Annotated in this window: 44 protein-coding genes, 1 tRNA gene and 1 pseudogene (2 of these 46 cut by a window edge); 19 read left to right on the forward strand and 27 right to left on the reverse strand. The window is 56.2% G+C overall.

The genetic code is table 11. The annotated features are described in order from the left end of the window. Both ACPOL_RS18065 and ACPOL_RS18070 read left to right on the forward strand, forming a co-directional pair. A protein-coding gene (locus ACPOL_RS18065) for an RraA family protein (protein ID WP_114208294.1) crosses the window boundary here: on the forward strand, positions 1-540 show its 3' portion. Its footprint begins 393 nt before the window's first position; only the last 540 of its 933 coding nucleotides appear in the window; its start codon lies beyond the left edge, outside the window; it ends in the stop codon at positions 538-540. 240 nt (positions 541-780) lie between these two features. After that, positions 781-1971: a glycosyltransferase gene (locus tag ACPOL_RS18070; protein ID WP_114208295.1), complete on the forward strand. Its 1191-nt coding sequence runs from the start codon at positions 781-783 to the stop codon at positions 1969-1971. 70 nt (positions 1972-2041) lie between these two features. On the opposite strand, the gene ACPOL_RS18075 is transcribed toward ACPOL_RS18070, so the two are convergent. The 3 genes from ACPOL_RS18075 to asnB all read right to left on the reverse strand — a co-directional run bounded on the left by ACPOL_RS18075 (position 2042) and on the right by asnB (position 7107). Continuing rightward, the gene (locus tag ACPOL_RS18075; protein WP_114208296.1) at positions 2042-3256 is read right to left on the reverse strand and encodes an NAD-dependent epimerase/dehydratase family protein; all 1215 of its coding nucleotides are present in this window, start codon (positions 3254-3256) and stop codon (positions 2042-2044) included. 141 nt (positions 3257-3397) lie between these two features. After that, on the reverse strand, positions 3398-5257 hold the full coding sequence (locus ACPOL_RS18080; protein ID WP_236656860.1) for an ArnT family glycosyltransferase: 1860 nt from the start codon (positions 5255-5257) through the stop codon (positions 3398-3400). Further along, entirely contained in the window at positions 5194-7107 is a 1914-nt protein-coding gene (gene asnB, locus ACPOL_RS18085) for an asparagine synthase (glutamine-hydrolyzing) (protein WP_114208297.1), read from the reverse strand. The genes ACPOL_RS18080 and asnB overlap by 64 nt, the downstream gene beginning before the upstream one ends. Positions 7108-7325: 218 nt before the next feature. Here asnB and ACPOL_RS18090 point away from each other — a divergent pair, with 218 nt between their 5' ends. The 3 genes from ACPOL_RS18090 to ACPOL_RS18100 all read left to right on the forward strand — a co-directional run bounded on the left by ACPOL_RS18090 (position 7326) and on the right by ACPOL_RS18100 (position 11719). Beyond that, entirely contained in the window at positions 7326-7757 is a 432-nt protein-coding gene (locus ACPOL_RS18090; RefSeq protein WP_114208298.1) for a hypothetical protein, read from the forward strand. A 1-nt stretch (position 7758) separates the two neighbouring features. Further along, positions 7759-8133 carry an EamA family transporter gene (locus ACPOL_RS18095; RefSeq protein WP_114208299.1) on the forward strand — a complete coding sequence of 125 codons (375 nt, stop codon included), beginning with the start codon at positions 7759-7761 and terminating at the stop codon, positions 8131-8133. A gap of 382 nt (positions 8134-8515) precedes the next feature. Then, positions 8516-11719 (forward strand): TonB-dependent receptor, encoded by a 3204-nt coding sequence (locus ACPOL_RS18100; RefSeq protein ID WP_114208300.1) that lies wholly within the window; start codon positions 8516-8518, stop codon positions 11717-11719. A gap of 100 nt (positions 11720-11819) precedes the next feature. Here the strand turns inward: ACPOL_RS18100 and ACPOL_RS18105 are convergent, their stop codons facing one another. Then, positions 11820-12035 (reverse strand): hypothetical protein, encoded by a 216-nt coding sequence (locus tag ACPOL_RS18105; protein ID WP_114208301.1) that lies wholly within the window; start codon positions 12033-12035, stop codon positions 11820-11822. Positions 12036-12347: 312 nt separating this feature from the next. Further along, positions 12348-12533, reverse strand: coding sequence for a histidine kinase dimerization/phospho-acceptor domain-containing protein (locus ACPOL_RS34910; protein ID WP_236656861.1), 186 nt, complete (start codon positions 12531-12533; stop codon positions 12348-12350). Between ACPOL_RS34910 and ACPOL_RS34915 the strand changes: the two genes are divergently transcribed. The 6 genes from ACPOL_RS34915 to ACPOL_RS18140 all read left to right on the forward strand — a co-directional run bounded on the left by ACPOL_RS34915 (position 12520) and on the right by ACPOL_RS18140 (position 16701). Continuing rightward, positions 12520-12897, forward strand: a complete 378-nt coding sequence (locus ACPOL_RS34915) for a hypothetical protein (RefSeq protein ID WP_236656862.1) — start codon at positions 12520-12522, stop codon at positions 12895-12897. The two genes, ACPOL_RS34910 and ACPOL_RS34915, sit on opposite strands and share 14 nt — an antisense overlap. Before the next feature lie 16 nt (positions 12898-12913). Continuing rightward, positions 12914-13138 carry an SDR family NAD(P)-dependent oxidoreductase gene (locus tag ACPOL_RS18120; protein ID WP_161557428.1) on the forward strand — a complete coding sequence of 75 codons (225 nt, stop codon included), beginning with the start codon at positions 12914-12916 and terminating at the stop codon, positions 13136-13138. Between the two features lie 282 nt (positions 13139-13420). Beyond that, positions 13421-14482: a phytoene/squalene synthase family protein gene (locus ACPOL_RS18125; protein ID WP_114208305.1), complete on the forward strand. Its 1062-nt coding sequence runs from the start codon at positions 13421-13423 to the stop codon at positions 14480-14482. A 212-nt stretch (positions 14483-14694) separates the two neighbouring features. Further along, on the forward strand, positions 14695-15438 hold the full coding sequence (locus tag ACPOL_RS18130; protein ID WP_114208306.1) for a 3-oxoacyl-ACP reductase family protein: 744 nt from the start codon (positions 14695-14697) through the stop codon (positions 15436-15438). A 45-nt stretch (positions 15439-15483) separates the two neighbouring features. After that, positions 15484-16254, forward strand: coding sequence for an SDR family NAD(P)-dependent oxidoreductase (locus ACPOL_RS18135; RefSeq protein WP_114208307.1), 771 nt, complete (start codon positions 15484-15486; stop codon positions 16252-16254). Positions 16255-16296: 42 nt separating this feature from the next. Beyond that, positions 16297-16701 carry a nuclear transport factor 2 family protein gene (locus tag ACPOL_RS18140; protein WP_114208308.1) on the forward strand — a complete coding sequence of 135 codons (405 nt, stop codon included), beginning with the start codon at positions 16297-16299 and terminating at the stop codon, positions 16699-16701. 345 nt (positions 16702-17046) lie between these two features. Here the strand turns inward: ACPOL_RS18140 and ACPOL_RS18145 are convergent, their stop codons facing one another. Together ACPOL_RS18145 and ACPOL_RS18150 are read right to left on the reverse strand one after the other, a co-directional pair. Beyond that, positions 17047-17862, reverse strand: coding sequence for a hypothetical protein (locus tag ACPOL_RS18145; protein WP_114208309.1), 816 nt, complete (start codon positions 17860-17862; stop codon positions 17047-17049). 919 nt (positions 17863-18781) lie between these two features. Continuing rightward, complete coding sequence (locus ACPOL_RS18150) at positions 18782-19531, reverse strand: SDR family NAD(P)-dependent oxidoreductase (protein ID WP_114208310.1); 750 nt, start codon at positions 19529-19531, stop codon at positions 18782-18784. A gap of 150 nt (positions 19532-19681) precedes the next feature. Here ACPOL_RS18150 and ACPOL_RS18155 point away from each other — a divergent pair, with 150 nt between their 5' ends. Beyond that, positions 19682-20284, forward strand: coding sequence for a TetR/AcrR family transcriptional regulator (locus tag ACPOL_RS18155; protein ID WP_161557429.1), 603 nt, complete (start codon positions 19682-19684; stop codon positions 20282-20284). A 261-nt stretch (positions 20285-20545) separates the two neighbouring features. After that, positions 20546-20632, forward strand: a tRNA-Ser gene (locus ACPOL_RS18160). A 344-nt stretch (positions 20633-20976) separates the two neighbouring features. Here ACPOL_RS18160 and ACPOL_RS18165 read toward each other — a convergent pair. From ACPOL_RS18165 to ACPOL_RS18230, 14 genes are all read right to left on the reverse strand, one after another. Next, complete coding sequence (locus ACPOL_RS18165; RefSeq protein ID WP_114208312.1) at positions 20977-21360, reverse strand: nuclear transport factor 2 family protein; 384 nt, start codon at positions 21358-21360, stop codon at positions 20977-20979. 143 nt (positions 21361-21503) lie between these two features. Next, positions 21504-24482, reverse strand: coding sequence for an endo-1,4-beta-xylanase (locus tag ACPOL_RS18170; protein WP_114208313.1), 2979 nt, complete (start codon positions 24480-24482; stop codon positions 21504-21506). A 293-nt stretch (positions 24483-24775) separates the two neighbouring features. Then, on the reverse strand, positions 24776-26206 hold the full coding sequence (locus ACPOL_RS18175; RefSeq protein ID WP_114208314.1) for a cytochrome c3 family protein: 1431 nt from the start codon (positions 26204-26206) through the stop codon (positions 24776-24778). Between the two features lie 11 nt (positions 26207-26217). Then, positions 26218-26538 (reverse strand): c-type cytochrome, encoded by a 321-nt coding sequence (locus ACPOL_RS18180; RefSeq protein WP_114208315.1) that lies wholly within the window; start codon positions 26536-26538, stop codon positions 26218-26220. Between the two features lie 58 nt (positions 26539-26596). Next, positions 26597-29221, reverse strand: coding sequence for a hypothetical protein (locus ACPOL_RS18185; RefSeq protein ID WP_114208316.1), 2625 nt, complete (start codon positions 29219-29221; stop codon positions 26597-26599). A gap of 106 nt (positions 29222-29327) precedes the next feature. Next, positions 29328-30404 carry a DmsE family decaheme c-type cytochrome gene (locus ACPOL_RS18190; protein ID WP_236656863.1) on the reverse strand — a complete coding sequence of 359 codons (1077 nt, stop codon included), beginning with the start codon at positions 30402-30404 and terminating at the stop codon, positions 29328-29330. Positions 30405-30693: 289 nt separating this feature from the next. After that, positions 30694-31704 carry a hypothetical protein gene (locus ACPOL_RS18195; protein WP_114208317.1) on the reverse strand — a complete coding sequence of 337 codons (1011 nt, stop codon included), beginning with the start codon at positions 31702-31704 and terminating at the stop codon, positions 30694-30696. Between the two features lie 35 nt (positions 31705-31739). Beyond that, entirely contained in the window at positions 31740-32786 is a 1047-nt protein-coding gene (locus ACPOL_RS18200) for a PNPOx family protein (protein WP_114208318.1), read from the reverse strand. Further along, the gene (locus ACPOL_RS18205; RefSeq protein ID WP_114208319.1) at positions 32786-33823 is read right to left on the reverse strand and encodes a PNPOx family protein; all 1038 of its coding nucleotides are present in this window, start codon (positions 33821-33823) and stop codon (positions 32786-32788) included. Before ACPOL_RS18205 ends, ACPOL_RS18200 begins: the two co-directional genes overlap by 1 nt. Then, the gene (locus ACPOL_RS18210) at positions 33810-35036 is read right to left on the reverse strand and encodes a putative sugar O-methyltransferase (protein ID WP_114208320.1); all 1227 of its coding nucleotides are present in this window, start codon (positions 35034-35036) and stop codon (positions 33810-33812) included. Before ACPOL_RS18210 ends, ACPOL_RS18205 begins: the two co-directional genes overlap by 14 nt. A gap of 303 nt (positions 35037-35339) precedes the next feature. Further along, positions 35340-36290 carry a class I SAM-dependent methyltransferase gene (locus ACPOL_RS18215; RefSeq protein ID WP_114208321.1) on the reverse strand — a complete coding sequence of 317 codons (951 nt, stop codon included), beginning with the start codon at positions 36288-36290 and terminating at the stop codon, positions 35340-35342. 69 nt (positions 36291-36359) lie between these two features. After that, positions 36360-37850, reverse strand: coding sequence for a B12-binding domain-containing radical SAM protein (locus tag ACPOL_RS18220; protein WP_114208322.1), 1491 nt, complete (start codon positions 37848-37850; stop codon positions 36360-36362). Between the two features lie 172 nt (positions 37851-38022). Then, positions 38023-38682, reverse strand: coding sequence for a GTP cyclohydrolase II (gene ribA, locus ACPOL_RS18225; protein WP_114208323.1), 660 nt, complete (start codon positions 38680-38682; stop codon positions 38023-38025). A 152-nt stretch (positions 38683-38834) separates the two neighbouring features. After that, entirely contained in the window at positions 38835-39815 is a 981-nt protein-coding gene (locus ACPOL_RS18230; RefSeq protein ID WP_114208324.1) for an SDR family NAD(P)-dependent oxidoreductase, read from the reverse strand. A 132-nt stretch (positions 39816-39947) separates the two neighbouring features. On the opposite strand from ACPOL_RS18230, the gene ACPOL_RS18235 reads away from it, so the two are divergent. Next, positions 39948-40532, forward strand: a complete 585-nt coding sequence (locus ACPOL_RS18235) for a TetR/AcrR family transcriptional regulator (RefSeq protein ID WP_114208325.1) — start codon at positions 39948-39950, stop codon at positions 40530-40532. 168 nt (positions 40533-40700) lie between these two features. On the opposite strand, the pseudogene ribB reads toward ACPOL_RS18235, so the two are convergent. Both ribB and ACPOL_RS18245 read right to left on the reverse strand, forming a co-directional pair. Then, positions 40701-41360 (reverse strand): annotated as a pseudogene (gene ribB / locus ACPOL_RS18240) (3,4-dihydroxy-2-butanone-4-phosphate synthase); the annotation flags it as partial. Between the two features lie 317 nt (positions 41361-41677). Continuing rightward, a complete protein-coding gene (locus ACPOL_RS18245; RefSeq protein ID WP_114208326.1) occupies positions 41678-44032 on the reverse strand; it encodes a TonB-dependent receptor in 2355 nt (784 codons plus the stop codon). Between the two features lie 109 nt (positions 44033-44141). Between ACPOL_RS18245 and ACPOL_RS18250 the strand changes: the two genes are divergently transcribed. Next, positions 44142-44759, forward strand: a complete 618-nt coding sequence (locus ACPOL_RS18250; RefSeq protein WP_114208327.1) for an RNA polymerase sigma factor — start codon at positions 44142-44144, stop codon at positions 44757-44759. Positions 44760-45788: 1029 nt separating this feature from the next. On the opposite strand, the gene ACPOL_RS18255 is transcribed toward ACPOL_RS18250, so the two are convergent. Further along, on the reverse strand, positions 45789-46769 hold the full coding sequence (locus ACPOL_RS18255) for an aldo/keto reductase (protein ID WP_201758878.1): 981 nt from the start codon (positions 46767-46769) through the stop codon (positions 45789-45791). A 172-nt stretch (positions 46770-46941) separates the two neighbouring features. On the opposite strand from ACPOL_RS18255, the gene ACPOL_RS18260 reads away from it, so the two are divergent. Continuing rightward, the gene (locus tag ACPOL_RS18260) at positions 46942-48006 is read left to right on the forward strand and encodes a LacI family DNA-binding transcriptional regulator (protein ID WP_236656864.1); all 1065 of its coding nucleotides are present in this window, start codon (positions 46942-46944) and stop codon (positions 48004-48006) included. Between the two features lie 144 nt (positions 48007-48150). On the opposite strand, the gene ACPOL_RS18265 is transcribed toward ACPOL_RS18260, so the two are convergent. Continuing rightward, entirely contained in the window at positions 48151-50529 is a 2379-nt protein-coding gene (locus ACPOL_RS18265; protein ID WP_114208329.1) for a glycoside hydrolase family 95 protein, read from the reverse strand. A gap of 609 nt (positions 50530-51138) precedes the next feature. On the opposite strand from ACPOL_RS18265, the gene ACPOL_RS18270 reads away from it, so the two are divergent. Continuing rightward, a complete protein-coding gene (locus tag ACPOL_RS18270) occupies positions 51139-53793 on the forward strand; it encodes a glycoside hydrolase family 3 C-terminal domain-containing protein (RefSeq protein ID WP_114208330.1) in 2655 nt (884 codons plus the stop codon). 367 nt (positions 53794-54160) lie between these two features. Here ACPOL_RS18270 and ACPOL_RS18275 read toward each other — a convergent pair whose 3' ends face one another. After that, positions 54161-54952 carry an SDR family NAD(P)-dependent oxidoreductase gene (locus tag ACPOL_RS18275; RefSeq protein WP_114208331.1) on the reverse strand — a complete coding sequence of 264 codons (792 nt, stop codon included), beginning with the start codon at positions 54950-54952 and terminating at the stop codon, positions 54161-54163. A 17-nt stretch (positions 54953-54969) separates the two neighbouring features. Continuing rightward, the gene (locus tag ACPOL_RS18280) at positions 54970-56001 is read right to left on the reverse strand and encodes a galactitol-1-phosphate 5-dehydrogenase (protein WP_114208332.1); all 1032 of its coding nucleotides are present in this window, start codon (positions 55999-56001) and stop codon (positions 54970-54972) included. A 45-nt stretch (positions 56002-56046) separates the two neighbouring features. Here ACPOL_RS18280 and ACPOL_RS18285 point away from each other — a divergent pair, with 45 nt between their 5' ends. Together ACPOL_RS18285 and ACPOL_RS18290 are read left to right on the forward strand one after the other, a co-directional pair. Further along, positions 56047-56967 carry an MBL fold metallo-hydrolase gene (locus ACPOL_RS18285; protein ID WP_114208333.1) on the forward strand — a complete coding sequence of 307 codons (921 nt, stop codon included), beginning with the start codon at positions 56047-56049 and terminating at the stop codon, positions 56965-56967. A gap of 13 nt (positions 56968-56980) precedes the next feature. Continuing rightward, a protein-coding gene (locus ACPOL_RS18290) for an SDR family NAD(P)-dependent oxidoreductase (protein WP_114208334.1) crosses the window boundary here: on the forward strand, positions 56981-57671 show its 5' portion. The gene runs 80 nt beyond the window's last position; 691 of the gene's 771 nt are visible here — the first part of the coding sequence; the start codon lies at positions 56981-56983; its stop codon lies off the right edge, out of view.

Genomic DNA, 57671 nt, shown 5'->3' on the forward strand with positions numbered 1-57671 from the left:
GAACTGCAGATCGGAGATGTGTACGTCGCCGATGGCTTCGGCAAGATTGTCGAAGGCACCCTGATCGGCTCCAACCTCGGAAACGGGATCGCCGCGCACACTCACACCGGTTTCGTCTTCGACGCCGGGATCCGCGATCAGGAAGAAAATCGGGAGATCCCAAACTTCAATGGCTTTTACCGCGGCTACGATCCGTCGGCCTGGGCAGACATGACACTGACGGCCATCAACGCTCCGGTTCGTATCGGCCGGGCCGTCGTTTTGCCGGGAGATCTTGTCTTGGCCAAGACCGATGGGGTGATCTTCATTCCAGCGATTCTGGCTGAAGCGGCTATCAGCTCGGCAGAGTTCACCAACCTCGAAGATGCCTTCAACTTCGAACTCAATAAGGCCGGCAAGAATGGAGCGGAATTTGAAGGTGGCTGGACGCCGCAAAAGTACGATGCCTTAGCCAAATGGATCGACGCGCACCCGGATCAACTGAAGATGTCGCACGCTGAGTTTGACGCTATTCTCGCCAAGAGAAAACAGCAGAAATAGGCACAACCAATCTCGCGCGACCCAGGTCGTACCTGTGTATGGTGCGCTGGGGGCTCAGAAGGCCCTTGCCTCCGCTTTTGAGTGCGGGTTCAACGGTATGAACCATAGAGGCGAAAAGTCAATCGCCGGACCCCACTTTGTGCGAACCTGAATATTGAACGATCCATGCAAAGGAACATAGCGATGAACAAGATAGATGTTGTCCTGCTACCAGCAAACAAGGCCGGGTGCCAGGAGTAGATGCTGACTTTCACCGTGCGCGACATCTTGATCGGGATCGCCGCTATTCCCTTTATTTATTACGCGATCGCGCTTTTTAGCAGCATAAGATTTTTCTTGGGCAGCCGTGCCGCGTCGCCTGTTGGTTTTACTCCGCCGATCAGCAACCTTAAGCCGGTGCGCGGCCTGGATCCAGATGCCTACGAAAACTATGCGAGCTTCTGCCGGCAAGACTACCCGGACTATGAAGTTCTATTCTGTGTCGGCGATACCACCGACCCCGTGTTACCGGTTTTGCAGCGCCTCACGCGAGACTTCCCAGACTGCAAGATCCGGATCGTGATCGGATCGGGCCGCACAGCCACCAACGATAAAGTGGCCAAGCTGGCGCGAATGGTGGATGAGGCCGCGTACGAGCACCTTGTCATCAGCGACAGCGACGTGCGGGTGGAACCGGATTACCTGCGTAGACTTATCGCACCGTTATCCGACCCTAAAGTCGGCGCCGTGACATGCTTCTATGTTCCCACCGAGGAGACCAGCTGGGTGCAGCGGCTTCAGGATGTTGGCATGCTGTCGGACTTCTATCCAGGAATTCTAGTGGCGAAGCAGTTGGATGGAGTTAAATTCGCGTTAGGGCCGACGATCGCGACCACCCGAGCCCGCCTGCATGCATTTGGAGGATACTCCGCAATTGAAAACCAGCCAGCCGACGATCTACTGGTCGGGCGTCTTATTGCGGAGCAGGGATGCGAGGTTGTTCTTCTACCCTATGCCATCACGACCGTTCCCGATTACCAGTCGCTGAGCGAGTTGTTCTACAAGCGCCTACGCTGGATCACAGTGATGCGCCACATGCGCCCATGGGGGCATCTCGGTCTGATCTTTACCTTGGGTCTGCCCTGGGCCCTTATGGCGGTGGCGGTTGATCCAACGCCAGCCATCGCGGTCACCTACCTCGGCGGATATTTTGTGGTCCGCGCAGCATTGACTGCTCTAGTAGGTGGCTGGGGTCTCAAGCAAAAGGGAGTCTGGAAAAAACTCGCGTGGATTCCGGTATGGGATGCTATGGCCAGCCTGATCTGGCTGGCCAGTTTTGCCCGTAGAACGATCCGATGGCGAGGAAGGGATTACCTCATTCGCAATGGTGAGCTCGTACCTCTTTTGCCTGCAGAACCACACGCAAATGCCGGAAGTGAGGTCATTCCATAGAGCAAAGCCCGGTGGGCGCAGGGAGACGCCCACAGGGCGTCACGCCTGCTTCCGGAGTAACCGAAACTCCCTATACCGCTTCTTTCACCAACACCGGCTGGCCTGCAACGTTGCCAGTCCGGCGCTCATTCCTCGCAGCTCGCCAGTTCACCTGCGGCGTGAATAAGGCCGGATCGATACGATCGCGGTACTGCAACGCGATATTGATCAGGGAATCGACCAGCGAATTCGAAAGCAGATGCGGTTCCAGTCCCAGGTCGGCCAGCTTCGAATGCTTGGCATTGTAGTAGTGCGACTCCGCCTCGACACGCGGGTCGGGGAGGTGGTCGATTTCCACTCTCAAGCCCATTTCCTTCGCAACCGACTTCACGGCCTGCGCGAGCTCGAGGACGGAGAATTGTTCGGTGAACTGGTTAAAGACCCGGAATTCTCCACGTTTGGCAGGATTCAGACAGGCAAGCTCAATACATCGCACCGTATCGCGGATATCTAAGAATCCTCGCGTCTGCCCACCCTTGCCGTACACCGTGAGCGGGGAACCGATCGCTGCCTGCGCACAGAAACGGTTCAGCACTGTCCCGAAGACCTCATCGTAGTCAAAGCGATTGATCAACGCCTCGTCCATGAGAACTTCATCGGTAACGGTGCCGTACACCACGCCCTGGTTGAGGTCGGTGGCCCGAAGTCCCCAGACCTTACAGGTGAACATGATGTTGTGGCTGTCGTGGACCTTCGAAAGATGATAGAAAGAGCCGGGTTGCTTGGGGAAGGGAAGCGTGTCCGTACGGCCATTATGTTCAATGGTTAGGTAGCCTTCTTCAATGTCGATATTAGGCGTCCCATACTCACCCATGGTGCCGAGTTTGACGATGTGACAATCGGGATCGATCTCGCGCACCGCGAAGAGCAGGTTCAGCGTCCCCACGACGTTGTTGACCTGAGTAAACACCGCGTGTTTGTGATCAATCATGGAGTACGGCGCGGACCGCTGTTCGGCGAAATGGACCACCGCTTCGGGTTCAAAACTCTTCATTACCGAAGAAATAAAGTCGTATTCGGAGACATCTCCGACGAACAGTTCGATGACCTTCCCGGTCAGTTCGTACCAGGTCTTTAAGCGCTCCGTAAGCGGGCGGATCGGGGTAAGCGTTTGGACTCCAAGCTCGTGGTCCCATTGCCGCCGGGCAAAATTGTCGACGATTGCGACCGTGTGCCCCTTGCTGGAAAGATAGAGCGCGGTGGCCCAGCCACAGTAACCGTCACCACCAAGAACGGCAATTCTCATGCTGCCTCCAATTCATTGTCAAGTGCTTGTATCGACGTACTCTTTCGGTTTTGGGTTGCATCGACTGGCTGGGAGGCAACCCTAAAGATCATTTCTGTAAACTCCAAACCAGCGATGGTTGGAGGCGATTCGTTGACACGGCTAAGGGTAAGGGCTATGGGAAGGAGAAGCGGCTGGCAGTGGATGGTTCGTGAATAAGGTCTTGCCTCCGCTCACGCGGACCGTCGTCAGTCCCTTCGCGCCAACTAGACTCTCTAAGCGGTCTACACCTGCGCCCTTTGTAAATACGTAATAGCGCTCCGGCTTCTGCCAAAGGTCTCGAAACCCATTGTCATCGACAAAGACGTTCGGTGCGCCAGGAGCGTAGGATCCGTAGACCATATTGTTAAACCTCCCGTTCAGCAGGAGAGCGCTTCTATTTGTGTAGAAAAACACCGAAGAATACCAGTAGTAATGATGATCGATGATGAGTCCGCCCTCAGGGGATTGCTTTAGTGTCTGGACCAGGGGCCGTGAAGAAAGATAAGGGTCGAAGGTCACCATTGCAATGCGGGCGGCATGAAAAAACACGACCATAGCGACAGCCACAACAGCGTACGCTCTTTTTCTCTCCCTGAGCAATGTTCCGGCCGATCCGATGAGAAACGCCAACGCGGCCAAAGCCAACGGCAGCCGCAGATAAGCGAACGAGCGAATCGTCAGGTCTTGCATGTGTCCCAGAGAAAGCTTGTAAGCTCCTGGATTGGAGCTCAGCGCCTGGGAGATATCGCCAGGCGTGGGTACATGGCGTACCACGATCAGAATCGCGATTGCGCCAATTGCGGCAACGCTAAAGACGATCGTCAGTAGTCTTGTTCCGCTGCGTGACAGTCTTCCATCCAGAAGCATCCCGGAGCCGATTAGCAACGCGAGCGCCGGATAAATTGGCATCGAGTAATATTCCTGGGTCGTCGAGAAGGTGAAAAACACCATGACAAAACCGATTAGGCAGAGGGCCAGAAGCCTGGTCTTCCCCGCGCGGTCGACCGGTCGGTAAGAGAGTCTAAAAGCCGATGGCAAATAGACACTCCACGGAAAGAGCCACGCCAGGTTGAAGAGCCAAAAGTAAAGCCGGGGTACCGTGTCGTAGTCGCGCGGATAACGAAGATTTAGAAAGCGGAGCAATTGCTCGTTGATAAAGAAGAACCAAAGAAATCCGTGATACTCCCCGGGGGCGCTCTTCATGCTGAGGCTGAAATAGGGCGGATTATGCAGGGTCGCCAGAATGTGCCAAGGAGCGGCAATCAGGAGGATAGTCGCTACGCCAGTGACGGGCCGAAGACGCCTCCAGGTGCGCAAGGAAAAAAGCTGGCGGGTGAACAGGAGATAGAGGGCAGCGGCGCCGATAGGAAAGACGACCCCGATCAAGCTCTTTAGCAGTAAGCCGACCGCCAGGCTGGCGGCCAGTCCAGCCGCCCACAAGCCTGGACGCGGCTCCTCCTCATCGAGAGCTCGAAGCAGCGACCATAGCGCCAGCAGGATCGTCAGCGTGAGCATTGCGTCGGGTAGCAGAATGCGAGTAAAGAGAAAAAGTCCAATACACGTCGATATGCACAAGCCGGCATAAAAGCCGGCGCGGCTCCCGAAGGCCCATGTACCGAAGGCCATCGTCGCCCAGCAAAGCCCAACGGCTGAAAGCGCCACCGGAATACGCGCCGCCCAGTCATGGGCCCCAAAGACCTTGTAAGATACCGCGATCATCCAGTAGAGGAGAGGCGGCTTTTCGAGATAGGGAACTCCGTCGAGCCGGGCGGTGACCCAGTCTCCAGAGGTGAGCATATTCCGGGCGATCTGCGCCTGCACGGCATCAACGTCATCCATCAGCGACGGCGGCGAGAGGATACAGCCGAGATAAACAGTGGCTGCGAAAAGAACGACAATCCAGAAAAACGGGCGAGCTACAGCTCGACCGGCAGCAACTGTCCCGCTGAAACCCGAGACGGCGCTGACTGTATCTTCCATCGTTTCATCCATAAGAACAAAATCATGAGGCCCCACAAGTGATAGCCAATGTTGATGCTCTTGTTCATGTGGAGTTGCGTGTATCTTCTAATCGTATCAAAACAGAATAATCCGCTGTGTTCCGTCTCCGCTGCTGCCAAGGTCTCCATCAACATTGACCGCAGCGGTCCGCGGAACCAGTCATGGGTAGGAATATCGAAGCCGATCTTACTGCGCTGAATCACTGCCGGAGGCAGCTTCGATTGCATCAGCTCTTTGAGGAGAAACTTCTGGCAACTGCCTCGTACTTTGAAGTCCGTTGGCAGAGACGCAGCAAATTCGATGATCCGGTGATCTAAGAATGGAGGTCGAACTTCGACAGCGTGGGCCATGCTCATCCTGTCCGATTTCACCAGGATGTCGTCAGGCAAGTAGTACTCCTGGTCGAACTTCAGATAAGGGGCAATGCCGTCACCGGGCAGACTCCGACCAAGCCGAGCCAACACATCGGCCAAGCCTGGTGGCAGAGGGTCCTTCAACAGGGCTGTCTTTTCGGCCTTGGAAAAGGTGCCATTCCAATACACATGCGCCTGCTCGGGCGACATCAAGCTGCCTTGCAAAAGCCGCTTGAGCTTATACTCGAGACTAATTTTTTCGTTCGAAGCCGGCCAGAGTCGCAGGCCCTGAAGCGCGAGGACGATCGCTTGGCGGGGCAGGTGTTTTACCCGCGCAGCGATCTGGTTGGCGCGGTAGGTCAGGTACCCGCCGAAGACCTCGTCGGCTCCCTCTCCACTGAATGCCACAGTACATCGAGTCTTGCAAAGCTTTGCCAAAAACCAGACCGGAAGCGCCCCCGAATCCGCGCTGGGCTCATCGGAGTAGTAGGTCAATTCTTCGATGCCGCCTTCAAGGTCCTCCTGCGGATTCAAATCCAGCTGCTCATGCTCGGTCCCATAACGCTCTACCATCTGACGGATGTAGGGCGATTCGTCAAAGCTGTGGCCATTGAAGGAGATCGAGAAAGTCCGCAAGCGGGAGCTCGATGCCTGAGCGGCATAGTGCAGGATGGTCGACGAGTCCACGCCGCCGCTGAGCCACACCCCGAGCGGAACATCGGACATCAGGTGTTCGCGCACCGATTGATCGATCAGTCCATCGAGTTTGCGCTTTGCCTCGTCGAGAGAGACCGCTATCGGTGATGCCTCGGGTATCTGCCAATAAGCATGCTTCTTTATCTCACCGTTTCGCCACTCGAGCCAATGTCCCGCTGGCAGTTTATGAATGCCCTCTACCAGCGTCCAAGGACTTGGAACATAGTTCATCGAGAGATAGCAGTCGAGACCTTCCCGGCAGAGATGACGCTCGATTTCAGGATGAACCAGAATTCCCTTGAGCTCCGACGCAAACAAAATGTCGTTACCACGCTCGGCGATATACAGCGGCTTGATTCCCACTCGGTCGCGGGCCAGCACCAGGCGCTGTTCGGAGTTCGTCCAGATCGCAGCCGCGAACATCCCTCGCAGCCGGGCAAAGCAGTCCACATCCCACTCCAGAAAAGCCTGGAGGACGGTTTCCGTATCGCAGTGGGATTGGAACCGATGGCCTAGAGACTCGAGCTCGCGGCGAACCTCCATGTGGTTATAGATCTCGCCGTTAAAGACGATGACTGAATCCCGATCCCCGGAGTAGATGGGCTGGTCTCCCGCAGCGAGATCGATGATCTTGAGACGGGTTGCCCCTAGCGAGCAGCCCAGGGAACGAAAAACTCCCTGTTGGTCGGGTCCGCGATGGAGCAGCGTGTCAGTGGCGGCGCAGATGCGCTCCGGATCGGGGGACCAGTCTTTCGTCGTAAATCCCACTATTCCGCACACGCTCTCTTTGCTTCGCTCCCAATCCAGCCTTCGATTTCAATATGATGCGTTTGACGGGAAAAACATCAGCCGGGTTTCGTGGTCGCAGGCTAAGCGCCTCTGGACCATGCTTGATCCTAGCATCAGCATCCCTATTGCCTCTGCACGGTGAGGATGCAGTATTCGCGACGATACAATCGAAGGATGGGAATTGAAACAAGCACCGCTGGGTGGGACCGTTGACGTCCAGCCGGACCTTCCATCTAAAAACTTATTTGATGATCGCTGTGATGGTGGTGGCTGGACCGCTGGGAAATGTCCTGCTGGCAAAAGGAATGAAGAACAGCGGCAATCTGGTCATTTGGCCGCCCATGGCCCTCTATCATACGGCGCTCAACGTGTTTGCCGCTGGATCGATCTGGCTGGGGGTCGCTTCGCTGATCACTTTCTTTGTGGCATATATGCTGGTGCTCTCCTGGGCGGATTACAGCTTTGTCCAGCCTGCTTCATCGCTCGCCTACGGCGTAGTCGCGCTGCTCGGATATCTCATGCTGGGCGAGCGAGTGTCTCCATTGCGGTGGACCGGGATAGCCGTGATTTGCTTGGGCGTCTTCGTTGTCGGCCGCACTGATCCTCGCACCACGGTGCACCAGACTACGGAGCGGGTGTAGCTTGCGGGACGTGATCTTGTTCACCTTGATTGTCGCTGCCGGTACGGGCGGCGAACTATGCGTCTCGCGTGCGATGAAGGTCGTCGGCGAGGCCAGGAGCTTTCACCCCATCGAAATCGTGAAGGTCATTCTTCGCGCGCTCCGGGTTCCGTGGATGTGGCTGGGAGTTGGCATGATGGCGATCGCTTTCTTTGCCCTGCTCGGCGCCTTGTCCCTTTACAACGTGAGCTTTGTGGTTCCCGTAACCGCATTGAGCTACGTCGCCGGGGCCTTTGGGGGGGTGACTTTCCTGCGCGAACGCGTGAGTGCTCAACGCTGGCTAGGCGTCCTGCTGGTCGCGATCGGGGTCACTCTTGTCTTCCTGGGTAAAAGCTAGCCAGACAAGAACTGGCAAATCCCAAACTTGACTTATCGCGAGTGTTTGTCTGAGCTATTAATGCCGTGTTAGGCTCAAACTGTGCAAATTTCTAGCTGTATTTCGATTTGCTGCCGCGCCTCCCAGGCGCAGGCCTGCTGTTGTTGTTCGCGCTAGATCTTAGCCCTCCTGCTCCACCTAGATAGCCGCCGAGTTGGTCTCCTTTGAGGCGGTTGAGTCCAAGACCCGAATCCAGGATTTAAGATGATTTCCCACTCTCGATCTCATTGCTCTGCTCTCAACTACGCCTACCTTTCCAGCGTTGCTGCGAATTGTTGTAGCCGCTAATCCTCTGCTCATCTTCAATTCCAGTCTTCCAGCAATGCTTCCAGGAGTCCCTGTCATGCGCTATTTGCAATTCTTCCCCCGGATACTGTACCTCGGCAGTCTTGTTGCTGCGCTTACATCGCTTACGCCTGTTGTTGCCGCTCAGGTGGTCGGTGGAACCATCGCGGGCGAAATCGTGGACGCGTCGAATAGTTCGATTGGAAGGGCCGAAGTCGTCATTCGCAACCAGGAGACCGGCACCGAGCGACGGCTGGTGACAGAAGACAGCGGCGCCTTCTCCGCGCCCTCTATTCCGATCGGAGTTTACACAATCCAGGTCTCTCACGACGGCTTTGCCCCGCTCGAACGTACCGGCATTTCGCTCACCGTAGGCCAGAGCATTCACCTCCATTTGGCGCTTTCGCTCGGGGACGTTCAGCAAACCGTCTCGGTGGTCGACACGCCTCAAGTGGTCGACGTCTCGACTCAGCAGTCGCAAGGCCTGGTCGACGAACGGCAAGTCAAGGAACTGCCGCTAAACGGCCGCAGCTTCGACCAGCTGATCCAGTTGAATCCCGCTGCCGTAAACTACACGACCCAGCGCTCTGGCGGCGTCGGCACTTCGAACTCTTCGGTCGGCAACATGTTCTCCGTATCTGGACGCCGGCCGCAAGATAATCTATTCCTTCTGAACGGCATTGAATACACCGGTGCATCGCTGATCAACGTGACTCCTGGAGGCACCAGCGGTCAGCTGCTGGGAGTAGACGCAGTGCGTGAATTTAACGTGCTCAGTGACACTTATGGCGCGAACTATGGCAAACGCAGTGGCGCCCAGATATCGATCGTGACCGCTTCTGGCGGAAACAAACTTCATGGTTCGGTCTATGAGTTTCTCCGCAACAGCGCCCTCGATGCCCGCAACTACTTCGATCAAGCGCAAATTCCTCTCTTTCAACGCAACGACTTCGGCGCAGCCCTGGGCGGTCCTTTGCGCCACGATAAGCTCTTCGCCTTTGGCAACTACGAGGGCTACCGACAGAACCTTGGTCTGAGCGCAGTCAGTTTTGTGCCTGACAATGCTTCCCGGGCCGCTGCCGTTCCTGCGGTTCAACCACTGCTCGCGCTGTGGCCGGTCGCGAACGGCCCGGAGTTGCTGAATCCGAATGGCGGCCCGAGCGGTATTGCGGAAGCATTCTCAAACCCGCCGCAGCATGTTCGCGAGGATTTCGGGACCACGCGGATCGACGCCAATCTCACCCAGAACGATCTACTGTTCGGGGTCTATACGGTCGACGACAGTGATGCAAACACGCCTTCGCAGAACCCTTTTTCAACCATCTATGAAAGTCTCAGTGAGCAGGTCCTTAGCGCTCAGGAGCAGCATGTTTTCTCGCCAAGCCTGCTGAATACGGTGCGCTTCGGCTATTCGCGGGCTGCCTACTACTTCACCGGCGAAGCGCCGGTTTCGGTGCCTGGCTGGGTTGACGACCGGCCAATCGGCGCGGTTGTGATCGCCGGCAGTACGGCGTCGAACGGCGCTTCACAGGTGACCCTCGCGGGGGCCAACACGGGCAGCAACAATCAAGCGGTACGCAATCTGTTCACCGCCGATGAGCACATTTTCTGGACGCATGGCCAGCATCAGATCGAGGCTGGAGTGTGGTTGCAACGATTGCAGTCCAACGATAACCTCGCGCAAAACCAATATGGACAGGCTTCGTTCTCGACACTCGCTAGTTTCCTCCAGGGCAATGTGGCGACCTTCACCGTTGTCCCCGCGCCGACTGAGCTAGGATGGCGCTCTCTCTTCGTCGCAGGATATGTCGAAGACGCGTGGAAGGTGACGCCGCGCCTGGAAGTGCGCGCTGGTTTTCGCTCCGAGTCGACGACCGGTTGGAACGAGGTACAGAATCGAGCTTCGAACTACGGCTTCACTGGCGGAATCATCAATACCAATCCCACCGTGGGTGGATCGGCGCTGTCCGACAATCGCGCCAAGTTTCTGCCGGAGCCCCGCGTGGGTCTCGCCTACGATGTCTTCGGTAATGGCAAGACTGCGCTTCGCGGCAGCTTTGGCGTGCATCGCGCACTCCTCGACGCGCTCGATTACCGGCTCGACCAGACTGCGCCTTTCAACACCACTCTATCGTTCAGCAATACTACAGTGGGCAAGTTACCCGCCCTTGCCGACGGCACGGCCACTGGTAGTGGATTGATTTCGCCAAGCAATGTTCAGCCCGACATCGAGACCCCAACGGTGCTTGCCTGGACGGTAAAACTCGAACAGCAGATTGCCCCTGAAACGTCGCTGACCATCGGTTATGTTGGCTCACACGGCTATCATCAAATTCTCTCCGAAGACCAGAACACACCGGCCACAACCATTTGCCCCGCGGCCTGCCCTTCAGCCTTGCCGCCGGGCACCGTCTTTTACCCCAGCACCACTAAAGCCAATCCCAACCTTGCTAACACCACCTCCTGGGTATCTCAGGGAGTCAGCAATTACAACGCGCTTGAGGTCGATGTGCGCAAGCAGTTGTCGCACGGGTTACAACTACGCGGCGTCTATACCTGGGCAAATAATCTGGATGACGGTTCAGCCTGGAACACCAGCGTTTCGGCGAATACTCCCGCGTTCGTAATGGATCCTGGAAACCCAAAGCTCGATTATGGCCCGGCTGCTACCAATATCCGCCATGCCGCCGCGATCAACGGCACGTGGGATTTGCCCTTTGGCAGGTCCCTGTTTACGAATGCTTCCCCCACTACCCGACTGGTGATCGGCGGTTGGTCGGTGAGCGGAATCGCGACGCTTCAAAGTGGCTTCCCCTTTTCGCCGCAGCTTGGCTATAACCCCACCGGTAATGGAGATACCCGCAATCCCGTCCGGCCGAACATAAATCCCGACTTTCACGGTTCTCTATACGCCAAAAGGGTGAACCAGTGGTTCAACCCGGCGGCCTTTACGGCGCCCTATCCCGGCGCCTTCGGGAACGTGGGCAGGGACTCGCTGACTGGGCCAGGTTTGACGGATCTCGATGTGTCGCTTGCCAAGAATGCCGCTATCCGGGAAGGCTTGCATGCGCAGTTTCGGGCGGAGTTCTTCAACGTGCTCAATCACTCGAACTTCACGACTCCGAATCCAGTCGTGTATAGCTCGGGGCCCACGCCGAAGTCGCCGACTTCCGAAGCGGCGCCGTCGGCCACTGCCGGAGTGATAAGCGCGACCTCGACAACCTCACGCCAGATTCAGTTCGGTTTGAAATTGCTCTTTTGAGGCGCGCATAGCGCAAAACAAATCCGGCAGCCGTCGAATGATCCATCTCCGACTTAAGAGGATATTGACGCAAGCCCAATCAGTGAGCACAGCTACTATCTCATAGGTTCGCCTTGATTTTTGCGTTGGCTAAGGCAAACACAGCAATCATCACAAGGACTAGAAGCACGAAAAAGAGGCACACCAACGATCCATATCTGCCGTCCTTGCGGTCTCTTTCTTCGAGCGCCTGCGAGTACCTTCGCGCAGCCTGGAAGACCGACAGCAGGTCGAGCGGATTAGCGTCTCTCTTGTTACTTGTTCGATACTTTTGCATGCCTCTACCTGGGAGACGCCAGTAATCCAGCCAAACAGGTCCTCTACCGCGCCGTGCGGCCGGCGAGCGAGTCGGCGACGTTCTCTGCGCAAAGCTCATGACTCAGTGTGTCGCTCTCCGGATAAAAGGTGCGTAAAGGGACTGAAAGGCTTTTATCAGGGGCCCGGTCGGCCCCGGTCTTGCGCCTTTAACAACTCGATCGTTCGGCAGGGACACCCGGATGTAGGCTTCCCGTGGGCAGGTGCTGGTCCTGTCAGGTAAGGGAAGGTGGCGCGACGGTGTGCGCGATATTTTGCACGGCCAACCGTGGGTTTAGCGGCCTTTGGAACACTCCAACAGATAGCCGATCAGCTCGTTGATGCGGTAGATGTCCCTGCGGATCTCCTGGTAGTACGCAAATCGTTGCACCTCGCTGAGATCTGACCGGGAAAGAAATTCCGCATTCGCCAGGATGGCGCTCAGTGGCTGGCGAAGATCGTGTGAAATGAATGCGACCATCCTGCCTACGGCAATAAGCGATTCCGGAGCAGGATCATTTCTTGGCACATTTGGAAAGGATCGAGCCGTCAACGAGCCTGTCTTAGTTATAGCGTTCTGCAACATAAAGAGCTCCTTGGAACTCAAACAGAATCCTGGAATTCCGAATTTCCCCTATGGGGCGCTGAGGCGCTCCATAGGTGTTGAGGAGCAATTGATCAGCCAGTTGGGTTTTATTGAAAACAAAGTGTTTCGCGCTGATCGAGGAATGGCGAAGATCACCAATTGGCGAATGCTGTACAAGGTTTTGACTAAACGCGATAACGCCTACCTCAATCCGGTAGGGTCAAGGCGTCAAAATCCGACTGGTCGGTCGAAACTATAGAGCTTTCGGAGTCGGCTTGCCCGTCTACTTGTCAGGAGAGGAATTTACGCCATATTCAAACAAAGTAGCTCTTATCACTGAGTCGAACCGCGGTATCGGATTTGAAACCGCTCGGCAATTAGGCCGACAAGGCGTCGCCGTCATTGTCACCGAAAGAACCAGCAAGAAAGCCGCCGACACCGCCCTCAAGTTGCAGGAAGAAGGCATCCAAGCACCCGGAGTCACGCTCTACATAACCTAGGCCGAAGATCGCGCCGCCGTCGCGTTGCTCGGCGCAGACCGGCCGAGTGGCCGGCTAATTCAAATACCAATCACGAGCTATACCTTGGTAACAGCGAGCCAATCGGGACGCTGGCGCCTCGGGCGTCCCGATCGGCTTGCGAATCTGCGGCCGGTACTGGCTCAGTGACAGGTAAAGCCGTGCTCAACTATGAATACCGAATTAACGGTGCACCCCACCATGGGCGCCGCGGCGGGCAACAGCTTCTTGTAGAATCGGGGGGGCAGATCATGATGATAATACATGCCTAGTCCCGATCGAGCCATCCTCCTCGGCCCGCTCCTTAAGGGCGTATCGCGCTCTTTTTATCTGACGCTGCGCGTGTTGCCTGCTGAGATGCGCGATCCGATCGGCGTCGCCTATTTGCTGGCCCGCGCTGCTGACACCATCGCGGACACATCCCTCATCCCGCCTGGGCAGAGGTTGGAGCTGCTCCTGTCTCTTCGCCGTCAGGTCAACGGCGCTCAAGATGAAGGGGCGTTGCACCGGATAGCGGTGGAAGTTGCAAGTCAGCAAGACCAGTCCGACGAGAGGACCTTACTGAGGTCGCTTGGGGTTGCTCTGAAGCTTCTTGCTCAATTGGGCGAGCCTGATCAGCAGATGGTACGTGATATCGTCACCACCCTCACGAGCGGGATGGAATTCGACCTCCGTAAGTTCCCCGCGGAGTTATCCGGAGATATCGTCGCCCTCCAGGAATTTGCCGAACTTGAACACTATATCTACATGGTCGCTGGATGCGTCGGTGAATTCTGGACGGAGATGACTTATGCGCACATGCCTGGCACGCTTAAAGGCAGCCCTCAGACGATGTTGAATCATGGGGTTCGTTTCGGAAAAGCCTTGCAGATGACCAATGTTCTGCGGGACTGCAGCAAAGATCTTCGGATCGGGCGCTGCTATCTTCCTACCACTGTGCTGGATCGCTTCGGGCTAAACCCCCGGGATCTCCTGCTGTCGGAAGCATCTCGACGCGCACGTCCTGTTCTGTTCGAACTAGTGGAGATAGCCCTTGATTATTTCCGAGACGCAGTTACTTACACATTAGCGATTCCTGCGTTCTCCGTCCGACTGCGGCTGGCGTGTTTGTGGCCGGTCTTCATTGGCTTGGAAACGCTTACCCTGCTGGTGGACAATGACGAGTGGTTAAATCCGGCCAAGCTCTCCAAGATAAGGCGCGTTGACGTTTACCGGATTATGGCTTATTCAATCCCGTTGGTCGGTTCAGACAGGCTGCTCCGTGGACGTGCTGAGGGATTGATCAGAGGTATTGAGACCAAGATCAACCGTCAACATAACGATTGAGGCCATATCGTGGTGCTCCCCGGGTGAGACCGACTGCTTAGAGGATTTGTCTTGCGGCCGTAAGTGGCGTGGCGGGCCTCTTCCGCTTTCAAGCCCTCTCCAAAAACTTTTCAAATCATGAATCTTCGTCGATACATGGCAAATCAGATGTAAGGCCGCATATATATGAGACACCCCATATCGAAATTGCGGTCCATTGAAGGAGAGCAACCATGGCAAAGAAACTCGACGGAAAGATTGCGCTTATCACCGGCGGTTCACGTGGCATCGGCGCGGCTATCGCAAAACGTCTGGCCGGCGACGGCGCACAGGTAGCCATCACCTACGCGAAGGATGCCAACGCGGCTTCCGAAGTCGTTCAAGCCATTGAGCGCGATGGCGGAAAAGCGGTCACGATTCAAGCCGATGCCGCCGACGCGCAGGCAGTCAGCAGCGCAGTCGAAAAGACAGTCGCCACGCTCGGTCGATTGGATGTGCTGGTCAACAATGCCGGCACGGCCATTCCGAAGAGGTTCGAGGAGACCACTCTCGAAGAACTGGATCGAGTAATTGACATCAATGTCCGTGGCGTCTTTGTCGCTACGCAGGTAGCGCTGAAGCACATGAACGATGGCGGCCGCATCATTACGATCGGCTCGTGTGTGGGCGAGCGTGTGTTGACGCCTGGTCTGGTGCCCTATTCGGCTACCAAGGCAGCCGTTAAGCTCTTTACGCAGGCATTGTCGAGAGAGGTTGGCAGCCGAGGCATCACGGTAAACAATGTGCAGCCGGGTCCGATCGACACCGATCTGAACCCCGCGGCGGGCGAATGGGCGATACCTCAGAAAGCTGCGACTGCACTAAACCGCTACGGGCGGGTTGAGGAGGTTGCCGCTTTGGTTGCATTCATCGCCGGTCCGGAGGCGTCGTATATTACCGGGGCGAACCTTACCGTCGACGGCGGCACCAATGCTTAGTGCTTCCTTCGCTGAGCTATAAGAACTTATAACTTGGAGGAAAATATGTTTCGCCTTGATGGAAAGACGGCGCTTGTAACTGGGGCGTCACGCGGAATCGGCCGCGCAGCTGCCTTGGCGCTGGCAGGCGCGGGGGCCCACGTGCTCGTACATTTTGGTAAGTCGCAGGAGGATGCAGAGACTCTGGTAGCGACGATCCGTAAAAATGGCAACACCGCGGATGCGGTCGGAGCCGATCTGGCCGCACCGGAAGCCGCTACAGAACTTGCGACGAAGGTGCGCAGCCTGACCAGCGATCGACTCGATATTCTTGTCGCTAATGCGGGCATCTCGAAGGCTGCCAGATTCGAGGACCACACGGTCGAGGATTTTGATAACTTGTTTGCAACCAACGTGCGTGCGCCATTCTTCTTGCTCCAGCAACTTCTCCCCGCTCTCGGTGCGGGCTCGAGCGTGATCGTCACAACATCCTTGGCCGCGCGGGTATCTCCAGGGCCTCCCGGCCAGCCCGGTGCCCCTGTGCTGCCTGCGTATGCCGCAACGAAGGGGGCGCTTGAGACGCTCGTCAAACATTGGGCTGCCCTGCTGGGGCCGACAGGTGTCCGGGTCAATGCCATCGCCCCGGGAGTTATCGAAACGGATATGTCGAACTTCACCAAGACCGAAGCCGGACGTAATCTAACGCTCAGCTTTCAGTCGCTTAAACGGATTGGTAAGCCAGAGGACGTAGCTGATGTCATCGCGTTTCTCGCATCAGATGGAGCTCGCTGGATCACTGGTGCTAGCATTCCCGTCGACGGCGGCTCCAAGCTCTAGTACTTACGAGCATTCGGGTTGTCCAGCATTGAGGGGCGAATCATGGCGGCTACAAAGCAGGAGAAGAACAAAGCGTTGGTACTCAGAGCGTTCGACACGCTCTTTAATCAGCGAGACTACCAGGCTGCGGAACAGTACTGGTCTCCCAAGTACATTCAGCACAGCGCACACATAGGACCAGGGCGAGAGGGTCTCTTCGATTTGATCAAGAGTATTCCCTCAACCCTAAAATACGAAGCGGGCACGATCGTCGCGGACGGGGATTTTGTGATCGTACATGGTCGCTTCTCGGACTTTGGAGGGCCGCGTAACTGGATCGCTGCCGACATCCTCCGCATTGAAGATGGTATTTTTGTCGAGCATTGGGACGTGATTCAGGACGAAGCGACGGAAGAAGAATCCAAGAGCAAAGCCCCTATGTTCGGAAACAACTTCGCTGCGCAATAAGTGACACAGCTCGAAAGTGAGGTGTAAGTCGCGCCTCGAAAGGTTGTGACTCCTCGTAGCGATAGCTTCGAGCTGCTGCAGCGTATCTTTGTTCTCGAGTAGGTGTTCCGATGACGGTGAATTTACATCAGCCTGCGTCCTGTCAGCACGACTCATACAATGCGTAGCTGGTGATCATTTGGGCATTCTCCCGCAGAAGAGGCTGACTGCGAAAGGTGGGAGTGCCTTGACTAGAACGGCTGAGTTGGAAGAGCGCTTTCATGGCCACGTTCACTCTTCGAACCAGGCGACGGCTGCTTTGTTCGGGCAAAGAGGCAAGCAGGTAACTATGAGGCAAGCGGGTAACTATGAGGCGAGGAGTGGAGTCTCTTCAAATAGGGCTTCAGAACTGACTGCAGCGGATAACGCGGTAACTCCTACGGATAAGGCACCCGCAATCTGCTCTTCTATAGCGAACAAGGGCTGTGACTCTGACTCGATCTCGAGACGCCTGGCCCATAGCACCAATCCGCCGGAATCGACGATGCTGGCCGTGATCCGAATGTGACTCCCGGCCGCCCTAACGCTTCCCTGAAATGCAATCTGCGCGCCCACCTTGGACATCATTCCCACTAAGTCATTTTTATGAAGAGTGCAATACGCTTTCGAAAAAGGAGCCAAAACTCTGCAACCGTCGGTCCGCGTGAGTTGGTACGCAAGTTCATCCGGTATTGCGCGCGTATAGGCTAAAGAGATTGGGTTTCGCGATATGTCAGTGAACGGTAAGATTGCGATCGTAACCGGAGATGCCTTTGTCACGGACAATGCATACTTTGCCTCTACCTGGAGTTGAGGTCCGGCCATGGCTTTTCGGCACTGGAAGATAGGTATGTAGCTCCCGGGTCGCAAATAGATGTAGATCTGGTCATCTTTGCCTTCCCCTTCGTAATAATCCTTTAGCTTACTTCGCAGCCGGCGGGCCTCAGTCCGGACAATCGAGTTCTCGCTCGGGTGGTACGGGGGTCTGCGGTCATAGACCTCGGATCCAATTACATACTCTTTCAGAAGATGCTGATGGCCCTCTATAGCATGCTCAACAATAAATCGGAGAAATCGGCTCAGCCGTTCAGATTGTACAAACACTCTGCTCTCGAGCATGCGGTCGAGTTGTTGTCGAATCATGAGTCCTGAAGTTCCTACACCATCGAACCTATCCAAAGCTGGCAATCTATAGGACGTATCTCGTTCGCAACCGACGCCCGGCGATCGGGAATCTGGGTCAGAGAGCTTTGCGACTCGCAGCGGACCTGCTCTTTCAGGAGCCCGAGAGGGTGGGTTTATAGAGCAACTGCAGCTTAAATGCTGGTCTTCCATAAATTCCTGTCGTTTCCGTTTTCCGGCCGGAGAGACGATCATCGCAGCCTCCTTCCCAGGTTTGGCGGAGACGACCGCATTCCTGGTCCTTATTGAATCGCCAACGAGGCAAAGGTAGTTGACCCGCAATCCGCTTAGTCGCTGCCGCGCGGTGGTGGCCGCTCATTCATCTTCTTTGAGTGGGACGCCAAGTTTGCGATTTTCGGGATTTCTGCACGGTAATGGATCACTGATATGCCGCCTAGAGGATTAGAACGTGATTGTGGAAGATTTTGCAGGCGTTATCCAGACCATTTAGGATGGCGTCGCGGTCACTCTTTTGGGTGGCTACAAGGCAACGTTATCGGCGCTCGAGGAAGGTGCGGAATGTGAAACGCCGGTCGTTATAGGTGTGCGGTTTAGGTAGGGCAGTTTTGATGATGGAGAAGATGGCAATATCGGCAATGGTCAAAACCCTCACCGCAGATAGGGCCTGAGATGGGTCGTCCGCTGAGGTAGATACCTTTGTTCAAGGAGGCTTGGTGTGAGTGGCGCCATCAGCACTCTGTGTTTTACTTCAAACGTACCTAATGTTTTTCGGCTGCATCAGGACATCCAAAATTCCAATGACACCAGCAGCTTTCCTATCTCCTCCAATGCAAGTTTCAAATAGGCACGACGAAACGCGAAGGAAAGGACTGGGCAGGCAGAAGCTTCGCCTGCCCAATCGAACACTTTCGCAGAAGCATCAGCGATTCCCGCCAGCGACCTTCAGCGCCTCGCCCGTCACCCAGTGCGAGTCATCCGAAGCGAGGAACACCGCAACGGCGCCATAATCCTCCGGAGCGCCCACCCGGCCAAGCGGAGTTTCCGCCTTGATCTTTTCGTAGAATTCTCCCTCATGCATCCCGACGGTCTTTATACCTTCTGTCATGACCAGGCCCGGATTGATCGAGTTCACCCGGACCCCACGAGGCCCCAACTCACGAGCCAGCACGCCGGTGATCGTGTCCACCGCACCCTTGGTCGCCGTGTAGATCGAGCTGTACGGCGGGTGGATATGGCTTACCACCGAACCTATGTTGATGATGCTGCCACCGGCTTCGCCGAAGTGCTTCACCGCCTCCTGCGTCGTCCGCAGCAGGCCGCGAACGTTGGTGTTGAACATCCAGTCGAAGTCCTCGTCGGAGAACTGCTCGATTGGCGCAAATTTATACACGCCTGCATTATTCACCAGCACGTTTACCTTGCCCAGAGCCTTTTCAGTCTCAGCAAAGATGCGTTCGACATCTCCGTTTTGAGCAACACTGCCGTGCACGGCAAAAGCCCTGCCGCCAGCCTGCTTGATCTTTTCTACGACTCGCTCGGCGCCCGCCTTGTCCGAAGCGTAGTTCACTGCGACGGCCGCGCCGGCCGCGCCCAGCGATTCCGCAATGGCTGCCCCTATGCCCTTCGACGCGCCGGTCACGAGGGCGACTTTTCCAGTTAGCTTACCCATATCGTTCACCTCTTAAGTTTATTGTTAAGCAATATTCGTACGGTATGACTTGTGTTCCCAATGAGTGATACATATCATATCGTATCGTTACGTTTGTTTTGATACGTCCTGTATCATTAAAGATTCAAGAGTTTGTTGGAGGTAATGGGAGTGGAAAGCGATCAAACCGAACCGCGCGCTGCCGGTGGAGGTCGACCCCGAAGTCCGCGTATTCACAAGGCCATTTTAAAGGCGGCGGTGGACCTTGTCCTGGAGCGCGGTTTCAGGGCGATCAGCATGGACGATATTGCCACCAGGGCAGAGGTTGGGCGCATGACAATCTACCGCCGGTGGTGCAACAAGGCAGCGATCATCATGGATGCGTTCGTGGCCCGTGTCGACCCCGGTACTCTCTTCGTTCCTGCCCGGAGTTACACCGAGAGCATTCGCCTGCAGATGCGTTCAATGGCCCGGCTCTTCCGGGGCAAGGATGGAGCCCTCATCCGTACTCTTCTGGCTGAGGCACAATTCGATGCCAGGCTTGCCATTGAACTCCGCGACAGGTGGACAATGCCGAGACGAAAGATGGCGGTCGCATATTTCGAGCAAGGAATCGCAGGTGGGTTTCTTCGGGCGGATGTGGACCCGAACGCCATGATCGATATTCTGTACGCCCCTCTCTACTATCGTCTTCAAATGGGCACCGGCCCTTTATCGGACGCTTATGTCGATGAGGTTTTCGACCACGCCATGAAAGGGCTGGGGCGAGGATGAGCGACGCTGGCCGATAGCATTGATCTCTTTAGGCAATGGGAGTCATTGAGGATCCTGCCATCCGTCACAAGAGAACTGATAACGGCAGTTGCCGCCATTGAAACGATCACGCCGAAAGGTAGGAAAAAGCGAGGGACCTCATCGAAAACTTCCATATCACCCAGCTTTTTGGAAGGCTCGTGAGCTTGGACTTCCAACAACATCGCGCAGTGACTTCCCCTCGTTTTTGCAAAGCTGCTAATCTATTGGCAACACTCACGTGGAGGGATGTGTGAGCGGTTGAAACAGGCGGTCTTGAAAACCGCTTTACCTTAACAGGTAACGGGGGTTCGAATCCCTCTCCCTCCGCCGTTTAATATGTCAATGTTTGGGTTTGCGCGAACATTGATCGCTTTTGTTTCGCTCTCGACGTGTCTGCTTTAGTTGACAATAAGGATCGATAGGGAGCAAGGCCCCAACCCGTGACCGACGCCTCTTCCGGGTCACTCGCTGGTCTTCAAACTCGAACTGTGGCTCCCGTTCTCCGACTCAAGAACAATCGAGAGCACGTCTACACTCTCCCGCGCCATCGCCACAACTCGCAATGACCGAAAGCCCGATAAGGCAAACAAGGGCAAGAAGAGAGAGCAAGTCCGACATTTCCACGCCGCCTCTGCTTCTTCTCGGCAGCGCCCATTCCGGTCAATCCTGCGTCACCCGATCTGCTGCACCCATTGGCTGCGCCACGATGGAGCCTCAAAAGGATCCGCGAAATATTGTGTCTCGTGCACGACCTTGGAGTCGCGGAATTCCATAATACTTACTGTATATACCGGCCGGCCCTGGTAGGTGATTGTGTATTCCGTGATCCAGAGATCACCTCGTCCGAGAATTCGCTTGACGTTGAAGCCCGACGGCTTGCCTGGATGATGGCTCCGTAAGGCCTGCAAATTCTTGCGCCCGAAGATTCGTTCGCCTGATTGGGGATAATCGCAGATAGCATCATCCTCGTAAATCTCATGTTCCGCGTTTACATCGCCGGCTGCTGACGCCTGCCAGTGCGCGTCCAGGGCCTCAAGTATCTGTTCCTCTGGCATTGGGCTCTCCAAGTGCGGTTTGATAGTCGTCTACCTTGCGTAAGAACAATATCCGGACTTCCGGCGCGATCTAATTCGATCACCCAACAGCCTCTTGCTCTCGCTCCGCCATTCATCAAAGGTCATTCAGTGGATCGGCGATGTCACTCGCAGTCTTTTCGGCCGCGGAGTTCTCTCACATAGGTTCCAGTGTGATAGGTCGCTGAACTCCATGGCACTTCCAAAACAAAGCGCGAAGATTCGGAGCAACCACTGAAATCAATCGTAAACTCGGCGCCGGAGGAACCACTTGTTGGAATATCTCCCAGTGCGATCGGGTAAGTACCCGGCGCGTGAATGACTGGCGAGCAGCGTCGCCCTTCCGTCTGCCGAAGCTCGAAGGCGTTTAGAAGGGTTGCGTAGGCAGGCCCAACGTCACCATTCGCTGCGGTCAGCGTCAATGCAATCTGATCCGGCCCAATCCTTCTCGTCGTGCTCGTGAACTTCAAACCGTAGCCAGGCAGCCTGGTTGGATCGACAATACCCCAGTAGGCGGGCTTAGCATGCAGCTGCATGTTGAAGGGCAGCGGATAGTCGGTGCGCACTACCGGGAAGCTATCCAGCCAGGTATCGTCGTCCGCCATCCCCCAGAAGGTCACGGCGCTGATCTTCCCCTTGAGGTGCCGGAATGCGTCAAAGTATTTCTTGTAGAGCCAGCCTTGCTCGGCCAGGATTGACGCCGGTACATTATTGCCGTAGTTCGAGCTGTCGTCTCCGCCATTGTAGACACTTAGGTCCAACTCGGTAATCTGTTGTTCCAGATCCGGGAGTTCAGCGTGCACCGTGTCGATAGCATGGACCATCGACTCAGTAGTCGGATAGTTAATCTGATTGTGCATCTCATGACCAATGGCATTGACCGGAACGCCTCGATCGCGTAGCTCATGTAACACCTTTACCAGGCACGCCAGCTTAGCTGGGTCGGTGGTGCTGTACTCGTTGATAAACAGCTTTGTACCTGCCGGTGCATATTCCTTGGCCGCCTTGAAAGCGATATCGATATAGCTCGGACCCAGGACTTGATAGAACGGGCCGTGCTGGAGACAATCCGGTTGCGTCGGATCGATCGGCTCGTTGACTACGTCCCACGCGTACACCTTGGAGCCAAAGTGCTGGACTTCGTTCTGAATGTGCTCTTGAATATTGGCGGTCACAACTGCTTGATTTGCGGGTGAGTTGGTCCCATCTCCGGTTGCATAGGCTGGAACCTGCTCGCCGGTTGCCCACACCAGGTTCTGTCCGCGTACTTTCATCTCGGCACAGACTGCCTCACCAACCTCGGCATCACCGTTTTCGTATGTGAAAGTTCCTTTGGTAGCCTCCACGGAACTCCACTTCAAGTCATTTCCCGGAGTCATGCTGTCGAAGTGCTTCATCAGTAACTGCGCATGCGGCCCGGAGAGGTCGGTCGTATCGACCTCCGCGCCTATCGGAAAGAAATCGGCGAAGGTCTTATAGATTGAGGGAATGTTTTTCTGAATGGTCGGCGGCGGAACATAGGTGAGCTGGAAGTCGTCGATGTAAAACGACGCGAGGTCACTTCCCGATGCTGGTACTGTCTGAAAATACAAATATGCGGCGCCCGGGTCGAAGCTGTTCGACATGTTATATCCGGTGACGCTAATCTGGTGCCATTTTCCGTCTGCCGGGACAGTTACCCCGGGGTAGCCCGTCACGCTCGAATAAGTTGTGTTGCCGTTGAGCGTGGTCTGAAGGCTCAAATTGATCACGTGGCTTGAGCCGTCGGTGGGTTGCATCAACACCGACGCACTGATGTTGTACTCGGAACCGTTGTACATCTTGTCATTGACGCTGATCTGCGGTCCATCGTAGTTCGCGATTCTGCCGGTAGTCAGCAGGCTGAGTGGATCGCCGTTCGGATCAAGGACGGGTGGAGCGGTATTGGTTAAAGTGGAACTCCCGGTACGCGAACTCCAGCCGTCGAGGTCTCCATCCGCAAAGGTAGTGGTGATGCCGCTGTTGTCTTGTTGACTGGGGCTGAGTGGCGCAGGCGACAGCTCTCCAATCGTGACGTCGCTGATATAGAACGAATCGGTCGCGCTGCTGGACTGGATATATAAAGTAAGACTGCTGGGTGGTCCCGGGAGATTGCTGTAGCTGAATGTCCCCTGCACTTTGGTCCAGGTTGTAGTGGAAAGGGCTGCTGAGGTTGCAACCGTACCGTAAGCTCCAGAGCTTGCGCAGTCCGCCGTCTTGGTCGAGATCGTCGCCGTCGGGTTACTGCTATCTGTAGCGGCGAGCAAGACATAAGCGGAGATCTGGTACGTCGCGCCCGCCACTACGTTGTTCACACCAAGCAGATTGAGGCTCGGGCCCATATAACCGGCCGTGCGGTTGGTGACGAGGAGACTATGCGTGTCGCCATTCGGATCGGGTAAAGGCGGGGCGGTATTGGTCAGAGTTGCCGATCCGAATGGCGTCCATCCATCCAGACCTCCATCGGCGAAGGTATAGGCGGCAATTGGCGTGCCGCCCGGAGGGGGCGCAGTCTCAGTAATGACCACGTCGTCCAGGAAAAGTGATTGCGCACTCGTAGCACCTACTAACTGCGCGTAAAGAGTTAACCCGGTTTCTGTCGTGCTGGCGGTATAGGTTCCGCCGATCTGTACCCATCCAGAGTCTGAAACGGGGACCTGGTAGCTTCCTATTGTGTCGTAGCAGGTCCCGCCTGAGCAACTGGGATCGCTTCGCTTCATGGTAAAGTCTACGTTGCCTGCGCTTTCGCCGCTGGTGAGTTCGACATAGCCCGTGATCGTGTACTTCGCTCCGGGTAACAAGACACTGTTCAGCGAAATCGAAGGCCCACCCGCGCCACTCGAACTCGTGGTAGTGAGCAAACTGTGGGAGCCGGAGTAGGCAGCGGCGGTTGTAGCGATAGGAGTAGTTGCACCGTTGAAAGAACTCCAACCATCGGCAGTTCCGTCTTCGAAGCTGTAAGTTGCAACTGTTTGAGCCCGCAATGGAACGGTGGCCATTAGCGTCAAAACGAAGGCAAAGGCGGCAACAATTGCTATCCGGATTGGCTGTTGGCTTGCCGTGCAGATTCTCGATAGACGAAACATTGCGGGTTTCCTTTGGATTCAGAATGGCGCGCCCAGGCAAGCAACATTTCCCGTTGCTGCCAGTGATCTTCGTTCGACAGCAGTAAGACGATTTACTGCCCGGCCGCCAATATAGAACATTCCTACGATGACATGTCAAGTTTGCTAATTTGTGACGTCGAAAGAACGGAATTGGGGCCGAGTCACTTCGACGCATACTTACATGCGCGTGGTGCCGGACGGTCGTTCGCCATGAAACCCGCGCTCGAAACAAAGCAGTCGCGAGGGGATCCTAACCTGTTGGTCTCGAAGGTCTACTGCATTCCGAGCTCGCTTAGAAGCTTTGGGTTAGCTTCGTCGGTGGCTAATAAGTTGTGGCAGACGGAACAATCGTTGCTAATGCTTGCGCCGGCCTTGGTGTTGTGACTTCCATCATGGCAGCGGAAGCAGCCCGGGTAGTCGTTGTGACCGAGGTTGTTTGGATGAGTACCCCAGGTCACATTCATAAATGGAAAGACATTTCTGCTGTAAATAGTGGCGAGAGTCTTTGCAGCTTGGTCGATCTGGGTTTGCTGTCCGTTCCAGATGGCGGGATATTGAGATTGGTAGAAGTCTTTTAAGCCGAAGACGATCCTGGACCTGGCAATTTCAGGCGAGGGATATACCGCTTTTAGTAGAGCCAGACTTTCTTTATGGACGAATGGCAAAGACGCATTCGGGCTGCCCTGTGCCATATTTCTGTTGAGTACTTCCTCGGGAGTGTCAAAGGAGTGGGCTGCGCGATTATGGCAGTCGATGCAATCCATGACATGTTTCTGGCCTGTAACTGAGCCCTTTGCATCGCTGGAAACAAACTCTGACACCGAACCATCATCATTGGTCTTGCCGACCCATGGAATGCTCTGGTGCGTCGAGTCGGTGGCAATGTATTCGATATGACCCATGTGCGCGCCGTGAATTCCGCTTAGTTGCGAAGCAGAGTTACGGCCGCCCACATGCAGCAATACAAGAGAGTGGGTTAGTGTGTTGTTTTCGTCGTCTCCATAGGACGAACTCACGACAAGCTTGTCACCGACGTAATTGCCCGGGTTGTGGCAGTTCAAACAGGTCGTCTGCGCAGCGGGGATCTTATCTCCTGCGAGGATCGGCCGCGGATAGTTATGAAGGACTACCATCAGAAGCTGCTTGGTTCCGTTCAGTTTGGCTTTAACGAACCCTGCGCCGCCGGCCGCAATATGACAATCGGTGCAGGCTACTCCGGCGTGGGCAGAGAAATGATACGCCGTCCACTCAGGCGCCATCACATGACAGGAAGTGCCGCAGAAGGACGGTGTATCCATGTAGGCCACTCCGCGATAGCTCGCAGTGCCGACGATCACAAAATTGATGAAGGTGGCGATCACAACAAATTCGATCCCGTGCCGGAAGACCGGATCACGCGGGTCAACCTCAGGAAAAATGAATGGTACCTGGCCGGCAGCCTTGAGCTTCTTTCTTCTCCAAAGGATGCCCACAGGAATCAGAGCAAGCCCAAAGAGGAAGACTGCCGGCAGGATCAAGTCGAGAATGATGCCAAGATAGGGATTCGAGGAACCGCCGTGTCCAAAGAGGGCAACAACCCAAAAGCCAACCAGCGTGAAGGCTGCAGCGCTGGTAAGCGCCCCGCCGAGCAGACTAACGCGATTGTTCCCGTAAAAGAAAAAAGGCCGAAGCCAGGCTCCTTTGAATCCCGTGGCGGCTGGCATCTATGCCCCCGTTATTTTTGTAGCGTTCGGATATAGGAGACGACTTCGGTGATTTGGGCATCGGAAAGCTTACCGGCATATGCTGGCATCTTTCCTTTTCCATTTTTTGTCGCCGAGACTAAATCCGCGTCTGTGGCTTTCACCAGGTCAGGCGAATTGAACGGAATTGCTTTCATCGCCTTTCCCGCTGGAGTGGCTCCCAGACCGTCCGCTCCATGGCACATCGCGCACTTCGACTTGTAGGTCGCTGCGCCAGAATCCTGGGCAAGGACGCTTGCGGCGGTTGAGAGTGCCATGGCACAGATGACTGCAGCGATAGTTCTATTTCTCATGGTTCGATCTCCTTGTCACATCTGTAACGGTATGCGCATATGTCCGTTGGGGTTCCGATCAAAATTCGTAATGCATTCCGAGCGTGACGTTATTCGCATGAAAGTTTCGGGGCGCTGTTTCTCCGGCGGGCGATATACTGAGACCGGTTTGAGCTCCGCCCAGTGTGGCAGAGTCGCAGGGGACGACGGGCGCCGGAGCAGTCGGCGTGGGGTTCGAGATGCTGCAAAAGGCTGAACCCGAAACGCCGCCCTCTCCGTAGCCAAAGTATTTGTATTCCGCTCTCCATATCCATCGTTCATGAAACGTCCAGGCAAGATTCGCGAAGGGCGAGTGATAGGTGGAGACAAGCGAACCGTTGACGTCACGGGCGTCGTTGAAGAACCGGCTACCGTCTACGGAGCTGGCAGTGTAGCCGATACTGGAGCGGAGCGATCTAAGCGGAAACAGAACGAGAGCGAAGGACCCGTACTGAGTTGGGGTGGACATGAAGTCTTTGACCGGACCAAACTCATAGTAAGTGGTCCCCCGGACGGTTGCGCCGGGGCACGCTGTGCCACTGGGCGATGCGGCGCCAGGAAATGCGGGGCTCGCCTGGGCGTCGTAGCAGATATTCGTCGAAGCATATATCCCGCTGTAACCATAATTGAAGTCGAATCCATAGCGCGCATTCGGCGTCAGTGCGGCGCCCACGTTCACGAGGCGGCTATGATCCACATGACCGATCGGTCCGGCGTAAGGGACATCGCCAGCCGCGACAGCAGCTTGGTTGTTGTTCGTGTTGTTCTGCCGCTCCAAGTCGTTGAAGACTCCCGATAGAGTGATCCACGGCTTCGGCCGGTACATGGTATGAAGTCGGTAATGCTGCAGCTGGCGCGGACTTAACGGTGTGAATGAATTGTCGTTGTAAAGCGCTTCGATGGAGCCATTGACGGTCCAGTGATCGGCGGGTCGCAGGGCTACGTTGAAAAGACCGCCGTTCCCATGAATAGTGACCGTCCCATTACTATCCTGACCCACCGGCAATGGAGTGTCATGAGGAAGTCCCTGGGCGATGATATGCAGGCGATAGCGGTAGGTAAATGAAAACGAGACGCGAGACCAGCCGTCCCAGGTCGCCGTCAGGTCGTTCGTCAGGAACTTCTGGCCGAAATAATCTGGCAGGGGAACGCCATTAGGACTGCCCTCAACGTTCACAGGAGATCCAGGGATCAGAGCACCGGCGTAGTTGATTGTCTCGTCTCCCGCGGTCGCGGGCGTATTCGCGGTAGCACCCTTCGATATGTTGGCACTCCCCGGCTGCTGCTCATTTGAGTACTCGATCTGATCAGAGAAGTGAACGGCCGGAGTGGCATCCCAGACGATGCCGTAGTCGACCGCCATGACCTTGCGCTTTGCGTTTGCGTTCCCCGTGAACGTTATCGATCGAATCGTCCCGTCCAGGCCCTGGAAATTCTCGTAGTAGTCGGGGAGATTCATATTCGCTTGGGTGTAGCGCGCATCGCCGTTCATCGCTATGTTCTTAATGCTTGAGCTTTGCAACCGGAAGATCTCCGTGGGATAGAGGATGCGCGTCGGTTGTGAGCGCAGGTAGCTCGAAGCCACATTGCACGCCGGATTGATGACTGGCAATCCGCCCGGGCTCTGCGGTGAGAGGATGGTGTAGGTCGTCGCATTGGTGTACGCGCTTCCCATGCTCGTCGTATTGCAGCTGCCGATGCCATAAGGCGTGAAGCTGTCCCAGTCGCCTGGGGCCACCGCCGTTCCGTTCGCCCCCTGCGCCAGGAAGTTGCTCGGAGCCAGGGTGAAGTACGTGTTTTCCTTGATGTGTTCAATCTCTTCTGCGAAGGTGAGCCTCGTATCTCGTATGGGCTTCCAGTCGATCTCTGCCAGGAAATCGTCGGAGCTGTTGCGTTGATATTGCTGGAGGAGTTGATCGTTGGCACCCACAGACGGATCGAAGAAGTTGTTCCCGCTGGTCGGGCTAAGCGTTGGTCCTTGCATAACGTTCTGCGAGTAGCCCACCCGAAATGATACTTTCGATAGCGGAAAAATCGTAACGCCGGTGTCGAGCATGTGATGCACTGTATTGGCAAAGAACGGCGATTGTTCCACCTGCGGCCACGCCAGCGAACCGGTCGGCGCGTTCGATGGCCCAATAGGTACTGACAGTCCTGAGGGTAGATTCGGGTTACCAAGCAGGTTGTAGTCGAAGTAGTCCCGGTGGCGGCGGAACAATCCCGAGAATTCATAGACCTTGCCCTTGGAGAAGTCCATCTTGGCAAAATTTGTTGGATCCCCACCAAAGCCGTTGCTGAAGGCGCTGAGCGAATCGACTAGCGTATGCCGTGTGCCGGGAAGCGCGTGCAACTCGAAGGTTTCACCAAGCACTCGAGGCCCTGACTGGACATTAACAAGCGTGTTGTACATTGCTCCGCTGCCGGAGGTGTTGACGATGTGGCCACCCAGATCGATCGTCTCGTGGAGGCTATATCCCTTTGGGGCGACCGGCTGCGCAGTCGGCGTCGTAATCTGGGCGAACGGCGCGGGGCTCTGAGCTGACGCGAAATCGGCAGCCATCAATAAAGTCGCAAAAGCAACGATGCCAATGGTGCTGGCGAGACGCTCGGCCAATGCGGGAGCGGACTGTTGGTAAAGACAAGGAATCCAGCCGGTCTTCTTCACCTCAGCCCCCCTCTAGAATCATTGCCGAGAGCGTCGCCACATCGCGACCTTGCACTCGATCCAGCATGCGTTGCCCACGCGTGGCCGATATGCGCTCTTAGGATCGTCACTTGAGGAACGCCTGGTTCAGGTTGGAACCATGAATCATAGTGTGGCAATTTGTGCATGGCGTTAGCTCCGAGGAGCCGGCGTTCATGCTGTGAAACGTGCCGGCGGCGACCGGACTATGGCACTGATTGCACAGCGTGTTGATGCTCGGCATGTTCAGCAGCCGCGCATTCTGAGAACCATGCGGCGTATGGCAGCTCATGCATCCTTCAGCCTTCACCGCTGCATGCTCATAGACGAAAGGTCCGCGGGTCTCCACATGGCATTTAGTGCAGATATAGTTTTGATCGGCGGTCGACTTCAGGTTGTTTTTTTGAAATGTGCCATGCGGATCGTGGCAGTCGCTGCAGCTGACCGCGCCTTCGGTTACAGGGTGGTGGAACGGCATAGCGAACGTCCCCTTCACGTCACTGTGGCACTGAAAGCAAAGCTGCGGCTGCGCGGCTTTAAGCAGGTTTGGGTTTTGGGCAGGGACATGGAACGATGTCGTCGGGCCCGGTGGCGGATTGTCGAGGGAACTTGCGCCGGGCTTGAGCAGATCAAGAACACTGACGCTTAACCACGATTCCTTGTGCGTACTCGCGGTGGCCGGAGCCAGACCGGTCCCACCCGGTCCCGTAGCGAGTCCGTGCACGCTGTGACAACTAGTACAGCTGACCCCTGCGATTCCATGCACCGAGCGTATGAAGTTGGGATGGGCTGACGCGTGACAGCCAAGGCAGGTCGAATCGACCTGTTTTGCAGATGCCTTTTCGAAGCGGAAAATCTTGGTTGCGTCTCCGCCAGACTCCACGTGGCTCTGACCCGGACCGTGGCAACTCTCGCAGGTAGCTCCAGTGCCGCCGTGCATCAACGCTAATTTTGAATGAGGATTCGTCGAGGCGAATTTAGCGGCGATGTCAGCGTGGCACGTTGCGCAGGTCTCGGCGCCAACGATCCCTGACGTCTCTACCAGCGGAGCCTTTTCACTAACATTTGGAGTCGACTTCTCTGGGCCGGCCGTCTGCCCCAATCCGGGCAGAGAAAGGCACGGTAGCAAAGCAAAGAACGCCATAGAGAAGAGCGAGGGCCTCATCCAAATCTCCGAAGAGTGGCGGTGCATCTCGCCAGCCTGTTATCTGAAGTGCGCTTTATGAGACTTCTGGGTATGGTCAGCAAGAACACGAAGCATTGGAGGCAAGTATGTTCTAGTGGAGGAGACTAAGCTGTGCAATTTTGCTCGCGGGGTGGCGGCGCACTTCTTCAGCGCTGCGCGATTCCTGGATTGGAGCGCCTCAGGATCCGTTAGCTGATATGCCGGAAAGTCGCTCGTCACCCTGCGTGAAGGTAACAAGACTTGCCCTTTCATTCTCCGATGATGAGTTTCACGACCCGAGGGATCGCACGTACAGGTCTTCCGCGTCAGCCCGGTGTTTGTCTACTCCCAGATTTCTGACTCTCCAGTCTTCGTAAAATCCTTGGACGACGCAGAACTCCGGCACGTCGGCCAGTCGCTCGTCAGATAAGACACGCGCCAGGAAGAACGTGTGAAAACCGAGCCGACGTACCTGCTCGACTTGTAACTCACGGACCCTGCATGCAAACTGGGGCACGGGAATTCTAAAGATCTCCGATGGCCGGGTCGGAAAGGTCAGCTGCTTCCAATTGATGGGCTCATTGTCTTTGGGGACCAAAGCGTAAACGATTGGTGCTTGCTTCATCGGCACACTGCTGAGGACAACGCGCCGGGTTTGCCGAACAAGCTTCTCGGGCACACTATCGTGCGGAATGCTGAAGCCGAAGAAAGCCTCGTTGAGATTGCCCATAACATTCACTGGGGAGACAGTGCTGTTGCCCGCTTCATCGGCGACACTGACGAGTGAGACCGGCCGTGGGCAGCAAAACATGGCCGCAATGGCGCGTCTCTGGGCCCCGGGTGCCTTGTTCTTTCCGCGATTGCGCCGGCTAGAGTAGATCTGCCAAAGGGAATGGCTCCACAGCCTTGGTCTGGACACACAATAAATTGCAGACTTGCTCGAGTGGAAAAGCAAAAACAGCGAGTCACCGCATTCGAGCGTTTCTCGATATTGAAGTCCAATCTTGCCGAGAATACGATGCTTGCCACCGTTCTCGCAGAAACTCAGCGCCAGACGCGAGTACGAGTACTGGTCTTCCCTTGGAACCTGACCGCGCGGGAACTCGATGCAAATGGTGAATGGCATGCTGGAAGCCTGGCAGTGCCGTTGGGTTACGTCTATAGGTTCGCCGGCCCCGAGTAGCCAGACTTTGACTTCCTGTTGTGGCTCCTTCTGCGCAACAAAGAAATGGTCTGGCAAGCGCTCTCCGCCAAACACTACGGTTTTTACCAGTTGGCGCAGATGTTTCTTGAGTGACATAGCCATATCCGTGCGGTGCGAGACGATGCTGAAAATCAGTTGCTGGGGTGCGCCTCAGGCTCGATGGGGAAAAGTTTGTCTCCATGCTTATTCAGGCGGTCCTCAAGCAGCGCAGCCTTCATGTCCACGGTGCGCCCACCGAGCCGCCAGGTCTGATAGTAGCCGTGAATGACGGAGAGGGAAGGCTCCTGGGAGAATGCGCGATCGCCAACAATGCGAGCTACAAAGAATTTATGGCTGCCAATCCGCTGGCTTCGTTCAACCTCCATCTCGCGTACTCGGACCGTGAATTCCGGGATAGGAAACCCGAACACTGGCGATGGCCTGATCGCAAATGGTAGTCCCTCCAACCGAACGGACTCCTTGGTATGATTCCGCGCAAGCCCATAGGCCAGCGGTGCGCATCTCACCGGAACATTACTGATGACGAGACGGCCGACGCGCTCGACGGACTCGCCTGCTAGCCTGTCGGTGCGGAGCGCAAACCCAAAACGGCCAGGACCGAGCGCTCCCATTATGTTCATCGGGAAGATATTGCCGCCGAACTCGCCAGCTATGCTCACCAGCACGGTGGGATGCGGACGGATGAACGATACCATCGCTGCACGTCGCTCCAGGAAAGACATCTTCATTCCCGGAGCCGGCGCGCTCCGCAATTCTTTAAGCAGAAGCCGCGAATAATGAGCACCAATCGCCAGCCTCGTTAGACAGTAGTTGCGAACGCAGCGAGGCGCACAAAAGAGCAATTCACCTCCGCTGAATGGCGCTGCCTGTCTTAACCGTAAGTCGATGACACCCAGCAAACGACGGTCTTCCCCGCGTTCATAAAACTTCAAACTGATTTGGCGAAGCTGTTTCTGAGTGGGCGCTTGTCCCTTATGCAATGCTACCGCGATCAGGAATGGGGCGGAGCATGCGGTGGAGTGGCGAAAGGTAACATCGATGGGCTCTCCCATGCCTTCGAGCATGACAGAGATTTCTTGTTGAGGATCCGCAATGCCGGTCGCGAACTCCTCAGGAAGAACCGATTCTCCCAGCATCCGATCCTGGATCGCCTTCAGAATAGTTCTGAGGATTGACATTAGATGTGGCCGCCGCTGCTGATCATGCCGCGTTTTATGCGAGCGTCTTCCGCTAGCGAAGATGCGAATTCGCTGGGCCGGCTTTTGAGCCTCCAGGTCTGATAATGGCCGTGGACGACGCACCACTCCTGGTCCTCGGCGAATCGCTGGTCCGCAATGACTCGCACAACGAAGAAGATATGCGAGCCAAGTTTTCGCGAGACTTCCACCTCCATTTCGCGGACTCGGAGCGCGAACTCCGGCACCGGCACACCGAACTTCGGCGAGGGCTTAGTAGGAAATGGAAGCTCCTCCCACTCGATGCCATTCTTCTTGGAATGGTTGGGGCCAAGCTTGTAAGCAAGATCTCCGTGCCGCATAGGAACTGTGCTCAACGCGATTCGCCCCGCACGTTCGACGAGATGCGCGGGTGATTTGTCGTCTTTAAGCCCGAAGCCGAAATAGCTTTCGTCAAGCTGGCCCATCACGTTCAAAGGAAACATATTCCCTCGAGAGTTCTCCTCAGCGCTCCCGAGATCGATCAAGCGAGGGCAGATGAAGAGAATGTCCCGCGCCCGCATGTCCACGGACGAGAGTGTCATGGTGCCGGGGGGAAGCGGCTGCCGCCAGTTCCTATAAGCCTGTTGAAGATAGGACATCCAAAGATGCAGCCGGGGCAGACAGTAGCTGTGCGCACTTGCCACACGAAAGAAGTAAAGTGTGGGGCCGTTGGTCGGTATGGAAATACCGTTGTGCTTGAGGCCGATCGTCCCCAGCAGCCGGCAGTCGCCCTCTCTTTCACAGAAGCGAAGTGACAGACCTTTCAGGCTACGCTTGCTTAGGAACGTGTCCTTGTCGAAGGCTACGCATATGGTTAAGGGGAGAGCGGATGCCATCGAGTGGCGGTTTGTGACGTCACGCGGCGCACCCATCCCATGCAGCCAGACGGCGACCTCCTTCTGCTCTCCGTCCTGTCCAAGAAAGAACTTCTCTGGCGGCCTCACCTTTCCCAGCAACAGATCCTTCAGGCTATCTTTGACTCTTCTAGCGATCGACATGTGCTAAGTCCCTCTCCGCTGTATTCATGTTTTCGGCTGCGTGATGGAAGCTGTACAGGCACTCCACCTCTTCAACTCGCGGCTGCCGATGACTGTTCCAGCGCAACTGGCGCTGTTCTTTTAGTTGGAAGTTCTTCACGTCAAGTCCGCCCATGCCGGGCAACTCGGAAAGCATGCGCGTTCCCACGAAGAGGAAGTGGTTGCGCGTGACCCGCTGGGTCGTGGCTAGATAAGAAGCGAGTTCTTCTTTGTCGATGTCCGTCATGGCGTGGCAGCTGAACGTGAGATCAGCGCTCGCCGTCTGAAGGCTTTCCATCTGAAACAGCGGCATCAGGACGATGTCAGACGCGGCCATGTTTTCCATAGTAAGCGGTCTCTCTCCGAAGAGAAGAAATCTCTTCTGAGGAAGCGCGTTCATCAGGTAGTAGGTTGCAAGGGCGATGCTTTCGGGAAGATCAAAATCCAGATACTTGATCTTTGGGCGGTCGCGCATCAAATAGTAGGCCATTCCACCAAAGCCGCCACCGATCTCAACAATCGTAGAGTGAGCCGACTCGAGCAGGTCTCCGACTCTGGCTGCGCAATAATGCTGAAACTCGGAGCGAGCGGCGACTAATGTGCCATCAATAGAAACTCCAAAGGGATTGCCGATTTCGGGTATCGCCAACTCGCGCAAAAGGAAGCGGGCGCCGGTTTGTTGCTTCCAATGGTCAAGACGATAGAGTGCATCGCTGAGATAGACGCGGCGGTGAAGATCCTTCATGCCACCGCCGAAATAGATATCCGTCATGCCGTAGGGCACTGCTATAAGCCCCGTAGAGCAAGGATCACGAAAGAAGTTGCAGTACATCCGATGCAGGGCTGCGGTATCGCGCGCGTGAAGCGCTTGCCGTACGGGTCCCAGACTGCTGTCCCGTATCTGCTGCCACCAGCCCGTGGCATCGTAAGCTTGGTCAGCAGATCGAGGGTCTTCGATGGTCGCGTGGTAGGCCGCGCATATTCTGTCCAACAGGGCCGTGTCAGGAGCTCCGGTCTGTCTCCGCGATGCAAATCCCGCGGTAACATTCTGGAGCTTATAACGTGGGTCGCCCTCAAACTGGCGATTGCCGCGGCTGGCAAACGCCCGCATCTCAACACGTGCTCCCGCGATCCTTATCGCGCTATTTATGGTTCGTAGAGGATGACGCAGATGTTTGAGCTTTGGCTTCAGCATGAGCGAGCTCCAGAGGCGCTGCCTTCCGAGGGTTTCTATAGATTGCGAAGGAGAACAATGAAAGTCCGATACCTTCTTTGTTCAGCTTGGCCGCCCCGCGAGAGGTATCGTGATTCGACTGTAGCGTGGCAGGTCGAGTCAATTTGTCTTGGATTTGTCTTAAGAATGCCATCGGATTGTCGCGCATGTTGTGGCGCTTGGAAGCGGTAGGTTTTGCGGGCATGCCGAGGCTTGTCCAGGCTGAGGCGCCGAGACTCCAAAGAAATCGTTGTGCGGGCTGCGAAACGGTGCCGTATCGCATGCCTATCTGCGAGCGGCAAAGATCCGAAATTGGGACGGCTCGCGCTTGTTACGCAGCTTTGCTAGTAACGGGCGGGCGGCCCATTGCAGACCATAGTACGGCGAATATGCGGTCATTTGAATCGAGAAGTATTCCTCAAGACGGCGCAACCGCTCTTCGGTCAGGAACTCCAGACTTTTGATGGAGTCCGAGGCAGTTCCATAGCTCCTGCAGAAATGTGCCTGCCGCTCGGATACCATCCTCTGGCCACTATCTTCGCTTGAATACCAGGGAGTATCACTGATAATAACCAACCCGCTCTTCCGCACGCAGCGTAGCGCCTCACCTAGTGTCGCCTGGTAATCCTCGGAGTAGTGAAAGGAAGCATTGAAAATCACAGCATCGAATTGTGCGTCTTGGAAGGGCAAGCATGCAAGCTCCGCTTGAAAGCGCGGGAAGAGCTTAGGGATGAGTTTCCGGTAGTGTTCAGCAGCTCCGAGGCCGTCACGATCATTTGTAAGTAGGTCGACTGCGACGGGCTTGTAGCCGGCAGTTGCCAGACGATAGCTCATCCAGCCGTTGCCTGCGCCTAGATCGAGAATGAGCCCCCCATCGCTCCGAGGTATTTGCTTGAGTAGATGCTTCTGCAGATAGTCGTAACTACGAGCCCGGATCCGCCATTGTTTGCTATTCATCCCCGAAGCGTCCTTGTAGGGAAGCCCGAGATAGAATTCGTCGTCCTCGCTTCCCCTGCCTTCGGCGGCCCTTATCCGTTCATAATCGTGAATGAATTGGGCATAGTGGGTCACCCGATCTGGTGGCAAAGCCTGCACAATGTCGTCGCTCACGCCCATCTGAAAACCGCATGAGTCGCAGGAGAGCCCATCCACGGCCGCCCGGCAGCTTGGGCATCGTAGGCCAAGTTCAAGATGGGCGGCGAGATTGCTGGTGCTGGCAGACAACTGAGTACCCATTGTCGCATATCTCCAAAGTCAGCAAGGTCTCGAAGCGCAAGCTCGGACAGCTCGTGTAGGGCGGAGCATCTACGCTCCTCTGGGCAATGCTAATTCGGTGATTGCCACAAAGGCGGCCGGCGCCGGGGACGCGATCGGGGCCGCGGAAAAGGTGGTCTCGCCATTCCGGCTTACGGCTTCCAACTCATCGACCCGGCGCCATAGAGAAGCGATCCGAGACGCCTGGTCGGACGGCGGAGCTGACGACCGCCATGAATCCACCTCTGCATGCAACGCGTCGCGCACGGCTCGATAGAATTCGGTCTTATAAGCGGCATTGAACATGATGCAGAGGTCGTCGCTGTCGGTCCAATTGCGCTTAGGTCCGAGTTGAGCTTGCACACGCTCATGAAATACGGTGCCTGGAAGCGGGTAGGAAAAGGAAATTCCAATGTCATCGGGACGTGTCTCCCGTACAAAGGAGATCGTCTCCTGCAACTCCGGCCAACCCTCACCCGGGTACCCGAACTGCAGGAAATAACCGGCGCGGATACCCGCTTCTTTCAGCCGATGCCGGGCGACGATGATTGCGGCCGCGTCTAGACCCTTGTCCATCTCGTCCAGCACAGCCTGCGATCCTGACTCCACCCCGAGCCAAACTTCCGCGCATCCGGCAACCTTTAAGTGATGAACGGTCTCTTCGCTCATCAGATCGGCGCGAGATTGGACCTTGAAGGGGATCGTTGCATTTCGGGCTGTAACTTCCTCGGCGAACTGTTTCACCCAGTGATGATTCAACGCGAATACATCGTCGCCAAACCAGATGTGCTGAACTCCGGCGTTCGTCTTTAACCATTTCATTTCTTCGGCAACAGCTGAAGCTGAGCGGAGGTGAAACTTATTGCCGGAGATTGGCTTTGCGCACCAGTTGCAACGGTAGGGACAACCCCGGCTGGCCACCATGTTTGTGGAGAAATATCCGTGAGCCTTCATCCATGCTTCCCGATACGGATTTAGATCAATCAGATCTCGTGAGGGGACTGAGAGATCCGCCCACGCAGGATTCTTCGCGAGCCTTTTCACGCTGGGCCTGCCATGCCTGTCGAGCATGACGAGCCCTTCGATCTCCGGAGCCTCTTTTCCCTGCAGGAGGGACTTACACAGTTCTACCAGCGCGTGCTCAGCCTCTCCGCAGAGAACATAGTCGAAGCCATTCTGCAGAAACTTAGCCGGGTTATCTGTTGAATCAGAGCCATGCACGATGACGATCGCTCCGGCCGCTCGCGCCGCCTCGGCGATCTCCCAGGCGACCTCCCTCATGCGGGTAAGGCACATCTTGGAGAGGAAATTGAAGTCATCCTCATAGACCGCCACGATTTTGGGGCTGTGGCGCGTCAACATCGCGCCGAAGTTACTGGAGGGGTCCTCCAGCATAGAGTCGAAAACGGCAACGGAGATTCCGCTATCACGTAGGGCGGTTGCCGCGTAGAGAGTGCCGATGGGTGCGTAAGGCTGCATCTTGCGAAGCTGCTTCGAATCATAAGGAAGATGATACGAATGGGTTAATAGGATTTCTGCCAAAACTCACCTCGGAAGTGCTGCAAGCCTTGCTCACAGATTGAGCAAACACCTACGTCTTATGTCTCTACGAGAGTTAGTCTAGGGTTGCTCTAGGCCCCAGTTGTCGCCCAATTGTCAACGCCATGTAATCTCTCCTGCGTAAAGCAGCACGACTCTCGATAGGCTCCAAAGGTCATCCATGGACGGACGGCGCCTCGTTACCGACCGACGGGATTCGGGAGGACACACTGGAGAGATGACCAAGCTTGTCACGCTTTGTTGCGGTGTAACGAGCGGAATATGGGCTGGCCAGAACGTCGGCGCTGAGCCGCTCGACGACCTTAATTCCGGACGCTGAAACTGCGCTGAGCTTTTCAGGGTTGTTGGTCATCAAGCGTAGCGAACTGATTTTGAGGAAGGTGAGAATACGCACCGGGAGTTCATAGTCACGCAAGTCAATAGCGTGTCCTAGCAGAAGATTTGCTTCTACAGTGTCGAAGCCCTGTTCCTGAAGCTCGTAGGCACGCAGCTTCTCCAAGAGCCCAATCCCGCGGCCCTCTTGGTGCTCGTAGAGCAATACGCCCGCGCCTTCCTCAGCGATGGAACTCAGGGCTAGATGGAGCTGATCGTGACAATCGCATCGTAGCGAGTGAAAGACGTCCCCGGTGGCACATTGGGAGTGAATGCGGACAAGCGGCGGAGCACTGTGAATATCACCGAGAACCAAGGCAAGTGCAGTTTCTTTGCGAGGGCCTTTCGTTTTATGGTCTTTCCGCGCGCCCTCGAAGGCCAGTAGTCGAAAACTGGCCCATTGTGTCGGAAGACTTATATCAGCGAGTTGGGTAATCTCCATCAACTTAAGGACGAGTCTATTTCCTGGCGCGGTTCTAGTTGTCGCCAGATTGTCTCAGCCTGGTCATCCCAATGTTGAAGGCATTGCTTCTATCATTCCACTGAGCTTCTATCATTCCACTGATCAGTTGAATGATCTGTGAAACTGGATGATCAGTGGAACGACTCTCCCACCATCTCTTCACTCTTCTGCCAGAGAGCTTCAGCAGCGGCTGGATCTAGCGCGTATCCGCGTACTCCTTCACTTACAGGGCTGATCACAACGTCGTCTGCGACCATATTGCCGACATGGCAGTTCTCACAATACCGGCCGCCGATCTCGTCGGCCGGAGCCACGACGCCGGCCCACACCGAAGTCGCAGCGCCTTGAGGTATGGTCTTGAACTCCAAAGGACCTTTCCCCTCAGCTGCGAGCTGCTTATTCATCTGTTCGATCATCGCTTGCAGTTGGGCAAGTTCCATATAGCGGCCTAGCTCGGTCGCGATCGCTCCCGGATGTACGGCCGCAGCGCGTACTCCCTGCTCGCGGTGGCGGCGGTCGAAAGCAACGGCAAAGAGGATGTTCGCGGTCTTCGACCGGCCATATGCAACAAATGGCTCATAGGGCGTCCGATCGAAGTTGGGATCGTCCAGGTCGACATTCGCGAAGCGGTGACCGGACGAAGAGAGATTTATCAGCCTTGATCCCGGCGCCATCAGGGGCGCAATTCGGTTGACAAAGACGAAGTGCCCGAGGTGGTTGGTGCCGAACTGTGTTTCGAAGCCATCCGCTGTATGACCGAACGGTGTGGCCATAACGCCGGCATTGGCGATGATGCAGTCGAAGGTCTTGCCCGCTGAGAGCAGGCGATCGGCGCAGGCTCGCACACTCTGAAGGCTGGCAAGGTCCAGGTCAATAAGCTCGAAGCTTCCTCCTCCCGATTGTGCATCCGTTCGCACTTGGGCCGTGGCCGCTTCAGCTTTGGCCAGGTCTCGCGCCGCACCCACAACGGATGCACCGTGGGCGGCGAGAGATCGCGCAGTTTCGACACCGATTCCGGCCGATACGCCGGTCACCAGAATACGCTTCCCTTGCAGGTTTACACCCGACAAGACATCGTCGGTCGTTGAAGTCGAACTAAATGCGTTTGCCATTTTTCCCTCTGCCTACTGGATATCCCACTGAAAACGTCGCGCTCATTGACATGCATAGCTCATGAGCATAAAAGGAGAATGTCTCCGCAACCATAATAAGCGGAGTGTTCCTCCGTTTGCAAGTCCCCCAGAATGGTCAAAAAGCACCCCCAAACGGCACGTCGAAAACAACGCGCGGATGCGCAGCGGAATCGTGCCCGGATCCTCGAGGTAGCGAAGGATGCCTTTACCCGCTGGGGTGCGAACACCAGCCTGGACGATGTCACTAAGCAGGCAGGTATCGGCGCTGGGACCCTGTATCGTCACTTCCCCACACGGGAAGCGCTCCTTGAAGAGGTGTATCGAACAGAAGTAGAAAGATTGGCGGCTGCGGAGCAGGAGTTTGCCAGAGACATGCCTCCAATCGAGGCGTTACGGGCATGGATGCTGCTTTTTGTCGACTATATCGAGGCCAAGCAGATCATCGCGCCCGCGCTCAACACGCTGGTAGGGGGACCCTCCAAGCTATTCGACGCATCCGGTTCCCTCATCAAGGGAGCAATTCATTCCTTGGTTGCGCGGGCCGTCGAAAGCGGCGATATCCGATCCGACCTCGATCCGCTTGATCTGCTGCGGGCCCTCGTCGGGGTCTCCCATGTTGCGTCCTCGCCGGACTGGGCACAGAGCGCGAAGAGACTGGTCACGATCTTAATTCTCGGCTCGCGCCCGCCCGCATGAGTCAGTTTAGGAAAGCTTCTTGGCGAAAGTTCTATGGCGCTAGTCGACAGGGTGGCTAGGCTGCAGGCCGAGATTCCTCTCCATTTGCATGCAATCGACGGGTCGCGCACGAGTCATGATTGACGTGAGGCTCAAACCCGATCCTAGGATTGCGTCCTAGGATTGCGCAAAGTGTGCGGCCAGCATTTGCTCGTTCACGGGCAGTACCCAGTCCTCGTTCTCCCGCCGATAGCGGATCAGTTCTGCTACCGTCAACATGCTCAGGCCATGTTGATCACAAAACTGAATCAGATCGTGCACGCGCGCCATGGTGCCGTCATCTTTCATGATCTCGCAGATGACGCCGGCTGGCATCAACCCTGCCATTCGAGCTAGATCTACGGAAGCCTCAGTTTGCCCGGGCCGCACCAGTACCCCTCCATCCCGAGCTCGCAATGGGAATATATGGCCGGGACGCGCCAAGTCATTTGCAGTAGAGTGGGCGTCGATTGCAACTCGGATCGTTTGCGCCCGATCGTAGGCCGAAATTCCCGTAGTCACCCCCTCCCGAGCTTCAATGCTCTGAGTGAACGCAGTGCCAAAGCGGGACGTGTTCTCCTGCACCATCGGCGCGAGACGCAGGTAGTCCGCGCGCTCTTCGGTCAATGTCAGACAAATAAGTCCGCGACCATACTTGGCCATAAAGTTAATGGCTTCGGGTGTGACAAACTGAGCGGCGAGTGTGAGGTCGCCCTCATTTTCTCGGTCTTCGTCATCTACTACGACGATCATGCGTCCATGAGCAAATTGTTCGAGCGCTTGCGGCACAGTGAGAAAAGGGATCGACATGTGGGTGTCCGGTGTCGTGCACTCTTTGAGACTGCCGCACCAACCTTGAAGTCAGAGCGGGTTCACCTTGCGCATTGGTGAACTGAAGTCTCTAGAATGATGATCTCCGGGGCGTGCCTAAGTTGTCATATTTTTGTCTCTTTCTTGTACTTATCTAACGACACATAACACGGCCGCGATGGGACGCCGGTAGGCATGGGTGTTCACGACCGATGAAGCGCTTCTCCACCTGCATGTGAGGGAACCGGTGCGATCGGCACTTGCGCGACCAAGGGGCCGGGCGTCTGCTTTGCCGTCTACATAATCAAGAAAATTCGTCAGAAGCTGGTATTCAGCCGCGCAATGAAGCTGCGTCCGGGACCGATCGCGTTTCCCGAGAAGAGACCGCCAAAATCGATCACGTTGAGGCGGTTATTGAGGTTATCTCCGTCGACCTGAAAACGCGTCTGAATCCTGTCAGTCTTATAGAGGTCGATGCCCATTGAGGCACTGATCGCCAGGGTCGGAAGGATTCGCCCTCGGCTGAAGTTGAGCCGATTCAGTACTGTTTGTCCATACTCCGCCAGTACTTGCGAGGGGTCTCCGTCGAAGTCGAAGGGCAAGCCCGATCCGTAGGAGACTCCGCTCGACAGCCACAGGCGCGGCAAGGCCTGATATTGGAAGCGTGAGCGCAGTGTATTTCGCTGGTCCTGCGAATCCGGAAAATGCCCGGTCAGCTGGGTCAGAGCGTTAGTCACATCGTCGCCTACGAAGAGCCCGCCAGTGACCGGGAACCAGGCATTACCGACTATGTAGGAGTAGCTGACATACCCGCTTAGCTTGCCCGTATTTACCAGGCTGATCTTGGTTTCCGCCCCATATAAGATGGCCTTATCGAAGGCAATTGGATAGCTGACGGTCGTGCTCTCGATCTCGTCGTCATCGGCAAAGTTGCGCTCGTCCCGGCGGAAAAAGTTGACATCCAGCTTCAGCTTGTCCGAGAAAGCTTCGGTGAAGCCGCCCTCATAGTAAGTGCCTGTGGAGGGTTTGACCGGCAGCCGCAGCACTGCGGGATCGATCGCATTGATCAACGGCGAACTCGCCGCAAGAATGTTCTCAAACGAAGGCGTTTGAAAGATCCGGTCATAGGAGAAGTGCCCAACCAGCTTCAGTGAAGGGAAGTAGCGGCCGACCGATACCCTGGGGCTGAAGTTGTTCTGATTCACGACGAGTTGGTAGTGGTCCCAGCGCAGCCCCGCACTGACCGTCCACTTGCCCAATCGGATTAGGTCTTCAACGAAGGCCGACTGTTCAAGGTCAGGCCGGTGCTGGGCGAAGCCGAAGACGAGCGGCGTCCCGTCGTCATACTGGTTCGGATCGGTGATGACGTAGTTCCACTTCTCATGAAGAAACGTGTTATCGGATTCGACCCCGGCTTTCCACTCCTGGTTCTTGTAGTGCCATGAGAGTGTGCCCTTGAAGTAGCCTTCATTGAAGTAGTTATTTAGATCAAAGATGATCGGATAGGAGTTTTGATTGGAGTAAAGATCGTTCTGGTTGTTGCGCACAAAGCCAGAGAGAGTGCCCAGCACGTCCGGCGAAAAAATATGCTGGTAGTTGACCGTGCCCATCGTCTCAAAGTTGTCGCCGGTTTGTAGCTGTCCGCCCGGGTAAACGTCTCCGGGCTGGATCGGTCCGCCGTTTTGTTGCACCAGCTCGTTCGGTATCTCATAGCGTGCCAGCTCGTGGCGGACGCTCATCGTGAGCCGGTCCTTTGCAGTAAAATCGCGGTCGTACTTGACCGCGAAATCGCCGGTCGTCCCGGCGTTGGTGTAATTCTGCGGTACGACTGGATTGAGATAGTGCGAGGTCATGCTACCGGAGGCGCTTGCCCCCAGGGTGTTCTTGTTCCAGGTGTTCTGCACTCGGGTGTAACCCTGGGCCGTGTCATAGCTCCCCCCTGCCGCGATTACCTGGCCGTGCAGTGCCGAGTCATCATAGTGCTTGGTATTTAGCTCGACGACGCCGCCCATTTTGCGGCCGTACTCGGCTGGAAAGCCCGCCGTGTAGATGCTGACCGAGTCGATATCATCGGCCTCGATCTCCGGGCCGAAGCTCGGCGACCGATTGTCGGTCAGCGGAACTCCATCCACCACAAACTGGGTCTGATATTCCGATCCTCTGGGATGCAAGACCGCGTTCCCTTCATAAAGCCAGCCTGGCTGAGTGTTGACCAGGTCCTGGATGGAACGGCCCGGCAGGGAAGCCACTCGCTTATCAATCTCCTTGGATCCAATCTGCATAATCGAAGAAGGCCGGTTCGGGTCGATCAGCGTCTGCTTGTCATTCACCTCGATGGTCGCATCAACCGCCGCGACTTCAAGCTTGATCGAGGAGTCTACAGGGAGTGCCGAGCGGATCTCGATGGTCTTCGAAGCCGCAGCGAATCCTTTGCCTTCCACGGTCACCGAGTACGGACCATAGGATAGGCCCGGGACGGCAAGATTACCGCCGTCATCGGTGACAAAGCTATTGGCATACTGGTTGACCTGGCTCCGAACCTGCACCGAGGCCCTGACGCCCAAACCTGACGGATCCGTGACCCTCAAATGGAGCTCTCCGGTATAGACCTGCGAGAGAGCTGGGCAGATGCAAAACATCAGGAGCGCTAGAAATGAATAGACTGGCCGCATACTTGAATATTCCTGATGGACCGGTTTTGTTCAGGCTTTTTTTAGAAAATGTAGGAAGCTCTATGGTATCAAGGAGGGGCTGGTCTTAATTGAGTCATGCCCAGCAGAAATGATGGAGAACACTCAAAAGCCAATTCCGCTAACTTCCGAAGAGGAAGAGTTCGTTCTCCTGGTCTCTCCGGCCTCGCGAATGGGGCAGCAGCGGGCCCACTCGGAGTTGGAGTCAATAGTCATTCGTCTCTTCGATCAGTTCCAAGGGCGAGTTCTAAGATACGTAATGGCTTGCGGTCTGCCACTTCACGATGCCGAGGATGTCGTCCAGGAGACATTTCTCTCCCTGTTCCGTCATCTCGAACTAGGCCGACCAAGCTCCAATCTTAATGGTTGGCTCTTCCGCGTTGCCCATAATATGGCATTGAAACGGCGGGCCGCCATTCAGGCGATGGACAGGAAACGGGTCGATCAAGAATCCCTGTCGGAGCATCCCTGCGGGGCAGCCAATGCCGAGGAGAAGTTCTCATTCAACCAGACTAAGCAACGGCTTCGCGCCGTCGTCGAGGCCCTTCCCGAGCAAGACCAGCGCTGCCTCTACCTGCGCGCCGAGGGGTTGAAGTATCGCCAGATTGCCGACGTGCTTGGCATTTCGCTCGGAAGCGTCTCACTGTCGCTCTCCCGATCTTTTGCGCGTATTATTCGGGCGACCGAAAGGGGGAGCCATGAAGGATGACCGAATTCACCTCTCGGACGAAGAGCTGCTTCTCTTCACGGATCAGGAGCTGCCAAATCGGCGTGCAGCCATGGCGCGCGAGCACCTGGCCCAGTGTGAGCATTGCCGCAAGCGTCTGAGAGATATCGAACACGCTTCAGCCTGCTTTGCCGACCAGCATGAACAAGAGATCGACGAGCAGAAATATGTTCCATCCACCTCGCGCGACTTGCTGAAGGCCCGCTTGTCCGAAGCTTCTGCGCGAAGTGGCGGGTGGCTGCCCGCTCCGATCGGGAGCTTAATGGGCAGACAGCTGGCCTCAGCTTGTGTGGCGCTCCTGCTCGTAGCGGGAGCGAGTTGGGCATTGCGCTCTCTCATCGCTGCGCGACCCGGCTCGAATAGGATGAGGGCAGACGCCATCGCTCTGCCGCGTAGAGCTCTGACCCCGGGTTCGACCCGGGCCGTGCAAGTCGCAGACTTGTGCAGCGAGCAGGATCTCAGCAACGATCCTCCAGTGAACCCATCCCTCGAGCAGGCTGTCTTAAATGAATATGGCGTACCGGCCTCCTCGAAAAAGGACTACGAATTGGACTACCTGATCACCCCGGCGCTCGGCGGGGCCGGCAGTATTCAAAATCTTTGGCCCCAGCCGCACTCTTCTATCTGGAATGCCCGTGTCAAAGACCAACTGGAGGATCATCTTCACGAACTGGTCTGCAAAGGCAATATTCAACTGGCGACTGCACAGAAGGACATCGCCTACGATTGGATCGCGGCATACAAGCGATATTTCGGTACCGACCACCCACAGCCGGACCTCTCGACTACCGCCGCGGGGTACCCCCCGGATGCGGATCAAAGAGACGCGTATCAAAGGGATGCGGGTCAGCGGGATGCGAGTCAAGGGAATGGTGCGGATCGGGGAAATCGAGCCGCTTCTCTGATTCCGGCGGTCGATGATCTGGCAACGGAAGTGCGATTCTGGCGACTCCAGTCACCTGAGCTTCGCCGTGGCAAGTCGAATAGTTTAGCGAATGCCGATCGGCGGAGTCATTGGTTCTCCGGCCTTCCTGAGGACCACACGACATTGGCAGCCGGGGCTAGAATGGCCTTGACCTCGCGTAGGAGTTCAGGATCTGCTGCAGCTCCAAGGGCGCTCAGATTTCGTCGGACCTCTTCTGTCGTCGACATACCCACCAAGGTGCTGGTGACACGGGGATAGTCAAAACAGAAGCGGAGCGCCAGTTCAGAGAGGTCGATGTCGCGTTCGCGGCAGAAGGCAAGCGCTGCTTTGACCGCTGCGCGCACTTCCGTTGGAGCCGGATGCCAATCCGGCGCTCCCTGCTCGGTGAGCAAGCCCATGTGCAGCGGCGACGCATTGATAACTCCGATCCCAAGCTCTTCGGCAGTGGGCACCAGGACCGTATCCATATCATCGATCAGGAGGTTATAACGACAGTAGCTCAGGACGGCGTCCACCCGGGCTTTCTTCGCAATGTCCTTCAGAACTCTGAGCGGATATCCGCTGATTCCGATGTAGCGAGTCTTACCCTCCTCCTGAATGCGTCGAATTGCGGGTAGCGTTTCGTCAATGATTTGCTCAGTATCGCTGAACTCCACATCGTGGATTAGGAGCAGATCCAGATGATCTGTGCGAAGTCGTTTTAACGATTCCTCGACACTGGTCCGAACTCGTTGGGAGGAATAATCGAACTGGTCGACACCATACCGGCCGCATTTCGTGCTAAGAATCACCCTATCTCGTCTTCCCTTCAGCGCTTGCCCTAGCCGGTCTTCTGCCAAGGTATGTCCGTAGTAGGGAGAGACATCGAAGAAGTTGACTCCTGCGTCGATGGCGAAATGTACGGCCTTTGCGCCCTCGCCGGCGTCACTAGAGCCAAACACACCGCCTAGTGGTGAAGCGCCGAATCCCATGACGGAGATGCGCAGCTCAGTCTGTCCCAACCTTCGGTAATGCATGAGCGACAGATGGCTTTCTGCCTGGCGAGGAACGGGTTTGAGTTCTGGCATTTGATCTCACAAAGAATTTGGCCTACATCTCTGCGCCACTATAGCGAAAAACGATCGATAAAGTAAACCATACAGTAAGGGCAGATGCCGGACCGTCTCCAAGGCTGCGTTTGCCTCTAACGGTATTCCAAGTGCAGAGCCTGGCCTGTATAGTGCATGTATGCCCGTCCGCATGAAAGACATCGCAGAGGACCTGGGTTTGTCGGTGGTCACAATTTCGAAGGTCCTGCGAAATCATCCCGATATCGCCGAGGAAACTCGCCACCGAGTGCTTCAGCGGATGAAGGAAGTTGACTACCGGCCGAACACGATGGCCCGAAGTCTTGTTACCGGACGTAGCTATTTGGTGGGCCTGGTAGTTCCCGACTTACTTCATCCGTTTTTTGCTGAACTGGCGAAGGTGATCTCGGCAGCCGTAGGGAAACGCGGTTACTCGATCATTATTTCCTCCTCCGAGGAAGACCCTGCCATGGAAGTGAGAGAGATCGAGCAGTTGATGGACCGAAGCCTTGACGCGTTGATCGTCGCTTCGTCGGGCAGCGATATCGGACCATTTTCACGGTTGGATCGACAGGGAGTACCGTACGTCTTGATTGACCGTGAACTGGCCGGCCTTTCAGCAAATTTTGTGGGGACGAACGACGAAACCGTCGGCAGGCTGGCGACCGAACACCTCATTGATCAGGGATGCAAAAGAATTGCGCACATCCGGGGTCGGGAGAACAGTACCGGCGAACGGAGATTCGAAGGATATAAGCGCGCGCTTCAGCGCAACAGCATCCCGTATGTTGACTCATTGGTCGTGGCGCGCTCGAGTGTCGACATCAATAGCGAAAAGATGGGTGCAGAGGCGATGCGCCTTCTACTCGAACGTAGGCCTATCCCGGATGGCATTTTCGCCTACAACGATCCACTCGCAATTGGAGCCATGGAAGCAATTTTGGAGGCCGGGCTTCGAATTCCCGAAGACATCGCTGTGATCGGATGCGGAAATCTTCACTACGATCGTTTGTTACGCGTTCCACTGTCCAGCGTGGATCAGGACAGCCAGGGTATGGGAGATAGAACTGCTGAAATCGTCCTTACTCTGCTCGAGTCCAAGATTCGCCCTCAGGCAAGGAGCATTATTCTTGAGCCCTCTCTCGTGTTACGGGACTCAAGCATGAGAACGACCGGCCGCCGGAGCGCAGCGCGCCGTTCTAAGCCTGCAAACTCTAAGAGAACCGGCCGCACGTAAGAACAGCAAGCTCCTAAAGTCACGGCTGACCATTCTCGCGAGAGCAACTCAGAGCACGTTCAATCGAGTGAAGATCCTTCCGAATTCTTCTCCTCTCGCTTTCGGTAATCAGGACTCCTAAGAAAGTTCTGTTTACTCCAAGACTCAATGAGTGTGCTCGCTTCGCGCATGCAGCGAAGCATCTAGAACCACAGTGCGGCCCGGCTGCAGCTTGAGCTTGGTCTGCTGGCCTGCGTAAAGTAGCCGGTATTGGGCTCCATGGTCTGAGTGCAGCCGGAAGCTGGTTAGCCGTCCTTGCCTCCAGGTAATATCGGCCTTGGCGCCGCCGCGGAGGCGAACCCCAGTCAGGCTGCCGTCGGGCCACTCTTTGGGCAGCGCTGGCAGGATGCTGATCTCGTCATTCGTGCTTTGGACAAGCATCTCCATCATGACTGCCGGACCGCCGAGGTTGCCGTCAATCTGAAAAGGCCGGCCGCACAGGTCGAACATGTTTGGCAGCGTACTCTGGTTGATCAGAAGGGTCAGATTACGGTAGGCCTGTTCCGGATTCCCCAGTCGCGCCCACAAGGCAACTCTCCACACCTGAGACCATCCGGTACTACCATCGCCCCGAATCTCTAACGATTTATAGGCAGCCTTGGCGAGCTCTGGAGTGGTCTCCGGGTTGATGTCGTGTCCCGGATACACCGAGTAGAGGTGCGATACATGGCGGTGCTCTAATTCGGTCTCGTCATAGTCCTTGATCCACTCCTGTAGCTGCCCGCGCTTCCCGATCTGCAATGGGGGCAAACGCTTTTCGACCTGCTCCAACTGTGCTCCGAAGGCACTGTCCTCCCCGAGGATCTGAGCGGCCTTGCGGGTGTTCTCAAAGAGCTCCCGAATCAATTCCAGATCCATGGTAGGAGCGTAGGTCAGGTTCTCCCGCTTGCCGTTCAACAGATAGGCGTTCTCTGGAGATGTCGAAGGATTAGTGACCAGGTCTCCTGCGAAGGCCATACCGGAGGGGACTTCTACCAATGTGCCGACGATGAAAGTGGCGGCTGCCTTCATGGCGGGATAAGCCTGTTGGGCCAGGAAGCTACGATCATTACTGAAGAGATAGTGGTCCCACATTTGATTGCTTAACCAGGCTTCGCCCATTGGCCAAATGCCCCATGGGCCATCCACTGGTGTTGTGGCGCGCCACACATCGGTGTTGTGGTGAAGCACCCATCCGGCGCTATGGTAGTGGACACGGGCGGTTTCTGCGCCTGTTTGCTGCAAATCTGCAATGAGTCCCCACAGCGGGTCTTCCGTCTCCCAGAGATCGCCGGCATCGGCCTGCCAGTAGTTCATCTCGAGATTAATGTTGGTTGTCCATTTGCTACTCCATGGGGGAAGCAGCGCGTCGTTCCAGATTCCTTGCAGGTTTGCCGGTTGACCGCCTCGACGCGAGCAGGAGATCAGTAGATAACGCCCAAACTCGAAGTAGAGCGCCAGCAGGCTGGGGTCTTCATGCTTCGAAAACTGCTCGATCCGCTGGTTCGTCGGCAGGTTACTCTCGCTATTTCCGGGTCCGAGTTGCAGGTGGACCCTCGAGAATAGGCGACTGTAGTCTGCGATGTGGTCCTGACGGAGTTGCTCGTATGGCTTCCGCACGGCCTTATCGAGATATCCCTGGGCAAGCAGGACAGGATCGCCGCCGATATCGCGAAAGTCCTTGAAGCTGGTTGCATTGCTGAAAAGGAGGGTGACCGAGTTAGCGCCGGAGATATCGAGATGATTTCCGCTACTGCGAACTGAACCGCCTTCGGTCAGCACCTTCAACGCAGCAGCGTAACGGGTCTCGGGCTGGTCCCAGGATCCCGTCCAGCTGAAGGGCTTGTTTTGCCGGGGCTGGATCTGCCCTGTGAGGTGCAGGCTGCCGTCTTCGCCGCTTGTGACCTGGAAACCCGGCTGGGGGGAATCCATCCCCACACTGAATGTGAGTTGGCCCGGCTGGCTGGCGGTCAAACGGATGACAAGTACCTGGTCAGGAAAAGAGACAAAGCTCTCTCGCAGGAAGCTGGACTCGCCGACCTTGTACGCCGTATTGGAGATAGCGTTTTCCAAGTTCAGGTCGCGACTGTAGCCAGTCGCCTGCTGGTCCCCCGCGAAGTGCAAGCGCAGGTCGCAAAACGGCTGGTAGGGCATGAGCACCTTTGGATTGCCCATCATGGTCGAAGCGAGCTGCTCCGCTTCACCTACCTTGTCTGCAAAGATCAGCTTCCGCACCTCGTCGAGGTGGTTGTAGGCTTCCGGATTGTCGTAATCGTGCGGGCCGCCACCCCAGAGGGTAGCTTCGTTGATCTGATAGCGCTCGTCCTGGACACCGCCGAAGACCATCGCACCAATCCGACCATTGCCGAGCGGGATCGCTTCTGTCCACTTGGAAGCCGGCCGGTCGAAGTGAAGCATTGCCGGCGTTTCCGCTCCTCTAGCGAGGGAAATCGTGCCCGAAAGCAGGAAGGCAGCCATTAACAACCGCGTGACTCTTTGTCTCATTTGCCCTTTCGTCTGACATCCTGCGCTTCGATTAAGTTCAAGTTCTGCCTCTCACCGCTGTCATGTGAGCCCCGGTCTCATCAAAGGGAGGCGCCACTGAATTGCAGAAACGCCGCACATATAGCGACGCGGAAACCTTTAACGGGATGTTGTCGGTATAGCGTTCGACCACGATTCCCAGTCCGAAGGGAAAAGGGATCGCATTCGCAAGCCACTGCGGCCCTCCCCCCGTACGATGAAGCTGCACCGGTTCATGGGAGAAGAAACCCGGTGCCGTTCGAAAGGAAGAACCTCAACTGCCGAAAGTAGTCCGAGATCAAACGTGCAAATTAACACGCAGGGTCGGCAAAGGTCAAATACTTAATCCTTTACTGTTACGTGAACTACGCACTACGATAATAAGCCAGAGGCGGTACGACAATCCAAGCTTTCCCTCGAGGGCATAGAGTTAATATTCACTACGTAAGCCATCCTGGTACCGGCTCATTCCAGAGAACAATATTTAATTCCTCACGAGCGCCGTCTGAGATACTGGGCGTTTGCTACGTGAGCGCAGGCCGATTAGATGTGTTCCGACGCGGCATCATCAACCACTCAGCGAGGGTACTTATGAAAGCTACTGGAGTTTATTTTGCAACGATTGTGCTGGGATGCAGCGTATGGGGGGTCCAGGCCCAGCAGAAGCCGGCGTTCCTCGATCCCAGGCTGCCGCCTGAACAACGGGCTGCAAATTTGGTGCAGCAGATGACCCTCGAAGAGAAGGCCAGCCAACTCGTCAATCAGGCCCGGGCGATTCCGCGATTAGGCGTGCCCGCATACGATTGGTGGAGCGAGGCGCTGCACGGTGTCGCGCGCGACGGGACGACGGAGTTCCCTGAACCCGTCGGCCTCGCTGCCACCTTCGATCCGGACGCCATTCACCGGATGGCCGTCGTCATCAGCACCGAGGGCCGGGTAAAGCACCAGCAAGCTCTGAAAGCGAACGGTGGATCAAGCGATATCTTCCAGGGTCTGGACTTCTGGGCGCCCAACATAAATATCTTCCGCGATCCGCGCTGGGGCCGTGGCCAGGAGACTTACGGCGAAGACCCGTTCCTCACCGCACAGCTCGGTGTCGCCTTCGTTACCGGCATGCAGGGCGATGATCCTAAGTATTATCGCGTCATTTCCACGCCCAAGCATTACGCAGTGCACAGCGGTCCTGAGTCCACCCGCCACACCGCAGATGTAACCGTGAGCAAACACGACGAATTAGATACTTATCTGCCCGCGTTTCGCGCCACCGTCACCCAAGCCAAGGCGGGCTCGATTATGTGCGCCTACAACAGTATCAATGGCGAACCCGCTTGCGCCAACGAGTTCCTGCTGCAGGACCAGCTGCGCGGCAAGTGGAATTTCAAAGGTTATGTCGTCTCCGATTGCGGGGCGGTCATCGACATCTATCAAGGCCATCACTACAAGCCCACGCAACCGCAGGCTTCGGCGATCAGCCTGCAACGCGGAATGGACAATGAGTGCGTCGATTTCACTTTTAAGGTGAAAGACGATCATGACTACAAGCCCTACCTCGACGCGGTGAAAGAAGGCCATCTGAAAGAGGCCGACATCGACACCGCTCTCGTCCGCCTCTTCACAGCACGCATGAAACTCGGCATGTTCGATCCTCCAGGCGCCGTTCCTTACAACAACATCGATGAGAGCCAGCTCAACAGCCCCGGAAACCGAGACTTGGCGCGAAAGGTCGGAGACGAGGCCATGGTCCTCTTGAAGAATGACGGCACGTTGCCGCTGAAGACGAGCGGGGTCAAGATCGCCGTGGTTGGGCCGCTTGCAAGTCAGACCAAGGTGCTGCTTGGTAATTACAACGGCACTCCAACGCACACCGTCTCGATTCTTGAAGGGCTTCGTAAAGAATTTGCTGGAGCCAATGTCCAATATGTTCCGGGAACGCAATTCCTGAGTCATGATGCGGAGACCGTTCCTGCGTCCGCGCTAACGGTAGACGGTAAGCCCGGGATCAAAGTGAGCTATTCCAAGCTTGACTTAAGCAACGTGAACAATCCGGAGGCGACGAAAGCTCTCGCGGAGAATACCTATCCCAGCCTGGACGCAGCCGCGCAGCCGCTGCCCGCCGCGGTGGCCGACGTACGTCCGCTTGCCATCCACTGGGACGGCATGCTCACGGCGCCTGAAACCAGCGATTACAATTTAGGCCTGAAAGCAGATGGCTTCTTCCGGATCCAACTCGACGGCAAGAATGTCACATCGTCTTACGGCGGAGATCCGAACGAAGCTAAGTTAGGCCGCGTGCACCTGGAAGCCGGCAGACCTACGACACTCCATGTGGAGTACACGCCGCCTGAGCACGGCACTCCCAAGGCCACTCTCGTCTGGTCCAAGGTCGACATGAAACCGCAACCTGAGGCCGTCGAAGCTGCCAAGAATGCGGACGTTGTGATTGCGGTCCTGGGTATTTCGAGCGAACTCGAGGGCGAGGAGATGCAGGTCAGCGAACCCGGCTTCAAGGGCGGCGATCGCACCAGCATCGATCTGCCCAAGCCAGAAGAGGATCTTCTCGAAGCAGTCGCAGCCGCCGGCAAGCCGGTTGTCCTGGTACTCACAAATGGCAGCGCCCTTGCCGTCGGCTGGGCGAAGGACCACGTGAATGCCATCCTCGACGCTTGGTATCCCGGCGAAGAGGGCGGCACGGCCGTAGCTGAAACCCTCTCCGGGAAAAACAATCCCGCCGGGCGTCTGCCCGTCACCTTCTACACCGGCGTCGATCAACTTCCGCCTTTCGAAGACTATGCGATGAAAGGCCGTACTTATCGTTATTTCGATGGCACGCCGCTCTACCCTTTCGGTTACGGTCTCAGCTACACTACTTTCTCTTATAGCGGCCTGGCCCTTCCGACCAGCGCCGTGGCCGCCGGTGAGCCCATGAACGCAGAGGTCACAGTGACCAACACCGGCAAAGTTGCAGGCGACGAGGTTGCTCAACTGTACCTTGGCTTCCCGAGTGTAGCGGGCGCCCCGATCCGCGCGCTGCGCGGGTTCAAGCGCGTACACCTGGAACCGGGCCAGTCGCAGAAAGTGCGCTTCGAACTAAACGCACGCGATTTAAGCATGGTTTCGGAGGCGGGCGATCCGATCGTAGCGGAGGGTAAATACTCAATGTCAGTGGGCGGAGGACAGCCTAACACGGGTGCTCCTTCAGTGACGGGAACATTCGAGGTAACAGGCACTGCCAAGCTGCCTGAATGATCATCGCGACTTGATTCGAGTCGCGTCATCACCTGGTGACGCGACTCAACGCTTGACGACGTTGCAGCAAATCTCAGAGGACGAGCCCGGAGGAGATATCTAATAGACAACAATGCGCCAGCCATACGCATATCTAATCGTTTGTAGCGCGGCGATACGACTCCGGGTTAGTTCACACCAGCTAGACACAATTGCTTATCGTGTTGGCTGATAGACAAGGTTCCCGCTGGGCCTATAGGGAGATGGACGTCCTCACGCGCTCTTCCTTATTCGCAAACGACCAATGCGATGCTCTGGCAGCAGCCCTGTAACGGAACGCAGTCAATCGTGGGCTGCTACTTACCTGAATTGCGCAACGTAATTTCCTTCACTTCTTCGCGGTCGTCGCACGGATTGCGCCGGTCGAGATGCCGCCATCTACGAGCAGTGTCTGCCCGGTGATGTATGCGCTCGCGTCCGAAGCGAGAAACACGATTGCGCCGTTGAGATCGTTCGGCTGGCCAGGGCGCTTCAGCGGAATGCGGTCCTTCAGGTATTCGACCCATTCGGGGTTCTCGTAGAGCACGGCGTTCTGTTTCGTTTTGAACCAGCCGGGAGCGAGGCAATTTACGGTAATGCCATGTACACCCCATTCGTCGGCGAGGCTCATCGTGAGCTGCTTTATGCCGCCGCGGCTAGCACAGTACGGGCCGATGCCCGCGTAGCCGAAGACGCTGGTAACTGAGCCGATATTGATCACGCGTCCGTAGCCGTTCGCTATCATGTGAGGAGCAAACGCCTGGGCAACGAAGAACGAACCGCGCAGGTTCGTGTCGAGTACGAGATTCCAGTCTTCCCAGGTAATGTCGACTGCAGGCTTGCGGACGTTGCAGCCGGCGTTGTTCACGAGGACGTCAATCTTACCGTAGTGTTTGATCGCCTTCGGCGCCATGGCGCGGATGCTGGCTTCATCGCGCAGGTCAAGCTCGAGCGGCAATGCCCTGCGGCCAAGCGCCTCGATCTCTTCCTTGAAAGGGGTGAGATCACCGAGCTTGCGGCTGGTGATCACGAGGTCGGCGCCGGCTCTGGCGAGCGCGCGTCCGAGATACTGTCCAAGACCACGGCTCGCTCCCGTAACGACGGCCACTTTTCCAGTTAGATCAAACTGATTGTCCTGCATGTCTGCTGCTCGTTCTCTTAAGGTTGGAGGATTACTTTCATCAGCCCGGGCTCGCGGTTGTAGAGGCGGTTGAACCACTCGGCGCCTTCGCTTAACGGGGCCACCGCGGAAAGAAGTGGGCCAACGTCGATCGCGCCGCTCTCCATGAGTTCGATGCATTCACCATACTCGCCCGCCGAGGCACAGGATCCGAGCAGAGTGATCTGCCTGGTGACGACGATCTGCAGGGGTATCTCGACCTTGGGCGCGAGGTTGCCGATCAGTGTAACCTTGCCGCCGCGTCGGACTGCTTCAATGGCAGTCGTGATGGACTTCTGAGCGCCGACAACCTCGACCGCTATATCGATGCCACGGCCACCGGCGGCCTTATTGAGCTGAGCAAAGAGGTCCGGATCAGTCGCGAGAAAGGTCTCGTCCGCGCCAAGCTTCTTCGCGGTATCCAGCTTGCTCTGCTCGAGATCGACGGCGAAGACCCTGGTGCAGCCGAAATACTTGAACGCCTGAACAGCAAGGAGCCCGATCATCCCAACGCCAATCACGACGCATGTGCTGCCCTGCTCGATCTCCGTGATCTTCGCCGCATGAACGGCGATCGAAACGGCCTCAATGAGAGCGGCTTTCTCATACTCGAAGCTGTCGGGCAGTGAGTAGACGATGTGCTCCGGGACGGCGACGTACTCAGCAAAGGCGCCATTGCGACGATAGTCGCCACAAGAAACGCCGAGCACCTGGCGGTTGTCGCAAAGGTTCACCTCTCCAGCCAGGCAGTAGGCGCAGTGACCACAGCTCACGGTCGAGTCAAAGGTGACGCGGTCCCCAACTTTAAAGGAGCTGACATCGAGGCCAACCTTTGAGACGACCCCGGCTGCTTCGTGTCCCATTATGATGGGCGGAATGCGCCGGCCGGTGCTCCCATCGTACCCGTGGACATCGCTTCCACAGATGCCGCAAGCTTTCACCTGGATGAGAACATCATGAGTCTTCAGTTCAGGCTCGGGAACATCGCGAAGATGCAGGCCGCGTACTTCTTCTAAAACAAGTGCTTTCATAGCGTGAAAGATAATCTATAATTGGGCCCATTGTCGAGGAGACCCTTGCCGTCATTCTCAGATCTGCTCAGCGCCGGTGATCCGTATTGTTTTACACGCAACGATCCGTTCGACCGTTCCAAGCCGGTAGAGCTCGTGGTCCCGCAGTTGATGTCCAGCAGGGATTATATGAAGTCCATCCGCGACTACAGTGTACCGGAAGGCAGCCTCGCTATCTGGTTCATGGGCCAGAACGGATTCATCCTGAAGGATTCCGTTAGCGAGTTGATCGGGATCGATCTCTATCTGAGCAATAGCTGCGCCATCAGCTATCCATCGCCGCCATTCCGCGTGGATCGACAACTGCCGGTCTTTATCGAACCGGAAGATCTGGACCTCGATGTATTTATCACCACTCACTCGCACCAAGATCATGCGGACCCGGAAACAATCCGCCGCATATCCAAGCCGGACCATAGGTTGTTTGTTGGCCCATATGACTCCTGCAGGCTGTACGAAGAGCACGGCGTGCGGGGATTTGCTCGACGCCTGATCCATCCCGGCGAGACCATCGAGATCCGCTCCACCAAGGTGTGCGCGACCTTCGCGCTGCCTACAGATAATACCGATCTGAACCATACGGGTATGCTGCTCACCTTCCCCAGCGGTATAAGCTTCTTCAACTCTGGCGATACCGGATGGGCGGAGTTGCTGCCGTCGCTGCTGCCCACCAACGTTGATATCTGCGCCGTCTGCATCAATGGTGGATACCACAATCTTGTACCTGAACAGGCGGCGCTTATTGTGAAGGCGGTGAATGCCCGCGTGGCGGTCCCCTGCCACTATGACCTGATGATCAATAACGTGGGCTCTCCGGAAATGTTCAAGGTGGCGCTGGAACGCTCCGGGGCTACTGCCAGATTCCAAATGCTTCGCTACTACGAACCCTGGCTCTACACGCGTGACGAGACAGGCACGCCATCCTAGCGCAGGTGATTGAATGAACATCTCCCTCAGAGGCAAAGTCGCGGTCGTGACCGGAGCCTCTTCTGGCATCGGACTCGCAATTACCCGGGCATATCTTGACGCAGGCATCAAGGGTGTCGTCGCAGTCTTCCGGCGTAACGACCTCCCGGAGGAACTTCAGGAGGCCCTGAAGACCTATCCGGATAATCTCATCATTGTTCGTGGCGATGTTGCCGTAGAGCAGACGGCGATCGACTTCACGAAGGTAGCGCTCGACAAGTTCGGCAGTCTCGATGTGTTTGTCAGCAATGCCGCAATCAGCATCGTGAAAGCTGTGCATCTGCATACCGAGGAAGAGTGGGACACGGTCGTCAATGCGAATGTGAAGAGCCTCTATTGGGCGGCCAAGCACGTGATTCCTGTGATGATTGAGCAGAAAGGCGGCCTCATCCTGATTAGCGGCTCGATCTCCGGTGAAGCCGGCATTCCAACGCAAGGCGCGTATGCTCCGTCCAAAGGTGCTCTTCATCAAATGACGCGCCAGATGGCAATCGAATATGCGAAATACGGGATCCGCGTGAACACGGTTGCCTGTGGAACGGTCGACACCCCCATTGTCCATTCCTCGGCGAAGGCTTCGGGGAACCCTGAAGGCTATTGGAAGATGCTGAAGGATGCGCATCCGATTGGCCGCATCGCAAGCGCCGAAGAGGTCGCTGCGTTCT

It is taken from the genome of Acidisarcina polymorpha (assembly GCF_003330725.1).
Lineage (GTDB): Bacteria > Acidobacteriota > Terriglobia > Terriglobales > Acidobacteriaceae > Acidisarcina > Acidisarcina polymorpha.

Bases quoted from the DNA above. Each gene is read 5' to 3' on its own strand.
- ACPOL_RS18070 (WP_114208295.1), top strand. From the start codon at position 781: ATGCTGACTTTCACCGTGCGCGACATCTTGATCGGGATCGCCGCTATT.
- ACPOL_RS18075 (WP_114208296.1), bottom strand. From the start codon at position 3,256: ATGAGAATTGCCGTTCTTGGTGGTGACGGTTACTGTGGCTGGGCCACC.
- ACPOL_RS18080 (WP_236656860.1), bottom strand. From the start codon at position 5,257: ATGGAAGATACAGTCAGCGCCGTCTCGGGTTTCAGCGGGACAGTTGCT.
- ACPOL_RS18100 (WP_114208300.1), top strand. From the start codon at position 8,516: ATGCGCTATTTGCAATTCTTCCCCCGGATACTGTACCTCGGCAGTCTT.
- ACPOL_RS18105 (WP_114208301.1), bottom strand. From the start codon at position 12,035: ATGCAAAAGTATCGAACAAGTAACAAGAGAGACGCTAATCCGCTCGAC.
- ACPOL_RS34915 (WP_236656862.1), top strand. From the start codon at position 12,520: ATGAATGCGACCATCCTGCCTACGGCAATAAGCGATTCCGGAGCAGGA.
- ACPOL_RS34910 (WP_236656861.1), bottom strand. From the start codon at position 12,533: ATGGTCGCATTCATTTCACACGATCTTCGCCAGCCACTGAGCGCCATC.
- ACPOL_RS18125 (WP_114208305.1), top strand. From the start codon at position 13,421: ATGCCTAGTCCCGATCGAGCCATCCTCCTCGGCCCGCTCCTTAAGGGC.
- ACPOL_RS18130 (WP_114208306.1), top strand. From the start codon at position 14,695: ATGGCAAAGAAACTCGACGGAAAGATTGCGCTTATCACCGGCGGTTCA.
- ACPOL_RS18135 (WP_114208307.1), top strand. From the start codon at position 15,484: ATGTTTCGCCTTGATGGAAAGACGGCGCTTGTAACTGGGGCGTCACGC.
- ACPOL_RS18140 (WP_114208308.1), top strand. From the start codon at position 16,297: ATGGCGGCTACAAAGCAGGAGAAGAACAAAGCGTTGGTACTCAGAGCG.
- ACPOL_RS18145 (WP_114208309.1), bottom strand. From the start codon at position 17,862: ATGATTCGACAACAACTCGACCGCATGCTCGAGAGCAGAGTGTTTGTA.
- ACPOL_RS18150 (WP_114208310.1), bottom strand. From the start codon at position 19,531: ATGGGTAAGCTAACTGGAAAAGTCGCCCTCGTGACCGGCGCGTCGAAG.
- ACPOL_RS18165 (WP_114208312.1), bottom strand. From the start codon at position 21,360: ATGCCAGAGGAACAGATACTTGAGGCCCTGGACGCGCACTGGCAGGCG.
- ACPOL_RS18170 (WP_114208313.1), bottom strand. From the start codon at position 24,482: ATGTTTCGTCTATCGAGAATCTGCACGGCAAGCCAACAGCCAATCCGG.
- ACPOL_RS18175 (WP_114208314.1), bottom strand. From the start codon at position 26,206: ATGCCAGCCGCCACGGGATTCAAAGGAGCCTGGCTTCGGCCTTTTTTC.
- ACPOL_RS18180 (WP_114208315.1), bottom strand. From the start codon at position 26,538: ATGAGAAATAGAACTATCGCTGCAGTCATCTGTGCCATGGCACTCTCA.
- ACPOL_RS18190 (WP_236656863.1), bottom strand. From the start codon at position 30,404: ATGAGGCCCTCGCTCTTCTCTATGGCGTTCTTTGCTTTGCTACCGTGC.
- ACPOL_RS18195 (WP_114208317.1), bottom strand. From the start codon at position 31,704: ATGTCACTCAAGAAACATCTGCGCCAACTGGTAAAAACCGTAGTGTTT.
- ACPOL_RS18200 (WP_114208318.1), bottom strand. From the start codon at position 32,786: ATGTCAATCCTCAGAACTATTCTGAAGGCGATCCAGGATCGGATGCTG.
- ACPOL_RS18205 (WP_114208319.1), bottom strand. From the start codon at position 33,823: ATGTCGATCGCTAGAAGAGTCAAAGATAGCCTGAAGGATCTGTTGCTG.
- ACPOL_RS18210 (WP_114208320.1), bottom strand. From the start codon at position 35,036: ATGCTGAAGCCAAAGCTCAAACATCTGCGTCATCCTCTACGAACCATA.
- ACPOL_RS18215 (WP_114208321.1), bottom strand. From the start codon at position 36,290: ATGGGTACTCAGTTGTCTGCCAGCACCAGCAATCTCGCCGCCCATCTT.
- ribA (WP_114208323.1), bottom strand. From the start codon at position 38,682: ATGGAGATTACCCAACTCGCTGATATAAGTCTTCCGACACAATGGGCC.
- ACPOL_RS18230 (WP_114208324.1), bottom strand. From the start codon at position 39,815: ATGGCAAACGCATTTAGTTCGACTTCAACGACCGACGATGTCTTGTCG.
- ACPOL_RS18235 (WP_114208325.1), top strand. From the start codon at position 39,948: ATGGTCAAAAAGCACCCCCAAACGGCACGTCGAAAACAACGCGCGGAT.
- ACPOL_RS18245 (WP_114208326.1), bottom strand. From the start codon at position 44,032: ATGCGGCCAGTCTATTCATTTCTAGCGCTCCTGATGTTTTGCATCTGC.
- ACPOL_RS18250 (WP_114208327.1), top strand. From the start codon at position 44,142: ATGATGGAGAACACTCAAAAGCCAATTCCGCTAACTTCCGAAGAGGAA.
- ACPOL_RS18255 (WP_201758878.1), bottom strand. From the start codon at position 46,769: ATGCCAGAACTCAAACCCGTTCCTCGCCAGGCAGAAAGCCATCTGTCG.
- ACPOL_RS18260 (WP_236656864.1), top strand. From the start codon at position 46,942: ATGAAAGACATCGCAGAGGACCTGGGTTTGTCGGTGGTCACAATTTCG.
- ACPOL_RS18265 (WP_114208329.1), bottom strand. From the start codon at position 50,529: ATGAGACAAAGAGTCACGCGGTTGTTAATGGCTGCCTTCCTGCTTTCG.
- ACPOL_RS18270 (WP_114208330.1), top strand. From the start codon at position 51,139: ATGAAAGCTACTGGAGTTTATTTTGCAACGATTGTGCTGGGATGCAGC.
- ACPOL_RS18275 (WP_114208331.1), bottom strand. From the start codon at position 54,952: ATGCAGGACAATCAGTTTGATCTAACTGGAAAAGTGGCCGTCGTTACG.
- ACPOL_RS18280 (WP_114208332.1), bottom strand. From the start codon at position 56,001: ATGAAAGCACTTGTTTTAGAAGAAGTACGCGGCCTGCATCTTCGCGAT.